The sequence below is a fragment of the Kiloniella spongiae genome, assembly GCF_001026905.1.
In the GTDB taxonomy this organism is placed as follows: Bacteria; Pseudomonadota; Alphaproteobacteria; order Kiloniellales; family Kiloniellaceae; genus Kiloniella; species Kiloniella spongiae.
This window is the reverse complement of sequence record NZ_LAQL01000006.1, coordinates 344,187-401,857: the sequence shown is the minus strand read 5'-3', so window position 1 is coordinate 401,857 and position 57,671 is coordinate 344,187. Positions and strand designations below refer to the sequence as shown.

Genomic DNA, 57,671 nt, shown 5'->3' with positions numbered 1-57,671 from the left:
CTTTGTGATACAAAAGGCGTAATTTACCAAGGACGTGAAGCGGGGATGAATCAGTGGAAATCCGCCCACGCTGTGCCAACAGATGATCGCACGCTCGAAGATGCCATGAGCAACGCAGATGTGGTTTTTGGTCTTTCAGTCAAAGGTGCCTTTTCCCCTGAAATGATTAAAAGCATGGCACCAAACCCAATCATCTTTGCAATGGCAAACCCGGATCCTGAAATCACCCCCGAAGATGTTGCCCAAGTCCGAGATGATGCGATTGTTGCGACTGGTCGTTCCGACTATCCAAATCAGGTTAACAACGTTCTTGGCTTTCCATATATCTTCCGCGGAGCACTTGATGTCCGCGCATCCAGTATCAACATGGAAATGAAAGTGGCTGCAGCAAAAGCATTGGCTGAATTAGCACGGGAAGATGTGCCAGATGAAGTCGGCAAGGCTTATGCCGGCAGACAGCTAAAATACGGACGAGATTATATTATTCCGGCTCCGTTTGATCCACGCCTTGTTGCAGTTATCCCGCGGGCCGTTGCAGAAGCCGCAATGGAAAGTGGTGTTGCCGGTAAAAATATCGAAGATCTTGATGCCTATGAGCGTGAACTCTCTGCTCGTTTAGACCCGGCAGCAACAACCTTTATGCGCATAGCACAAAAGGTACGCAGTAATCCCAAACGCGTTGTTTTTGCCGAAGGCGAGGAAGAATCAGCCATTCGCGCTGCAGTGACCTATTATAATTCAGGATATGGGACACCGTTATTGGTTGGACGCGAAGAAACCATCAAAAATACGATGCAGCGACTGGGCATCAGTGGAGATTTTATTGAAATTCACAATGCCAGTATTTCCGAACACCGGGAACGCTATACTGATTACGTGTACAACCGTTTGCAACGCAAAGGAAAACTCTATCGCGATTGCCAACGTATGGTTAATCAAAACAGAAATATCTTTGCCTCCTGTCTTGTTACAGACGGTATCGCAGATGCCATGGTCACAGGTCTGACCCGTAGCTTTGCTGTCTCTCTTGATGATGCAATGCGGGCTATCAATTGCAAACCGGGCAAACGTGCCATGGGTATGTCGATGATGATCATTAATGGCAAAGCGATCTTCGTCGCCGATACATCTGTGAACGAAGTTCCGACATCTGAACAGCTGGCTGACATTGCCGTTCAGGCAGCTTCTCACGTTCAGGCAATGGGCTACGAACCACGTGTTGCCTTTTTGAGCTTCTCAAACTTTGGTAATCCAACCCGTGAAACAACTACACGGATCAGACGTGCGGTTTCTGTTCTTGATACGATGAATGTCAGTTTTGAATACGAAGGCGAAATGCAAGCCAACCTCGCATTGGATTTTGACCTTCAACAAAGACTGTTCCCTTTTTCACGCCTGACAGGACCCGCAAATATTTTGATCATGCCCGCGCTTCATTCCGCAAATATTACAACCAAGCTGATTCAAAAAGCTGGTGGCAGTACGGCGGTTATTGGTCCGATGTTGGTAGGGTTGGAAAAACCGGTACAGATTGTTCCCATGGGCGCAACGGTAACCGACCTGGTGACCATGGCAGCGCTTGGCGCTTATGAATCAATTACAAATGAGATGGAAGAACCTTTTCTCTGATTTGAAAAACTGAACATATTTGTTACGGTTTTGTGAAATACACAGTGACTTCTGGATTTGTACATACAGAAGTCACTGTTTTACAACGATTTTCATAACCGTCTTCAAACTGTCATGAAGGCAAGCTAAGTATAGCGGAAATAATTGCGTATTTTTACGCCTTACTTGCTAACACAATCGGGTCAACATGCCAGTTCGTCAGGACAAATATAATCGACTATTTACGTCGTCTCTCATTTTATCGTCACCGGCTATTGCCGTTCTGTTTGCACTCGTCATCCTCCATTTAATTGTATGGCAGGCCGCGCTGATCTCCGGCTTGGTCATTCTGATCGGAACAGGCTATATCCTCAGTAGTCACTACAATCATGTCGAACGGTTAAAGGAATACATTACTGCTCTGCGCCAACTCAAAGGACGGGATTCTTTACCTGAAGCTCCCTCAGCGGTCGGTAGTTTCCTCTATCCGGAACTTAACCTGACCTTGTCTCGTATGGCTCAGGAAAGGCAGCAGTATAGGCGTCAATTAGAAGACGTAACTGATGGCAATGAAGCCATTCTTCGTTCTTTGCCAGATCCCCTGATCATGTTGGGCAACAAAAGAAAAATTATCCGCGGCAACCCCGCGGCTGAAACAATCTTTGAAGACAAACTCGCAGACAAAGAGCTCTCTACTGTTCTACGTAATCCTTCCATCCTCAATACGATTGACGAGCTGGAAAAGAGTCAAAAAGATCTTTCCAAGTTTGTGGACTTTAAAATCCACGGCCGGGTAGAACGCTATCTTCAGGCCCGTATTGCGCGGATGCCGGAACAGACATGGGACGGTACAAAGATCATTATCAGCCTTCACGATTTGACATCAGCTAAACGCGTTGAACAAATGCGAGGGGATTTTGTTGCCAATGTCAGTCACGAACTCAAAACGCCGCTGGCCAGCTTGATGGGCTTTATTGAAACCCTCAAAGGTCCGGCCAAAGACGACCCTGACGCACAGCAAAAATTCCTCAAGATCATGCAGGATCAATCAGAACGTATGTCACGCCTCGTATCTGATCTGCTATCCCTGTCTAAAATCGAGTTGCTTGAGCACACACCACCAACAAGTGTGACTGATCTAAGTGAGGCCATGACCACAATTATCGAGGGTCTGCACACACAGATTGAAAGTAAAAATATTACCATACGACGGGATATGGACGATGTTATCCCTGTTCTTGGTGATACAGAAGCACTGACACAGGTATTCCAGAACCTTCTTGAAAACGCTGTTAAATACGGACACCAAGGCACAACAGTAACAATTCGTTGCAAATCTTATGGTCCCGGTAGCCAGGGGATGAGACGCCTTGGCCGCCCATCCGTGGCCATATCCATCATTGACCAAGGCGACGGCATTCCACGCGAACATATTCCGCGTCTGACGGAACGCTTTTACCGTGTCGACGCGGCAAGATCTCGTGAACTCGGTGGCACGGGTCTTGGCCTTGCCATCGTCAAGCATATCGTCAATCGGCACCGTGGCGTTCTGACAATCGACAGTGAAGTCGGACGAGGTTCAACCTTCACAGTTTACTTACCACAGGCCGCAATTACAGATGATCAGTCCAAACGAATTGATGTGACTGAAGTCAATTTCTAGACGTTGTTAGCTTTTTGTAAATTTCGAGCTATTTAACAAAACCTTCAAAAAAGAGATCTCAGCATTTTCGCGAAATTTCTTTTTTACACTACGATTTTTATTAATAAAAATCAGATAGTTAATAAAATTATCTCGAAATTTATCAAACTTTTTTTCTTCTGCCTAAGTAATAAAACTGTCACAGTAGAGTCACAGAACTATAGCTCTAGCCCGATATGTTTTGCCTCGCCGAATGATCGGCAACGCATATTATCCCAGTGACAGTAAAAACAGTTCACACCGAGGGGATCCTGGAAAACCGGGATATGCGTATCTTGAGATTTATTAACGCTATATAGCGGAGACATGAACGTGATTAAAAAAGTTCTCACTGCGACAGCACTAGCTGGAATGATGATGGCAGTAGCTGGCGCTGCTCAAGCACGCGACCAGATCCGCATCGTCGGCTCTTCTACAGTTTTCCCATTCTCAACAACAGTTGCTGAAACATTCGGTAAAACAACCGGTTTCAAAACACCTGTTGTCGAAAGCACCGGTTCTGGCGGTGGCATGAAGCTTTTCTGTGCTGGTGTTGGCGTTGAACACCCTGATATCACAAACGCTTCTCGTCGTATCAAGGCCTCTGAGTATGAAAAATGCACCAAAAATGGTGTTTCCATCACTGAAGTTAAAATTGGCTTTGACGGTATCGTACTTGCAAACTCTAAACAGAGTGACCGCCTGACCCTTACCAAAAAACAAATCTTCATGGCGCTTGCCAAGCAAGTTCCAGTAGACGGTAAGCTGATTGACAATCCATATCAGAAATGGAGCGATATTGATTCAAGTCTGCCAAACAGTAAAATCGAAGTTCTTGGCCCACCACCAACATCCGGTACACGTGATGCTTTTGTTGAGTTGGCTATGGAAGGCGGCGCAAAGAAATTTGACCAACTGAAAGCCCTTCGTAAAAGTGACAAAAAAGCCTTTAAAGCAATTGCTCACACACTCCGTGAAGACGGTGCCTATGTTGAAGCTGGCGAGAATGACAATCTGATCATTCAAAAACTTGAAGCAAACCCACAGGCTCTTGGTATTTTTGGTTTCAGTTTCCTTGACCAGAATGCTGACAAGATCCAGGGATCAATTGTTGAAGGTGCTGAGCCAACATTCGAGAACATCGCTGCTGGTGATTACGGCGTGTCCCGTTCCCTGTACTTCTACGTGAAAAAAGAGCATGTAGGTTCTGTACCTGGCATCCAAGAATTCGTGAACGCTTTCACAAACGAAGATGCTTGGGGTGACGAAGGTTACCTTGCTGACAAAGGTCTGATCCCGCTTCCTGCGGCTGATCGTGAGCAGGTTAAAAACTCTGCGCGTGGTCTTCAATCTTTGAGCATGTAAGCTTATAAAGACTAACCTGGAAAACTGGCGACTTATGATCAAGTCGCCAGTTTCTGGTAAGTTCAGTTTAAAATAAAAGTGGGTTCCCTTTCGGGTATATAATCAAATGGAACAGTTGGCTCTTTTCTTCGCTTTGCTTTTCCTCACAGTACTGGGTTTCATCCTGGGAAAAGGGCGGGCAGTAGCGTTATCTGGTCATTCAGATCAGCCTCTGCATTCTAGACTACCCTACTATGGCCTTTACACCGCTTTGTGGTGTGGCCTTCCCAGCCTTCTCATTATGGCTGGCTGGATGATCTTTGAGCCACAAATAGCAGAAATGCTTGTCGCCTCACAGTTAAGAGACAGCGATGCCTCGATAACACCGGATCAGCTAACACTTTACATTAATGATGTTGTCAATCTGGCCTCTGGCGGTATTTTGAGCCGCGAACCCGATGCAGCTTTGTTATCAGCAGCAGATAATTATTCACTCTTTAGACAAATCAGCTATTTTGCCATGGCAGTGGTTGCCATTGCTTTTTCTTTACTTGCTTTGTTTACAAGCCTTAAAAAAATCAACCCCGCTCTTAGAGCAAGAAATCAGGTAGAAAAAGTCGTCTCAATCATTATGATGATTTCATCTCTGATTGCCATTCTGACGACAGTTGGCATTGTCTTCTCTCTGATCTTCGAAACACTTCGCTTTTTCGACAAAGTTCCCTTCTTTGATTTTCTTTTCGGTACACACTGGAGTCCGCAAACAGCGCTCCGTAGTGATCAAGTTGGTGGATCCGGATCATTCGGGGCTATCCCGCTTTTTGCCGGAACCATGCTGATTACCTTCATTTGTATGGTTGTCGCTATTCCGGTTGGCCTATTATCGGCGATTTACATGTCTGAATATGCCGGAAAAAAATTCAGAGCATTTGCAAAACCTGTCCTCGAAGTTTTGGCCGGTATCCCAACAGTTGTCTATGGTTTCTTCGCTGCTTTGACCGTAGCTCCTTTCTTCCGCGAAAGCGGGACACTTCTTGGGTTAAGTGTTTCCTCTGAATCTGCCTTGGCCGCCGGTATGGTTATGGGCATTATGATTATTCCTTTCATCTCGTCACTTTCAGATGATGTCATGAATTCCGTTCCCCAGTCTCTCAGGGATGCATCCTATGCAATGGGCGCAACAAAATCCGAAACCATTACAAAGGTGATTATCCCGGCTGCTCTTCCAGGTATTGTCGGTGCTGTATTACTGGCAATGAGCCGCGCCATCGGCGAGACAATGATTGTCGTGATGGCTGCTGGCCTTGCAGCTAATCTGACTGCCAATCCTCTGGAAGCTGTTACCACCGTTACCGTACAAATTGTGACTCTTCTCGTAGGTGATCAGGAATTTGATTCGGCGAAGACACTTGCCGCCTTTGCTCTTGGATTACTGCTCTTTGTTGTCACCCTTGTTATGAACGTAGTGGCCCTAAAAGTGGTCCGTAAATATCGTGAAAAATATGACTGATAACACGCCACCTCTCAAAATAAATCCCACCTTGCTCAAGCGGCGTAACGCAGCTGAGAAACGTTTCCGTTTTTATGGGTTGGCTGCTGTCATGACGGCGGTGCTGGTGCTTTGTCTTCTGCTGACCTCTATTATTTCCAAAGGTTATACAGCTTTTCAGCAAACCTATATTCTGGTCGATATTCGTCTTGATGCAGAAAGCATTGATCCAAAAGGCACCAAACGGGTCGAAGATCTTGCTGCAGCCAGTTACAAAGGGCTACTGCGTAATGCCTTGAGAGAACAGTTTCCCGGGATTGAAGGGCGCAAAGCCAAACGATCCCTCTATGGACTTGTCGGGTCCGCTGCCGACTTCGATGTCCGTGATGCCGTACTAGACAATCCGAAACTGGTTGGTACGACAGCGACGATTGCCGTTAAGTCGTCTGATGACGTGGATAGCTTTTACAAAGGTTATATTCCGCGTGATGTTCCGGAAAGTAATCGCAAAATCAAAGACCGCGAACTCGCATGGCTTGATACCCTTGCCGCGGATGATCGCATCGTGAAAAAGTTCAATGTTGATTTTTTCACAAATGGCGATTCAAGAGAGCCAGAAGAAGCCGGTATCCTGGGTGCTGTAGTCGGGTCTTTGTATACGCTGGCTATCACGCTGGCACTGTGTTTCCCTATTGGTGTTCTGACCGCGATCTATCTTGAAGAATTCGCCCCAACAAACAAGTGGACAGACTTGATCGAGGTAAACATCAACAACTTAGCTGCTGTTCCTTCCATCGTCTTTGGACTGCTCGGTCTCGCGATCTTCCTGAACTTCATGGGGTTACCGAGATCTGCACCGATTGTTGGCGGTATGGTTCTCGCCCTGATGACCTTGCCAACAATTATTATTGCATCCCGGGCTGCCCTTAAAGCTGTCCCACCCTCCATTCGCGAGGCAGCCTTGGGCATCGGTGCCTCTAGAATGCAAACTGTTTTCCATCATGTGCTTCCCCTTGCCATGCCAGGTATCCTAACTGGAACTATTCTGGGCATGGCACAAGCACTTGGTGAAACCGCCCCGCTTTTGATGATTGGTATGGTTGCTTTTATCGCAGACATTCCAGGATCAATGAGCGATGCGGCTACTGTCCTTCCTGTACAGATTTACCTTTGGGCAGATAGCCCAGAACGTGGATTTGTCGAAAAAACATCAGCAGCCATCATGATACTGCTGGCCTTTCTCGTCGTCATGAACGCAATCGCAGTTATTCTGCGGAAACGCTTTGAGCGTCGTTGGTAAGCAAGGAATAATAGGAATGTCCTACGCTATGGATATGCAAAATTATACAACCCAATCTGAAACCGCTACCTCCGAGCCAAAAATTACGGCGCGCGATGTAAATGTTTTCTACGGCGCAAGCCAAGCGCTGAAATCTATACAGCTGGATATAGGTGCCAACGAGGTTACATCCCTGATCGGCCCGTCCGGGTGTGGTAAATCAACCTTCTTGCGCTGTCTCAATCGCATGAATGATGTGATCGAAAATTGCACCGTCGAAGGACGGATAAGCCTGGACGGTGTTGATCTTTACAATTCCGGTCTGGATCCTGTGCTCCTTCGTGCACGCGTCGGGATGGTTTTCCAAAAACCAAATCCTTTCCCCAAGTCCATTTTTGACAACATTGCCTATGGCCCCCGTCTTCACGGAACTGTAAGCAACAAGGATGAGCTGGATGAACGTGTGGAAAAAAGCCTGCGCCGCGCGGGCTTGTGGGAGGAAGTCAAAGACCGTTTGGACAAGCCGGGAACAGGCCTTTCCGGTGGACAACAACAACGTCTTTGCATCGCCCGCGCCATTGCGATCAATCCGGAAGTTATCCTGATGGATGAACCCTGCTCAGCTTTGGATCCGATTGCCACGGCAAAGATTGAAGAATTAATTGATGAGTTAAGAGAACGCTTTACAATCGTTATCGTCACCCACTCTATGCAACAAGCCGCCCGTGTCTCACAAAGAACAGCATTCTTCCATCTGGGAGAACTGGTTGAGGTTGGAGAAACAGATCGTCTCTTCACCAGCCCGCAAGATGACCGTACTCAGGGTTACATTACGGGAAGATTCGGGTAAGGAAGATGAATATGCCAGATACCAAAGATCATATTGTCAGCTCGTTTGACAAAGAACTCCGTACCATCCACGAGATTATAATCCGTATGGGCGGTATGGCAGAAAACCAGCTTTCCGATGCTGTCGATGCGCTGGTTCAACGAGACAGTGCAAAAGCTGAACTTGTTCGTAAAGAAGACGCCAAGATCGACGCACTGGAAGAAGAATTGGAAGCTGCTGTCATTCAGTTGATTGCTTTGCGCCAACCCGTCGCTAACGATCTGCGTGCTGTTATTGCTGCCTTTAAAATTTCATCTGATCTTGAACGCATCGGTGATTACGCAAAAAACATTGCAAAGCGCAGTATCGCAATCAACCAGATGCCGCCGCAAAAATCGGTTACCAGCATTATGCGCATGTCCCGTCTGGTACAGGAAATCGTCAAGGATACTCTCGACGCCTTTTCCAACAGCGACAAGGATCGTGCCATAGATGTGTGGCACCGGGATGAAGAAGTTGATGAGATGTACACTTCTTTGTTTCGTGAACTTCTGACCTACATGATGGAAGATCCACGAAACATCGGTGCGTGCACACATATGCTTTTTATCGCAAAAAACATCGAACGCATGGGTGATCATGCAACAAATATCGCCGAAACTATCTATTATTTGGCAACCGGCGAACGTTTAGAAGGTAAACGCCCCAAAGGGGACCGTACCGCTTTTCAAATCCTTACCCCCGATGACGGGGAAGGCGAAGTAGAAATTTAATGTAATGGAAAAAAAGGATCTTTCCATGAAACCTTTGGCATTGGTCATTGAAGACGAAATCGCACTGACAACGTTGTTACGCTACAACCTTGAAAAGGAAGGATTTCGCGTCAATGAAGCACATGATGGCGAAGAAGCCCTTCTGCGTGCAAAAGAAGAAGCCCCGGATCTAATTCTCCTGGATTGGATGCTCCCGCTTCTCTCAGGCATCGAGGTTTGCCGTCAGCTACGTCGTCTGCCGGAAACCAAAGATGTTCCTATCATCATGTTAACGGCACGCGGTGAAGAAACAGATAAAATCAGAGGCCTGGATTCAGGCGCTGATGATTACATGACGAAGCCGTTTTCACCTGCTGAATTGGTCGCCCGTATCCGTGCCATCATGCGCCGAAGCAAACCGGAAACCGTGACCGAAGCACTTACCTTTGAAGACATCAATATGGATCTGGCTGCCTACAAGGTCTATCGCGGTGATCGCGAAGTTCACTTGGGCCCAACCGAATTCAAACTGCTACGTCATCTGATGCAAAACCCTGGTCGTGTCTTTAGTCGCGAACAGTTACTTGATTCAGTCTGGGGGCATGACGTGTACGTTGAACCTCGTACAGTAGATGTTCATATCAGACGCCTGCGCAAAGTTCTTAACGAAGGCACAGAACAGGATTTGATACGTACTGTCCGTTCTGCGGGGTATGCTTTGGATCGCGCCAAAGCCGCATAAATATCTGAATTTATATACAAAATTTTGCTACTGAAGGCCACGGTTTCCGCGGCCTTTTTTAGTTCAATTACTCTTTGTTTTGACTGTGGGTATTACCAATAGTTTTTTAGAATTTGAAATGTTTCACTAATCTCTGCCCATAAAGGTTAAGGAAACTCACATGAAGTCAAAACAGACAGCTATCTTGGCCATTGGTTTTCTGATGATTGTTGCAATTGCCGGGTACTTTTTTACACGACAGGATACAGGTAAAAGTATCCCCCTCAGCGAGCTCGCTGTTCCCGAGAAACCGTTACGAAGCCTCTTTGATACTCCCGATGTTATGGTTGTTGAAGCACGTGAATATCCGTGGAGTGCTTTGGGTCGCCTTAATATTGCCGGACGTCACTTTTGTAATGCCGTTGCTGTGAGTGCCGACAAAATCCTCACCCCGGCATCTTGCCTTTACAATAAGGTAGAGGGTAAGTGGTTCAACAACAGTGAGATGTCATATGTAGGGGCCTATCAGCAGGACAATGCTGACTTAAACGCAAAGATCAGTAGCTTTGACATTGCCGAAGGCTATGACCCCAATAACAAAACTCTGGCATCAATTACAAAAGACTGGGCTCTGGTTACTCTCTCTACACCAATTGGCAATAAAACGGGTTGGTTGGGGCTGAGTAACGCAAAACACAACCACCAGATTCTTACTGCAGGTTACAGACGTGGATGGGAGCACGCTCTTGTCACCTATCCTTACTGTTCTATTGGATCAGCTAACAATTACTGTCCCAATATTGCCATAGATGGCTTGCTCAACTGGTTTGCCCTTAACAAAAACCAGCTCGTCCTCTCCCCACCCTCAGGTATTGATGGCATTCAAGACAATTGGTCTTTATCCTCGGACGGGCAAGGTCCTTCAGAAACAACGATTACAGCCATTCCGGTCGACACTATTGGACGCCTATTAAAATCTCATGATTATCTGAGCAGTTCAAAGCTGTCACAAGAAAACCTGAAACAGGCTTTGGTTAAAGCTGAGGAGGAAGGCGTGATCTCACAGACCGATAGCATTGGCATTGAAACTTTTTATGAATTAATCAAAAGCCTGAATGCTATACATGCCGCCAAGACACCAGCATCCTGATCGTTACATATTTTCATGGGCATAAGACAACCGCTTGCGGTACGCTGAGAAAGCGGTCTCAAGTGACACAAGGGAAACACTAATGATATCCAGCAAAATCTACGCTCTCTTGATCGCAACAGTTGTCTTGCTCACCGGGTGCAGTGCGCAACAAAAACCAGCAACAACCCAACCCTCTTCGTCAACGGCATCGCCCGAAACAACACGACAAGAAAATCCTAGCTTTTTGGCAGGCAAAAAGTTTGCCCTGCTTGAGGCCCGTGAATACCCCTGGAGCACGCTTGGACGCCTTAACGTTGCCGGACGCCACTTTTGCAACGGGACAATGGTTGGCGCACGCAAACTTCTCGCCCCAGCATCCTGCTTGTACGATCTTGTGGAAGGTCGTTGGTTCCAACCCAGGGAACTGGTCTTTGTCGCGGGATACCAACGGGATGATTCAACAATCGCCTCTGCTATAGAGAGTTACCAAATCGCACAGGGCTTTACGCCGGAAAAGAAAAGCCTGAAATCCTTGTTAAACAACTGGGCTTTGATCCGGCTCACCAATCCGCTTGGTGACTATACCGGTTGGGCTGGAGTTACAAATCAGACAGGCCAAGATGATTTGCTGATCGAAGCTGGCTACCGCAGAGGTCGGGAACACGTACAGGCCCTATTTCCCTTTTGTAATTACTATGCCAACAGAACAACCTTGTGCCCCGCACGTCACGCAGGACCTATCAATCGTTTTTTACTGACACCCCAAGGTCTTGTGCTGGCACCAAGCAATGTTATTGCAGATCAAACCTATCAAAGTTGGAACCTCAGCCCTCAGCCTGTTGCGCCGCAAAAAACACACTACGTTTCCCCATACGCCCAAAACAGCGTCCAGCGTCTGTTGGTAGATCTTAAGTATCTAGAGAAAAATATGCCAGGTGCAGGGAAAGCTCTTTTGCAGGCTCAACAGGGCCTTGGCATTACGCAGACAGGACAAGCCGACAGCGTTACGCTGTATCATCTGCTCAAGCGACTAAACGCTCTTTATAATGGCAAACCCGTTTCCTGAAATTTTGACCTGAAATTTTAATTGGAATGGGTCATGAGATGCCCCTTGGTCATAGGCGATCTTTGACTCCCAGACCTCTGCAATGTACACAGCACCCAAATATACGAGCACCATACAATTATGCGAAGTTTGCTATTGTTTATGCTCACAGTTGCTTATGCCAAGGCGAGAGAGATTGAGAAGCGATAGATACAGAAAGGTCTGGCCATGAAGCTGATCCTTGCTCCTATGGAGGGTCTGGTCGATGCACAAATGCGCCAGATACTCACTACAATAGGAGGAATTGATCAGGGTGTGACCGAGTTTATCCGGGTCAATGACCTCGTTCTGCCGTCAAAATCCTTCTACAAGATCGCTCCCGAACTTAAAAACGCCGGCAAGACTCTTGCTGGCACGCCTATCTCAATTCAACTGCTTGGCTCGAACCCCGATGTTATGGGTGAGAATGCAAAACTCGCGGTGAAACTCGGTGCTCCGGCAATTGATCTTAACTTTGGCTGCCCGTCCAAGCGCGTTAATTCTCACAAAGGCGGTTCCGTCCTGCTCAAAGAGCCCAACATTGTCCATGACGTGGTTAAAGCTGTACGCACGGCCGTTCCGAAAGAGGTTCCCGTCACTGCGAAGATGCGCTTGGGCTATGAAGATAAATCACAAGCTCTGGAAAATGCGCATGCAATCGAAGAAGGCGGTGCCTCGGAAGTCTGTGTCCATGCCCGGACAAAGGTAGAAGGCTATCGCCCCCCGGTCCACTGGGAATGGATTGCCCGCATCCGCGAAGCCGTTGAGATCAACGTGGTTGCCAACGGCGACGTCTGCACAGTGGATGATTATAAACGCTGTCGCGAGGTCAGTAGTTGTGATGATGTCATGATCGGACGTGGCCTTATCGCCAAACCGGACCTTGCCCGTTTGATCCAACATGACAATCAGTCGAACGAACACAATACCCTTCAGAACGCTCCCGTCCTTTCCTGGCAGGAATTCTTGCCCGTTTTACGCGATTTCTACCGGGAAATATGGCTGGAAGTTCCAGACAAACACGGCCCCGGACGCCTCAAACAGTGGCTGAATTTCCTTAAGCTGCAATATCCGGAAGCTCAAGAACTCTTTACCCAAGTGCGCGGAATCAAAGACCCTGAGATTATTGATCGTATGCTGCTACCCGATGCTTTTCAGGAAGCAAGTTAATACCCTGCGATTCCATCAAAAATCATCACACACTATACTAAATAATTTCAACTACCGGATCTGTTTCTTTAGCCTCTTTAGCTTGGAACCGCATTAGAATAAGAACCATTACAATGGCCGGTATCCCCATCGCTGCAGAATATATAAAAAAGATCGTATAATCATAATTATCAATTATTATCCCCGAAAACCCGGAGGCAAATTTGCCCGGCAAAGTCATAAAAGAGCTAAAAATTGCGTACTGAGAAGCAGTATAGTTCATATTCACTAAGCTGGATAAATAGGCAACAAATGCAGTAGCAGCGATTCCGACGGAAAAATTATCTGCTGCGATAGTAATTTTTAAAAATGTCAGCGAATGACCAACTTGCGCCAAAAGGGCAAAAAGCAGGTTTGTTGAACATACTAAAATTGCACCTAACAAAAGAACTCGGGTCAGGCCAATTTTCATAATTAGCACACCGCCAATATAGGCGCCAAAAATAGTCATAACAAAGCCAAATAACTTTGCAATATCAGCTATTTCATCAGGACTAAAACCCATATCAATATAGAATGGATTAGCCATATTGCCCATAACGATATCACTTAGCTTATAGATACAAATAAAAACCAAGAGATAAATAGCTTTCCACCCAGATCTTTCAAAGAACTCTACGAAAGGATTTACATACATTTTTTTAATCATAGTAAGGTTTGTCGGAAGCTCTTTACGATTAACAATGTCATTATCTGCGTCTTTGTTTTCTGGTTCTTTGCATAATAAAACCGTCAAAATTCCAATACACATCAGCATCGCCATAATTTGATATGTAAAAGACCAGCCATAATCTACAGAAAGTTTAAGAGCACCTGCACCGGCAAAAAGAAGCCCTATTCTATATCCCCAAATGTATACGCTAGACATAGCTCCTTGATACTCCACATCCATAGCTTCTATGCGGTAAGCATCTAATGCAATGTCCTGAGTTGCGGATGAAAAGGCTACAAGAAGTGAAAACAAAGCAATTTGGATTAAACCATCACTTGGGTTGCTATAAGAGATGCCAAGTAAGCCAATTATACAGCCTATCTGCCCTATAAGCATCCAGGACCTTCTCCGGCCCAAGAAACCAAATATTGGAAACCGGAAATGATCAGCAAAAGGTGCCCATAATAATTTAACAGAAAAGGCTAACCCAACCCATGCAAAAAAACCAATCTCAGTAGAAGATACATCTTCTATGCGTAACCAAGTATTTAATGTGGAAAAAATCAAAAGATAGGGTAATCCTGCAGAGAAACCTAAAAACATCATTCCAATAACGCGTGGCTGTAAGAAAACAAGAAAGGATTCTTTCCAATTATGAAGACGTGTTTTCTCAAATGCCCGGTTTTTCATACACCTGTTTTCCCTGTATCAATCGACCAAAAGGTCTTTATTACTTTTATAGTTAACTGTTAGCTTTTCGATCATATGTCACGGATCAAAGATTGTCTGTGGGTTATTTTTAGATAACCAATAATTTTCTCTACTCAAAGCCCGTTGTTATCTCTAGACTTTTAACCAGATGACGAACTCATAAGTCACTGACGAACACCCGAGACAGCAGGATCTGCCTTTCATGACAAACAACACCACGCCTTCTATTCAAAAATTTTCCGCTCCTGCAGGGGGTATACTTAGTGCTGAAATGAAGCAATTTTTTGATGATAATGGTGTATTGGTATTGGAAGATTTTGTTTCCAAAGTGGCTTGCGAAAAATTGATGGCACAGGCTGGAGCCATTGTGGATGCTTTTGATCCCGACGAATTTCGTGCTGTCTTTTCGACAACCAATAAAAGTCATGAAGGTAATGAGTATTTCGAAAAATCAGGCGATAAAATCCGTTGTTTCTTCGAAGAAGGCGCCTTTGATGCCGATGGCAGCCTGAAACAGGACAAGGCCCTGTCCATCAACAAGATCGGGCATGCCCAACACGATCTTGATCCCGTCTTTTCAGACTTTTCTCGCAATCCTGATCTGGCACAAGTCGCCAAAGATTTGGGCATGGCACAGCCCTTGTTGAGCCAGTCCATGTATATTTTCAAACAACCCCGCATCGGCGGTGAGGTTATTTGCCATCAGGATTCAACCTTTCTCTATACAGAGCCCCATTCCTGTATCGGCATGTGGTTTGCCATGGAAGATGCCACCCTTGAGAACGGTTGCATGTGGGGGCTGCCAGGGCACCACAAATCTCCCTTGAAAAAGCGCCACTATCGCAATGCAGAGGGAAAGCTTGTCACCGAAAAGCTAAACGATACAGCATGGCCCGAAGAAGATCGTGTCCCGCTGGAAGTGAAACAGGGATCATTGATCGTTCTCCACGGACAACTCCCGCACCTGAGTGGCGCAAACACATCGGATAAATCACGACAGGCCTATACACTTCATCTGATAGACGGGGCCTGTGACTATCCCGATACAAACTGGCTCAGCAGAAGCCCGAATATGCCCTTCAGAGGGTTTGAGATTGACGGGTAACACCGCAAAGAAAAGACACAGCTATGAACAAGTTCTGAATTGCTTGAGTATATCAGAACTTCTCGCTGATGTTGATTATGAAGTAATAGGGACGCCACCTCTGGGTATTGATATTGCGGACAGCGATATTGATATTTCCTGTTTCAGCTCTGTTCCTGATGCACTGGCACAGAAGTTGTCAACGGCGCTCACCGATCATAAAGATCTGTCGCAGAGAACCCTTTCTTTTCCGCCATATAAAACCGAGCTGCTATCCTTCACCTTTATGGAATGGCTCATCGAATTTTTCATTCAAGATCGTTCCTTGAAAGATCAGTTCGGCGTCAGACATTTCCTGCTGGAAAGGCGTCTATTATCTCTTCTTGGATCAAAGTTCATCCAACAACTTATTCGCCTCAAACAGCAAGGCATGAAAACGGAACCTGCCTTTGCCAAGTTGCTTGGTATCACAGGTGATCCCTATATCAATCTTTTGAGTTTAGAGGACCTCTCGGACCAAAAGATCAAACAGCTTCTTCCCTGCTCTTTAAAATAAGTCACAGCTTCCTGTTGTCTCTCCCTTAGGGATAACGCTATGATCCCGTGAGGTTTTTATAAAATCAACCAGTTTTGCGTGTCCCATTCTATTGACGGAGCATACTGGTTTAGGGGGTATTGTGGACGAAGTCTTACTGGTTCTTCTGGGAATTCTCATTCTTTTTGGTGGCCCGATATTGGCCTTTGTGGCCCTGTATAAAATCGGCGGACTACGCAGTGAGATCTTTGCTCTAAAACTCAAGTTACAAAACCTTGAGAAAAAGGCTGTGCCAGACACAGCTGCTGAAAAGCCAGTGACACCGTCACAAGAATCAAAACCAGTGGAAACGCCACAGGAAAGCGCACTTGATACAGCTAAAGACATCCAAAGCGAGTCTTTGCCAAAACCTGTAGAAACAAACGAACACTGTTCGCTGTCAGAAGAAACCACAGCTTCTCAGCCAGAAACCGAGGCGCAAAAACCATCAGACAAACAACAGACCGACCAGCAAATGGAGCAACAAGACAAACAACCTGTCGCTGCCCGATCTATTGCCGAAGCGATGGAAAGCTATTCCAGTGATAAAAGTCCCTGGAAATCTTTTGAAGAGGCTTTCACCCGTCAGTGGTTGGTCTGGCTTGGCAGTTTGACCGTCATTATCGGGGGCGTCTTCCTGATAAAATATTCCATTGAGAACAACCTGCTCTCCCCCGGCTTTAGAATCACCTGTGGCGTTCTTTTTGGTTTGGCCCTGATGTTTGGTGGGGAATGGTTACGCAGACGACCCATTGAACAAGCAATTGCTGCGCTCAAACCCAATCACGTTCCCCCGGCCCTGACCGCCGCAGGTCTGGCCATCACTTATGGCAGCATCTATGCGGCCTATGGTCTTTACGATCTGATTTCGCCGCTCTTTGCTTTTATCCTGTTAACCATCGTCGCAATTGCCGGGTTGGGGCTTTCCCTACTTCAGGGGCCATTGATTGCCGCCATGGGCATGGCTGGTGCCTTTGTTATTCCAATGCTCGTCAGTACGGGTAATTCATCCGCCTGGGCTCTTTTTAGCTATCTGAGCTTTATCACCGCATCTGCGCTGGCTGTCGTGCGTTATCAAAGTTGGTGGTGGCTCGGCTGGATGTCTCTCGCAGGTTCAGTCCTCTGGCAGCTCATGTGGATGGCCGCTGTGTGGGAAAATGGTGACGTCTATCCGCTTGCGTTGCATCAAATCCTGATAATCGGCCTCTTTATCGCGCCACGCTATGAAGACTTTTTCAGTTCTGTTACAGATGCAAAAAACAGCTTAAAACATCCGTTTGATTTTGTCGGTAAACTCTCGCCGGAAAAGATCCTTGGGCTTTCTGCCATGACGGCTGTACTGGCCTTGCAGATTATCCTCTTGTCCATGGATAACTTCTCTTCCGCCTCGCTTATCTTCTTCTTTATCATCGCTGGCGGGCTTGGTTATAGCGCCTTCAAACTCAGACACTGTGAAGCTCTTCTGGCTGCCATTTCGTTGGTCGCGCTTTACATTGTCGCCCGTTATCCCTTCCCCGGTTCAATCGAACTTCCAGAGACTTTCTACGTTTCCGGGCAAGAGGCGGGAACGCTTATTAACCCCATCATCCCGCCAGAGCTTAATTTCTACCTGCTGCTTTCTGGCTTTATAGCCATTATTGCCGCAGCAGTCGGATTCAAAGGCCTGACAAAAACCCGCACACCCGTATATTTGGCAACTCTGTCTGTTACAGTTCCTCTGTTGGCCTTCTTGTTTGTCTATCTCAGAGTATCTGCTCTTGGCGCTGATCTCGCATGGAGCTTGCTCGCGTTGGTCCTCGCCGGCCTCAGCTTTATGGCCGCCAAACAAGTCCTTCCCAAAAGATCAGAAGCGGGCATGGAACCGGCATTGGGCGTCTATGCCCTCGCGGTTCTCGCGGCATTGGGTATTGCCTTTGCCATCGCCTTTGAGAAAAGCGGTCTTACAATTGCCCTCGCGCTGCTACTCCCTTCTGCCGGATGGGTTGCGTCTCAGGTCCGCATTCCCTTTATCAGGCCAAGTATTCTTTTCATCGCAGTACTCGTTGTTATACGCCTTGTGGCTTTGAATCATTTCGATCCCGTTGTGCCAAGGGAAGAGGTTGACGCTCTCTGGCTTCTCTATAGCTTTGGCATCCCCGCACTCGCTTTTGCCGGAGCAGCCTACTATTTCAAACGGGAAAAAGATGACCAGCTTGTGACCATTCTTGAATCCGGGGCGCTTGCCATCGGGGTGTCACTGGTCAATCTGGAAATAAGATATCTGGTTAACGACAATAACCTTTATGCCCAATACTACATGCCACTTGAACAAAGCCTGCAATCGCTGTCCTGGTTGATTACGGGTGCGTTCCTCTATTATCGCAATCGACTTGTACCGCGCATTGTCAGCAACTGGGGCTCCAAGATCCTGTTATCTATGGCAGGATTGCAGATTGTGCTGTTTCAATCGCTTGTCTTCAATCCTGTCTTTACCAACGAATTTGTCGGAGACTGGCCACTATTCAACCAGCTGTCCCTCGCCTATCTGATTCCCGGATTGATCAGCATTATTATTTACCGCGAAGCCCGTAATCAGGAGCATAAGAAATTCATGCCATGGATTGGTGGCATTGCTGTCTGGCTTGTCTTCCTTGACCTGACCCTTGAAGTTCGTCGCGCATTCCATCCCCTTGCCATGGCATCAGGTGACATTCTTAATGCCGAGGGTTACAGCTACTCAGCCGCATGGCTAATCTTTGCAGGGATACTTCTAGCCGTCGGAATTATCCGGGATATTTCCAAAATACGCCATCTCTCCCTCGGACTGGTTCTTCTCGTAACCACCAAGGTCTTCCTATGGGACATGTCCGCGCTCAGCGGCCTTTACCGCGTGGCTTCCTTTATCGGCCTTGGCCTCTGCCTGATCGGCATCGGCTTCCTCTACCAACGCTTTGTCTATCCAATTGGATCAGAACCAGATAAGGATAATGATCCCAAATTACCTGAGGAAAAGAACACCGCTAACGTCGAACCTACGGCAAACACCTAACTAAATGTGCCTTCACCCACATCGAACAGAACAAGTCTTGGAGTAATAAATGCGAACTATAGGCGCTTTAATTTTCCCTGGATTCGAATTGTTAGATGTCTTTGGTCCAATGGAGATGTTTGGGCTCTTATCAAAAGACTATGAGCTTAATCTGATAGCTGAACACAAAGGGGCAATTCCTAGTGGGCAAAAGCTATCCGCAGTCGCTGATTTTTCAATAACTGAAAGATCCGATTTTGATATTATCTTTGTTCCTGGAGGTGTGGGAACAAGGCGAGAAGTTAAGAATTTAGATTTACTCAAATGGATAGAAAAAACAGCCCGTCATTCTGAATTTGTTCTTAGTGTTTGTACAGGGAGTGCGCTTCTTGCCAAAACTGGTTTGCTCGATAATAAACGTGCCACAACAAATAAGGCCGCATTCAAGTGGGTGGAAACTCAAGGCCCTAACGTTCACTGGGTACGCCAAGCACGATGGGTTGAAGATGATCGATTCCTGACATCTTCCGGAGTATCCGCCGGAATGGATATGAGCTTAGGCGCAATCTCAAAAATGCATGGGAAAGAACGTGCGAAACAAGTCGCTAAATGGAGCGAATATGATTGGCACGAAGACTCTAATTGGGACCCCTTCGCTGCAATACATGAGCTCGTGTAAGTGTTTTTTCAAAACCATATCAGAGCTTTGACTTTAAAGTTGGCCAGTGAACTAGTCCATTCCCAAAGACACTTACATCATCAGAAAGTGTTTAGTGCCACGAAAAAGGGGCTGCTAAAAAGCAGCCCCTAGCATATCTATCGAAGATAGCGAAGATCGTTTAGCCGATAGCTTCTTTGGTACGTGCGTGACGTTTACGCTCGTGACCGATCAGGTACTGCTTACGCAGACGAATTGATTTTGGTGTTACTTCCACCAACTCATCATCCTGAATATATGCAAGTGACTGTTCAAGAGAACGAATACGCGGTGGTGTCAGCTTGATCGCATCATCTTTACCAGAAGCACGCACGTTGGTCAGCTGTTTTGCTTTCAACGGGTTCACTTCAAGGTCGTTGGGGCGGCTGTGCTCGCCGATGATCATGCCTTCATAAAGTGCATCACCCGGGTTCACAAAGATCTCTCCACGCTCTTCAAGGTTCCAAAGGGCGTAAGCAACAGCAGAACCGATACCATTCGAGATCAAGACGCCCTGACGACGACCCTGGATCGCACCACGGTAGGGACCAAAGCTGTGGAACAGACGGTTCATGATGCCAGTACCACGTGTATCTGTCAGGAACTCACCGTGATAACCGATCAAACCACGTGAAGGTGCCAGGAAGGTCACACGAGTTTTACCCGCACCGGATGGGCGCATGTCAGTTAGCTCGGCTTTACGCTCTGCCATTTTCTCAACAACAACGCCGGAATATTCTTCGTCCACATCGACAACAACTTCTTCCATTGGCTCAACCAAGGTATCCGTTTCATCTTTGTGCATCAGAACGCGCGGACGTGAAATGGAAAGCTCAAAGCCTTCGCGACGCATGTTTTCAATCAAAACACCCAACTGAAGTTCACCACGACCGGCAACTTCAAAAGAATCCTTTGCATCGCTCTCTTTAATGCGTATCGCAACGTTACCTTCAGCTTCGCGGTTCAGGCGATCACGAATCATACGGCTGGTAACCTTGTCACCTTCGCGGCCCGCAAGCGGAGAATCGTTCACAGTGAAAGTCATCGCCAAGGTTGGCGGATCAATCGGCTGTGCCGCAATACCTTCTTCAACAGATGTATCGCAAATCGTATCAGCAACAGTTGCATCAGGAATACCAGCAATCGCCACAATGTCACCCGCTCGGGCTTCATCAACTGGAACACGTTTAAGACCATCAAACGCCAATAGTTTTGACAAGCGACAATTGTTGATCGTTTTACCGTCAGCAGTGATTACTTTCACAGGCATATTCACCTTGGCAACCCCAGAATGAATACGACCCGTCAGGATACGTCCAAGAAAGTTGTCTGCTTCAAGTGTGGTTGCCAGCATGGAAAACGGTGCATCAACTTCTTCGGTTGGTGCAGGTAGAATATCAATCATCAACTTGAAGAGTGGTTCCATGTTTTCTTGCGGATCTTCAAGATTTGTAATTGCCCAGCCTTGTTTTGCAGATGCGTAAAGAACCGGGAAATCAAGCTGATCTTCGGTTGCATCAAGGTTAACAAGCATATCAAAAACCTGATCTACAACCCAGTCAGGGCGCGCATCTGCTTTATCAGCTTTGTTAATAACAACAATTGGTTTCAGGCCACAAGCAAGAGCTTTTGATGTCACAAATTTGGTCTGTGGCATTGGGCCTTCTGCTGCATCGACCAGCAAAACAACACCATCAACCATGGACAGGATACGCTCAACCTCACCACCGAAGTCAGCGTGACCAGGTGTATCAACGATATTGATACGCGTTTCTTTCCACGTAACAGACGTACATTTCGCAAGGATCGTGATACCACGTTCCTTTTCCAGATCGTTGCTGTCCATTGCACGTTCATTGACCTTTTGGTGGTCGCTAAATGTTCCGGACTGTTTTAGTAGCTCATCCACCAAAGTGGTTTTACCGTGGTCAACGTGTGCGATAATCGCCACGTTGCGAAGCGCTGTAGTCATTGCCTTATACTCTCATGTATCAAAGAGGGGCTTCTGCGCCCCGCATTATCTTCGGTCATCAAATACGCCGGATCATCCTGGGCGTTATCAATGTGCTCTTGTCTTTCTGTACTACGTAACCTCTAAGGTCTGTAGCGCAGTCGTGTGACAGAGCGATGACCTACTTAAGTTTTTCCTCTACCAGTTCCGCCAGTGATGTTTCTGGGCGGGCACCAAAGTGGGAAATTACTTCGGCGGCGGCGATTGAACCGATCCGACCACTGTCATAAAGATTGTAGCCGTTCGTGTATCCGTAAAGAAATCCTGCTGCATATAGGTCGCCTGCCCCTGTTGTGTCAACCACCTGTTCAACAGGAATGGCATCAACAACGTGAACTTCATCACCGGCACATACGACTGAACCCTTCTCGCCACGGGTAATTGCCGCGACAGAACAACAGCCTCGTACCTCTTGCAGAACAGCATCAAAGTTATCAACTTCGAAAAGCGCCATGGCTTCTTCTTCATTTGCAAAAAGAATATCCACGTAGTTATTCACCAGATTCAGGAAAGATTCGCGGTGACGACCAACACAGAAAGAATCTGACAGCGTCAGTGACACTTTACGTCCGGCAGCATGGGCTGTTTTAGACGCATGGATAAAAGCTTTCTTCGCTTCTTCCGGATCCCAAAGGTACCCTTCCATATAGGTAACTTTGGCAGACTTAATCATTTCTTCGTCGATATCAGTAACTGTAAGGTTAACACAGGCGCCGAGATAAGTATTCATTGAACGTTCAGCATCCGGCGTTACAAAAATCAAGCAACGCGCCGTAGACGGACCATCAGTCGCAGCTTCGGTATTAAACTCAACACCTTCGGCGCGAATGTCGTGACGGAAAACCTGACCGAACTGATCATCACGTACTTTACCGAAATAACCACCCTTGCCACCAAGCGACGCAATACCAGCCATGGTGTTACCTGCAGATCCACCAGATCGTTCAATCGCAGGACCCATTACATCATAGAGCGCATCGGCGCGATCCTGATCAATCAGATTCATCGCCCCTTTTATAATGCCTTGCTCTTCAAGCAGCGCATCATCCGCAGTGGCAACAATATCAACGATGGCATTACCAATGCCGACAACATCAAGTTTGGCGTTTTCGCTCATAAGAATTCCGTATTATAGGCCCGCAGAGTTTGCTCACGGGTCGGTTACAATTTGCGCGGAGTATAGCCAGTTCCATTTTCTGGGCAAGCACAAAGCCACAGGGCACCTATGCGTTGCTCACACGGCTTGCTCTCTATCTATAGCCCCCCCTCAAAGGCTTTGCTTTAAGTGATTGAAATAACGACTGACTATCTTGCCCCTTGCCCATGCGATAAATAAAAGCCAAAGTCAGGAAAGATTACAAAATCTCATTTTCATACAATTTTACCCGGCCCTACTCAAACGGCGGTCAAAACTGTCGTGTAAAGTCGCATGAAAATGCAGAATATCGATAAGAAAGACACATTGTGAGCACACAGGAAAGTCAGGCATCTGTTTTAGATACAACACGACAGGGAATTGTCCTGGCCATTATCGCCATGGCAGCCTTTTCTTCGGGTGATGCTGTTGTGAAGCATGTTGCACAGACTTATCCCCTGCCACAGCTTCTTTGGGTACGCTATATTATCCTGTCTGTCTTTGTCATCGGCATGGCACTCTACCGCGCAGGACCAGAAGGGTTAAAAAGAGTCGCCCGATCCAACAATTTACCACTACAGGTCTTTCGATCCGTCTTTTTGTTGGGCGAAGCCTTTCTCTTTACCCTAAGCTTCAAACTACTCCCGATTGCCGACGTCCACGCAATTGTGGCGGTAGCCCCTATTGTTGTTACGGCTCTGTCTGCGTTGTGGCTAAAGGAACAGGTCGGTATTCGCCGTTGGTCCGCTGTGCTTGTTGGTTTCGCGGGCGTAATGATTATTCTACGCCCCGGTTTCGAAGGCTTTAACGAACTCTTTCTTCTACCCCTTCTTGCTGCATCTGCCTTTGCTGTCTATCAGATTTTGTTACGTATAAGCAGCCGTTATGATGACGGGGAAACATCACAATTTTATACAGGGGTTGTCCCTCTGATCTGCGTGACTTTCATGATTCCCTTTTTCTGGGTAACGCCAGATCTATATGGCTGGCTAGCGCTTATCGCCGGGGGCATTTTTATCAGTCTCGGACATTTTTTTCTGATCTTCGCTTTTCAATACGCAACGCCGTCTGCGATCCAGCCCTTTAATTACACACTATTAGTCTGGGCAACGCTATTCGGCTGGCTTTTCTATGATGAGTTCCCTGATCAATGGACCATTGTCGGGGCTTTAGTCGTTGTCTCTAGCGGGCTGTATACGCTCTATCGTGAGCGTAAACGAAGCTAGGTCGTCATAAAAAAAGGGAGCCTAAGCTCCCTTGCAACATCTGATCGATTAGCCGGATTATCAGTCTATTTCAATCCGAGGACATTCCGCATATCGTAGAAACCGTTTTCCTTGCCCTGCAACCAGTTAGCAGCTTTAACAGCACCACGGGCAAAGACTTCGCGGTTACTGGCCCGATGTCCCAACTCTATACGTTCACCATCAGCAGCAAAAATCACACTGTGATCCCCCACGACATCACCACCGCGCAGTGTTGCGAAACCAATATCGCCGCGTTTTCTGGCGCCAATGATACCATCGCGGACCTTGTCGGCAACCTTATCCAGATCAACACCTCGACCCGACGCCGCAGCTTCACCAAGTGCGAGTGCTGTGCCTGAAGGCGAATCAACTTTGTGACGGTGGTGCATTTCCACAACTTCAATGTCGTAGTCTTCGTTCAAAGAAGCCGCAACCTGTTCCACAATAGACATCAGGAGATTGACGCCTAAACTCATATTGCGGGCAAAAACGATTGAGGTTGTTATTGTTGCTGCTTCCAGTTCAGCAACCTGTTCATGAGTCATTCCCGTGGTCCCAACAACCAATGAACATCCGGTTTTTGCTGCCAGTTTTGCGTGATTAAGTGTTGCCTCTGGTACAGAGAAATCAATGACGACATCACAGGCTTCGAACAAGGCAAGGGGATCATCCCCCACGTTCACACCAATCGCGCCAATACCCGCTAACTCACCCAGGTCTTTGCCAAGGTTCGGGCTTCCCGGAAGTTCGGTTCCGCCATAAACTTCACAGCTATCCGTCCGACCAATAACCTCCGTCAGCATGCGTCCCATGCGACCAGCACAACCAACAATTCCAATTTTGTTACTCATCTTATTTTCCCGTCAAAGACCAGCGTTTATCTATAGTATAGTTGTTTCAAAAAGAGATAGCAGCTAAGTCTGATCAGTCCAAGCGAACTCTCATTCTTTTCCGAAACGGGAGTCCTCGTTCTTCGTGATTAGCTATAGGTAATGATGATCACTTTTCAGAAAAGGCAACCCGAAGCGCAATCCCTACCATCGACATAGAAGCGAATAACCGAAAGGTTTTGGCCGCTTTGCCAACACCAGAAAAGAGCGATTTCATACGCTCTGAAAACAAAACGACAAGGCTTATGATTAAACCCGCGTTGATAATATGAATCAGTCCGTAAAGCATGATTTGTCCCTTAAAATTCCCCAGTTCAGGGCGCACAAATTGCGGCAAAAAGGAAATCATGAAAATGATCACTTTCGGGTTGGTAATATTGATCAAGGCCGACTGCATCACGATCTTAAATGCAGAGGTCCTTTTCCGCACAGTTTTGGCTTCAACCTCAAGATCTGCCTTTCCTGTTAGTATTTTCCACGCCAAGAAACACAAATATCCTGCACCAATCCAGCGAAGGATTTCATAAGCCACTGCCGATTGTTGAATGAGAAGCGATAACCCTACCAAAGCCGCAAGTAGATGCACCAACAATCCCAAACCATTGCCAATCGGTATCCAAAGCGATTTTTGCCAACCATCGGATATATTGATCGTCAAGGTATAAAGCCACGTTGGTCCCGGTGTTGCGGCTAGTAAGGTACTCGCAAGCCAATAAGCCAGAAAATATTCAAGCGAAGGAAGTGACATAAGCAAAACCTCTGAAAAGGATAACCCGAAATCTACGGGGTAAAACAGAGAAACAAGAAGTTCAAAAAGTGGAGCATTCTTCGATCAAAAAATCAAACGAAAGCCATAAAAAAAGCCTGTCAGTAATATCGCTGACAGGCTTTTTCTTGTAATTAAGGTCTGATCTTTATTCTGTAAGATCTTCCCAGAACTCTTTTACACGCTTAAAGAAGCCAGAGCTTAGAGGTGAATTATCCCCACTCTCTTCTTCAAATTCACGCAACAGTTCTTTCTGGCGTTTTGTCAGATTAACCGGTGTCTCCACCGTTACCTCAACGTACATATCCCCACGAGAACTGGATCTGAGGACAGACATGCCCTTATTCCGTAAACGGAACTGCTGCCTGCTCTGTGTACCATCGGGAATAGAAACTTTCGCCCGGCCACCATCAATTGTCGGCACTTCGACAGAACCACCCAAAGCGGCCTGTGTCATCGAAATAGGAACACGACAATAAATATCTGCGCCCTCACGCTGGAAAATCCTATGCGGCTCGATGGAAAGGAATATGTAAAGATCCCCCGGCGTTCCGCCACGGGCGCCCATTTCGCCTTCGCCAGCCAGACGAATACGATTGCCTTCTTCCACACCTGCAGGAATGTTTACCTGAAGGGTTTTTTCTTTTTCCACACGGCCAGAACCGTGACAGTTTCCGCAAGGATTTTCGATAACTTTACCGACACCCTGACAACTGTGACATGTTCGCTCAACAGTAAAGAAACCCTGTTGCATACGCACACGGCCATTACCCTTACAGGTGCCACAGGTTACCGGGGAAGATCCCTTTGCAGCGCCGCTTCCGTCGCAGGAATCACAAGAAACAGCACTTGGAATACGAATCTCTGCTTCTTTACCTGTGTATGCGTCTTCCAGAGAAATTTCCATGTTGTAGCGAAGATCGCCACCACGCTGGGACCCACCAGCAGACCGGCCACCGCCGCCACCAAAGCCACCAAACATCTCTTCGAAGATATCAGCAAAACCACCGCCGCCGAAACCGCCGCCGCCAAAGCCACCGCCGGCGCCTGGGCCGCCGTTTTCAAAAGCAGCATGACCATAGTTATCATAGGCCGCACGTTGCTGGTCATCTTTGAGAATGCCATAGGCTTCGTTAATTTCTTTGAATTTTTTTTCCGCTTCGGCATCATCCGGATTGCGATCCGGGTGGTATTTCATCGCCAATTTGCGGTAGGCCGATTTCAACTCTTTGGCATCTGCCGAACGTGAAACCCCTAAGACCTCATAGAAATCCTTTTTGGACATCAGTGTAATTTTCCCTCATCAGAAGGTGAAAAGGGGCTGGCAATTGCCAGCCCCCTGAAATCCAAAACCGCCTTAAGCGCTTTTGCTGTTCTTCTCGTCGTCAACTTCTTCGAAGTCTGCATCGACAACACCGTCGTCAGCTTCTGCTTCAGAAGCCGCTTCCGTAGCACCTTCTGCGCCTTCAGCACCGGCATCAGCATAAAGTGCCTCACCCAGTTTCATTGACGCCTGACCCAATGCTTCCATCTTGGCTTTGATATCTTCAACATCATCACCTTCAAGCGCTGTTTTCAACTCGGCAACAGCAGCTTCGATCGTCGCTTTTTCTTCGTCAGAAACTTTATCGCCAACTTCACTAAGTGTTTTTTCTGTCTGATGGATCAGACCTTCAGCCTGATTTTTAACTTCGACAGATTCACGACGTGCTTTATCTGCATCCGCATTTTCTTCGGCATCACGAACCATCTGATCAATGTCGGCGTCGCTCAAACCACCAGAAGCTTCAATACGAACAGACTGTTCTTTACCAGTTGCCTTATCTTTCGCGCCAACATTAACAATACCGTTAGCATCGATATCAAAAGTAACTTCAATCTGTGGAACACCACGTGGCGCACCCGGAATACCTTCCAGATTGAACTGACCAAGGATTTTGTTATCCGCAGCCATTTCGCGCTCACCCTGGAACACACGAATTGTCACCGCGCTCTGGTTGTCTTCGGCGGTAGAGAAAGTCTGGCTCTTCTTCGTTGGGATTGTTGTGTTACGATCAATCAGCTTTGTCATAACACCGCCCAATGTCTCAATACCAAGAGACAATGGTGTCACATCCAGAAGAAGAACATCTTTCACTTCACCCTGAAGAACACCCGCCTGAATAGCAGCACCAGTTGCCACAACTTCATCAGGGTTCACACCACGGTGTGGTTCTTTGCCAAAGAAGTCCTTAACAGTGTCATGGACTTTTGGCATACGAATCATACCACCAACCATGATGATCTCATCGATGTCACCAGCTTTCACACCAGCATCTTTCAACGCAGATTGAACAGGACCCATTGTACGTTGAATCAAATCATCAACCAGTGCTTCCAGTTTCGCACGTGTCAACTTGACGTTAAGGTGTTTAGGACCAGATGCATCAGCCGTAATAAACGGAAGGTTTACTTCAGTTTGAGTAGAAGAAGAAAGTTCGATCTTTGCTTTCTCAGCAGCTTCTTTCAAGCGCTGTAGAGCAAGTGTGTCTTTACGAAGATCGATACCCTGTTCTTTGTTAAACTCGTCTGCCAAGTAATCAATGATACGGCTGTCGAAATCTTCACCACCAAGGAATGTATCCCCGTTAGTTGACTTCACTTCGAAAACACCATCGCCGATTTCAAGAACGGACACATCGAACGTACCACCACCAAGGTCATACACAACAACGGTACCAGAACCTTTTTTGTCCATGCCATATGCAAGAGCCGCAGCAGTTGGCTCGTTGATAATACGGAGAACTTCAAGACCAGCAATCTTACCGGCATCTTTTGTTGCCTGACGCTGAGAATCGTTGAAGTAAGCAGGAACAGTAATAACAGCTTTTGTTACAGGTTCACCAAGATAGCTTTCAGCAGTTTCTTTCATCTTTTGCAGGATGAAGGCTGAAATCTGTGATGGGCTGTATTTTTCGCCGTTGGCTTCTACCCACGCATCACCATTATCAGCTTTAACAATCTTATAAGGAACAAGGTCCATATCTTTTTTCGTCAGCGGATCATTAAAGCGACGACCGATCAAACGCTTGATCGCAAAAAGAGTACTTTCAGGGTTCGTAACTGACTGGCGTTTAGCGGGCAGCCCAACAAGGCGCTCTTCAGCTGTAAAACCAACCATAGAAGGTGTCGTACGTGCACCTTCGGCATTTTCAACAACGCGGACATCTTTACCGTCCATAATAGCGATACAGGAGTTTGTGGTTCCTAGATCAATACCGATAACTTTGCTCATGTTTATTCCTCACACTTATATATAGCAAACCGATTTGGCAGCCTTAATGCCAAGCACTGCCGGCTGGTCCCTTTTGAGGGGTGAACCCTTCTTTTGGGCTCACGGAGTATATATGCAGCCAGAGCTTGGACTGCAAGGAACAATATGCCTAAAAAAATAAGGTTTTTCAGGAAAGTTAAATTACATTATGAATCAATAGATTAGTGATATAATAATTTCGCGCTCACCTTTATTATGATATTTTTCAGGTAAATCATTGCGCGAATATTCCGGGAATTTAGCCGTCATGAACACAAAGAAAGCCAAAATCAGCCCCAATATCCGGACACTAATAAAGTGGATTGCGATTGGAGACGTACTGTTTGGAATCGTTGTTATGCTCACAGCGCACTATGTTCTGAAAAACGAAATTGTACAGTGGTTCGGCCTCGCCGTGACTCTCATTGGCGGACTACTCTTTTTTACAATGCGCTTGCTAGAAAAGCGACAAACGCGAATCATTAATCCTCAAGATACCTCACAGAAATGAATCCTAGATAAAACCTCAGCAAATAAACTTTAGCCATAAACATAAAGTAGCCAATAAATGATTGCCGGTTTTGAATACCATCCGGAATATCTCACCAGAGAAGAACAGGAAAATCTCTTAACTGAAATTAGAGAGATGATTAAATCAAATCATCTCTTCCAACCTTCAATGCCCAAAACCGACAAACCCTTTTCTGTCGCCATGACATCTTTTGGATCTCTTGGCTGGGTATCGGACAAGGCGGGGGGCTACCGCTATCAAAGCTTTCATCCCGTCACAAAACGCCCATGGCTCCCCATTCCGGACAAGTTACTTTCAATCTGGTCCGATTTGACTGGTTATACTGAGCCCCCAGAATGCTGTCTGCTAAATTACTATCAAAACGAAAAAGCCAAAATGGGCCTTCACCGGGATCAGGACGAACAGGATTTTAACGCACCAGTCCTTTCTGTATCACTAGGTGATAGTGCCCTCTTTCGTCTTGGGGGCCTCAAACGGCAGGGACCGACAACATCAACCAAACTAAATTCTGGCGACATCGTTATACTTGGTGGCGAAGCACGAAATGCCTATCATGGCATTGACCGCATTTTATACGGCTCAAGTCAGCTGCTGAAAAATGGCGGACGTATTAACCTCACACTCCGCAGAGTAAACAAAGCCTAGCCATCTCTCTCCTAGGGCGGTGCAATAGATCATCCCACCCATGACGCTGTTTTTTTAAATACCCCCATAAAAAAAGCCGGCACAAAAATGCACCGGCTTTCTGACTTTAAACAACAAAAAAATTTAAGCTGTTGTATCCACTTTTTCTGCACCTGCAACCGGGCCACCTTTGGCAACGCCAACACGTGCTGGTCTCAGTAGACGCTCGTGCAGACGGAAACCTGGTTGAATAACCTGTACAATTGTGCCTTCCGGTTGGGAAGGATCAGGAATTTCAAACAGCGCTTCGTGGCTGTGCGGGTCCATGCGGACACCCAACGCCTCGACTTCAGTAATGTTATACCTTTCAAAGACTTTCAACATTTCACGATTGGTCATTTCAACACCATCGCGAAGCGTTTTTAGATCTTCGTTCCCTTCAGCCGCTTCTTCGGAAACAGCAGAAAGTGCACGCTGAAGGTTATCCATCACACCAATCAGATCAGTCACCAACTTTTGCGGTGCGTACTTGATGGCATCTTCTTTATCACGACGTGTGCGATTACGAAGGTTTTCCATATCCGCCATTGTACGCAACAACTTGTCAGTCAACTGTGCATTCTGTGCATCCAGTTCAGCAACTCTTACGGCATCTGACTTTGCTTCTTCAGCGGCAGACCCGGTATCAACGGTTGCTTCATCGGCTGCTTCTTCGTTTACAAGATCATCTGGAATCTGATCTTCAGCAACAACATTCTCTTCCGAATTTTGTTTTTCCGTTTCGGACATTTTCCGCTAACCAATCTTCTCTTTTAAGTTACCAGCTTTGGGATATCACAAGATTTCAGCCCTGTTTATCCAGCTACTTTCATCCAACCATTCGACCAAGTATTTTGGCGGTATAATCCACCATCGGAATGATTCGGGCATAGTCAATTCGCGTTGGACCAATGACACCGATCGCCCCGACAACTTGTTGCCGAGTATTTTTATAAGGTGCCATTACTACAGAACACCCCGCTTGGGCAAACAATTCATTTTCAGATCCGATAAAGATCTGAACACCCTCTGCCGTTTTTGTCATTTCTAACAGCCGGACGAGAGACTCACGTTTTTCCAACGCAGAGAATAGATGGCGTACCCTTTCCAGATCTTCAAGGGCATTTATATCTTCAAGCAACTGCGCCTGCCCTCTTACAATCAACGCGCCATTAGAACTGCCATTGATATCCTCTGCCCATGTTGCCAATCCCAGTTCGACAACTTTCTGCGAAACCTGATCCAACATGGCCTGATGTTCTTTGAGTTCGGTTTGAATCTCCTGTATCGCCTCTTCCAGCGTCCGTCCGATCAACCGCGCGGCCAAAAAATTTGACGCTTCCACAAGGGCAGAAGGCGGCAACCCCAAAGGAATATCAACAACCCTGTTTTCTACAGATCCCGAATCAGAGACCAACACAACCAAGGCCCGTCCAGGTGCAAGAGAAACAAACTCAATATGCTTTAGAGGTTCAGATAATTTAGGCGCGACAACCAATCCTGCACACTGGGAAAGCCCCGATAGCATACCGGTAGCTTCTTCCAATAATTGGGGCATAGATTTACCCCCGGCGGCACACTGTGCTTTTATCTGGCTGCGCTCATCCTTGCTGAGATTCCCGTGTTCCAGCAAGCCGTTCACATAAAGCCGTAGTCCAACATCGGTTGGCAGGCGTCCTGCAGAGGTATGTTTGGCAAATAAAAGTCCCATATCCTCTAAATCTGCCATCACATTGCGAATAGTTGCCGCCGACAGATCCATACCCAGCTTGCGTGATAGTGTCCGGGACCCGATGGGTTCCCCCGTTTCCACATAAGCATCGACCACAAGGCGGAAAATCTCGCGGGACCGATCATTCATACCAGCAATTGCGCCGGATATCAGGGATGTCTCATTAAATTTCACAGAATTACCTTTTAAATTCCATTACCGTTAAATAAGCGATCCTTATCCACCTATTTGCATGCTACTAATCTAGTTAGCCGCAAAGCCCCGGTCAATGCCCCAGTAAATGATCCGATGAATGCTCTGGTCAATGTTCCGGTCAAGGCTGGGCTCACGAAAACTAGCGCTTGCATCAAAACCCGATACCTCTTAAAGACCCTTTCAAATTAAGAGAGGTCTGTAGATGGGTTGGGCAAAGCTTTCGTTTAGTTAGGCCAAGCCTGAGTATTTATTTCGGCATAGGTCCGATAATCCTATTAGGAATAGTGATTAATCATATGAGTATTGGCACTCTAACGACAAAACTGGACGCATTTTTCGCACAGAACTCCTTTGACGAACCTCATCTGGCCATTGATCTTGATAAAGTAGCAAGCAATTTCAAGAATCTGGCCTCAGCGTTACCAGAAGCCTCAATTTATTACGCCGTAAAAGCCAATCCTGAACCCCAAATTCTATCTTGCCTCAAAGACATCGGCTCCTGTTTTGATGCAGCAAGTATAACAGAAATCAAGCTTTGTCTCTCGCTCGGCATTCCCGCCAAATCTATCTCTTTTGGGAATACGATAAAAAAACAGGGTGATATAAGTCAGGCTTTTACACTCGGCATTCGAAGTTATGCCTTTGATAGCGAAGAAGAATTACAAAAGATAGCCTCTCTTGCCCCTGGCTCTGATGTTTATTGTCGTGTTCTTGTCGACTGTGCCGGTGCTGACTGGCCTCTCAGTCACAAGTTTGGGTGCTCCACAACAATGGCCAGAGGGCTATTGTTGAAATCAATCAATCTTGGTTTACAACCAATAGGGCTTTCATTCCATGTGGGATCACAGCAAACACAGATAAGCCAATGGGATAACGCCCTTGAACAGATTCACGATATTTATAAAGATCTAAAAGAACAAGGTATTGAGCTATCCACACTCAATCTAGGTGGTGGCTTTCCAACAGCCTACAATGCGCATGTACCTTCCATCGCACAATACGGGGGTTCTCTCTCCGCTGCGTTGGAAAAGCATTTCGGTGACAACTGTCCTAAGATCATTATCGAACCAGGTCGTTATATTGTCGGTGATGCGGGTGTTATCGAAGCAGAGGTTGTTTTAGTCTCACGCAAGAATGCTGAAGAAGAAAAGCGTTGGGTGTATCTGGATATTGGCATCTTCTCGGGCTTGGCTGAATGTCTTGATGAAGCCATCAAATATCCCATTACTGTGGTTGGAAAAGAAGCTGATACCAACCTTGGGCCTGTCATTCTCGCCGGACCAAGTTGCGATAGCGTCGATGTGCTCTATGAGAAATTTAACTATCAGCTGCCGCTCGACCTAAAATCCGGTGACAAAATCCGTATTCATGCGACAGGTGCCTACACAACAACTTATTCTTCTGTCGGATTCAACGGCTTTCCGCCCTTAAGCTGCAGCTGCATATAAACTAAGACAACTCTATTCTTCGATAATCAAATAGCGTGCTTGGTGCGATGAATGTTCGGAATCTTTATCCAGCGTTTCTTTCACAAGGTTACTCGCACCTTGATCTATCAGCTTTCCTGTTGTCTGCGAGCGACCCGAATTATTAGGGCGAATACGATAGCTACAACGGCGTCCCCCTTCTAACAAATATTCTGCACGCTCCACATCAACATCAGGCCCAAGAACTGACCTGAAAACTGATAACTCAGCTCGGCAAAACCCCTGACAGATCGCCGCCGCCGTACAGATAGGACAGTGATTTTCAATAAAAAGATAGCCACCATCATTATCAGATTCAGCTGATGCCATATATCCTTCCTGATCTCGCAATTCAACTAACTTCTGCACTCTATCTTCAAGCGATGATGCTTCTGAAAGAGCAGTAGCATAGCTTTTAAGAGTCTGTTGCTCGCGATAGCTCACCAGTTGATCAACACCTTGATCACCGAATACGGCACGGGCACTTTCAATTAAATCCTTTGTTAAAAGGGCATGAGAATCACCAAAAGTATTATGGGACTCCGCTGTTAATTCCCAACTTACAGCTGGTCGACCTGCACCGGATGTAGAAACATCTACGACTGCCTTTTGGATCATACCTTCCATAGACATACGCTTTAGATGTTGCCGCATACCGATTGCTGTCATTGACAATTCTTTTGCCAAATCAATCGCTTGCATTGCACCACGTGCCTTTAGGAACGCCATGATAGCATCTTCTGTCTTTGCATTCTTTTTCATAGAGATTGAGTATACTCAATTAATTCAATTAAAAAAAGTATTTGCTTTTTTAATTATTTGACGTAGAAAATCAATAAGAAAAGAAAATACTTTTTTATTTAAGGTTCCCGCCATGTCCACTCATACACAAACAGAAGCACTCACCCCAGAAGCTTCCAATAATAATGCAAAGATGACACCACAGAATATCCTACATCTTGTCATCGTTTGTATGGGTGTGGCGCTTTATGCCTTGAACAGTTTAATTACATCGACACTGTTACCTTCCGCTGTTGATGACCTCAATGGGCTGGAATTTATCAACTGGTCCGCTCTGCTCTATACCACGGCCGCTATGATTGCCTCACTTGCAGCAGGCACCACAAAAACCAAAATTGGCGGCAGAGCGATTCTTTCTATCGGTGGAGCCATCTTTGCTGTTGGCTCTCTTCTGGTAAGCTTGTCCCCATCCATGGAAATGTTTCTGCTTTCCCGCATTGTTCAGGGCGTGGGTGGGGGCTTAGTTCTCGCCAGCTGCTATACCGTAATTGCAGATCTCTTTCCTCGTCATCTGTGGCCGACGGTTTTCGCGATGGAATCAGCTGTCTGGGGTATTGCCTCTGTCGGCGGTCCCCTTGCAGGTGGAATCTTTGCACAAACCGTAGGCTGGCGGACTGGTTTTTATATCATAACAATTTGTGCAATTTTGTTTGTACTTCTTGTACGCAGCAATTTTCCCAAGAAAGAAAATGCGACTTCTTCCAAAGAAACAGAATCAAAAACACCCCTACCGTTTTTCAGACTAGGACTGTTGGGATCTGCAGTTCTTATTATCGCGATGGGCAACCGGGAACCCGACTATGCCTTGGCTTTTCTCATTATCGGCCTGGTTTTACTAGGATACCTTCTTCATAGAGATAAAAAATCCATCTCATCCCTATTACCAAAACACGGCCTCAGCCTTTTCACTATCGCTGGGACAGGCGTAACGATCATCTTTCTCGCGATGGTCTCCTCTATATCATTTATGGTTTACGGCCCTTATATCTTACAAAAAGTCCATGGCTTCTCCCCCCTTGCCGCCGGATTTATGGTTGCTTTGGAATCAATATCCTGGACAGTTGCCGCCCTGATTTGCGCAAAACTTCCGCAAAATAACCGATGGCGCCTATACCTTATTCCCGCAGGCGTCTTTACTGCATTCTTGGGACTATTTGGCATCGCTCAATTCCTTTACGGCGGCCCGCTTTGGTCTTTGACGGTTTCGATATTTTTAGCAGGAGCTGGCTTTGGCATCTTTTGGGCTGACCTGTCATCTATCATTATCGAATCAGGCCCAAGCCATGAACAGGATAAGCGATCCGGTGCAATTCCAACCCTTCAAATGTGTGGCGGCGCCCTTGGCCCTGCTGTCGCAGGTATTCCCGCCGCAATGATTGGTTTCCAAGATGGGGCAAGCCTACAAATTGTAGAACAAACAGCCTATTGGGTTCACGCAATATTCTTGCCTGTTCTCTTTATCGCCAGTCTCTTGGCTATCTATCTCGTCAAATTAAAAAATAGAGACAACGCCAAGAGAATTTTAAACCCTGCGCCAGAAACATCACCCGAAAGATTATAAATTTCAAACCCTATAATCTTTCACATGATAATCGGCATAAACAATTAGAACCTTTCAAAAGTCTGATCAATCTGGACACCTGATCCTACTGGACGTAGCAGGAACCATAAGGTAGCTTCCGCCCAACATCTATTTTAATATCGAGGGCATATCATGCGTCCATCAGGCCGTACTCCTGACCAAATGCGTCAGGTCACTATTGAAACTAACTTCAGCAAACATGCCGAAGGATCTTGTCTGATTAAATTCGGTGATACACATGTGCTCTGCACCGCATCAGTCGAAGACAGTACACCACCCTGGCTTCGCAACTCAGGAAAAGGGTGGATCACTGCCGAATACGGCATGCTTCCCCGAGCAACACACAGCCGTTCAAGCCGTGAAGCTGCACGTGGCAAGCAATCCGGCCGTACACAGGAAATCCAGCGCCTGATCGGCCGATCCCTTCGTGCCGTCGCCGATATGTCTGGTTTTGGTGAGCGTCAGATCAAAATCGACTGTGATGTCCTACAGGCCGACGGAGGCACACGAACAGCTTCTATCACGGGTGGTTTTGTTACTCTTCATCTTGCCTTTCAACACATGAAGAAACTCGGCATGATCGAAGATATTCCACTGACAGACCATGTTGCAGCTATTTCTTGCGGTATTTTCGAAGGCACACCCGTTTTGGATCTTGATTATCCCGAAGATTCCAATGCTCAGGCTGATTCAAATTTTGTCCTGACAGGCGATCTCGGCGTTGTTGAAATCCAGGGCACTGCCGAAGAAAAACCTTTTTCTCGTGACGAGTTCAATGCATTGCTAGACCTTGCAGAAAAAGGTGTATCTGAGCTTGTAGAATTACAGAAGCAGGCAATTTCTGGCGCGTAAACCTACCGTTAGAAAAAGATACGACCAGAAATACAAGCAGGAAATAAGCTCATGCCTCAAGCTGAAAAAGCACTCTCTGAAAAGACTCTACGAGATGGTAAACTTGTTCTCGCCAGTCATAATCCGGGAAAATTGCGCGAAATAGCAGAGCTTTTGGCTCCCTATGGCGTTGATGTTATTTCAGCCGGAGATCTCGGCTTACCTGAACCTGTCGAAGATGGGCTAACCTTTGCAGCGAATGCGGAAATAAAAGCGCTTGCCGCTGCAAAGGGATCTGGCCTACCGGCTTTGTCAGATGATAGTGGTTTGGCTGTTATTGCTTTGAATGGCGACCCTGGTATCTATTCTGCCCGCTGGGCTGGCGCAGAGAAAGATTTCTCTCTGGCCATGGAAAAAGTCGAAGAAGAACTTCAGAAAGTCGCCAAGACAGGCAGTGATAATCGCGCGGCCTATTTTGTTTGTGCCCTTTGTCTCGCCTGGCCTGATGGTAAGACAGAAGTCTTTGAAGGGCGTGTTGATGGCACCATTGTTCATCCCGCCCGTGGATTGCAAGGGTTTGGTTATGACCCTATTTTTCAGGCCGACGGAGAAACAATAACCTTCGGGGAAATGGAACCGGCACGTAAGCATTCTATGAGCCACCGTGCTCGGGCATTTGCTTTGCTAGTTGCCGAAAAATTCACCCCAAAGGCCTAAGCACAGATCGTACGACCAAACTGTGCTAGATTGGCCTGCGAAACTGGCCAAAGCTTGTTCCAGAACTTGTTATCAACTGAATTGTGGCTGATTTGTAAAAGGTCTGCATTTTGATCAATACCCCAGGTTCCGCCTCATATCTACCTGCTGCCGCCCGGCGCGGATTTGGCATTTATATTCACTGGCCTTTTTGCCTGAAGAAATGCCCCTATTGCGATTTTAACAGCCACGTCCGCGAAGAAGTCTCTCAAAAACGTTGGCGGACTGCCCTTTTACAAGAACTTGATCATTATGCAGAATTATTAAAGACCTCTGGTGGTGAAGGTCGAATTGTCAGCTCCGTTTTTTTTGGGGGTGGTACGCCGTCCCTTATGGCTCCGGAAACTGCCAAAGTTCTGATTCAACGAATTCGTAAACACTGGCCCAGCCATAACGATCTTGAAATTACCCTCGAAGCCAACCCGACATCTGTTGAATCTGACAAATTTGCTGCTTTCGCCCAAGCAGGGATAAACCGGGTATCCCTCGGGATTCAGTCTTTAAATGATCAGGATCTCCGGTTCCTGGGGCGCGAACATTCGGCTGCGGAAGCCCTTAAGGCAATTGATGTCGCCCGACAAAACTTTGAACGTTTTTCTTTTGATTTGATCTACGCACGGCCTACACAAAATAAACAAAGCTGGAAAGACGAGCTGGAACAGGCCCTAGCAGAAGGCACCAGGCACCTTTCCCTGTATCAATTAACAATCGAAGAGAATACGCCGTTCCACGGTGCGCGTCGCCGGGGAGAACTTAAAGAACTCAACCCTGATACAGCTGCTGAACTTTACGATATTACCAACGATGTTATGGCCCAACACGGTATGCCCAATTACGAAATATCGAACTATGCCAACCCCGGAGAAGAAAGCCGCCACAACCTAACCTACTGGAGATACGGCGATTATATTGGCATTGGACCCGGCGCTCACGGACGATTGACTTTGGCAGACAATACACTTTTGGGAAGCAAAATCGCAACAAGACAGCACAGGGCACCCGAAATTTGGCTTAGTACAGTCGAACAGGCAGGCCATGCAACACGAACCCACAGTTCTATTTCGGATACGGAACGGTTTGAAGAAATGCTCATGATGGGATTACGCCTGAGCGATGGAATCAAACTAAAAGATATCCAGAACGAAACTGGCCTGAATCTGAGTGATTTCATTCAACTAACAAAGGTTGAACAGCTTGAACAAGAAGGCCTGTTGTCGCTCGATAAAAGAAGGATTAGAGCCACAGACGAAGGTAGAACCCGACTAAATAGTGTCCTCTCTTACCTTTTGGCATAATCAAGGGGACGCATTAGTGATTGCGACAAAATGCAAAGCTAATCTTTTGAACGCAAATATCATTTTATCCTCGTTGACAATCGCTCTAAATCATTTCAGAAATAACTATGGCCAATTATGATTATTCCTCTTCGCTTACAGATTTTTCGGATGCTCCCGACGAAATTCTTCGCATTTTGAAGATATGGCAAGATCATAAACCTGTTCAGGGTAATCCCTATAAAAGTGAGATGGATCCGCTAAGGTACCGTAAGCACCTTGGTCGATTTTGTGTTGTTGAGATTCAGAAAGATCCACTGGACTTCATATATCGCCTTGATGGCACAGAGATTTCATCCTCTTCGAATGAAGATCTCCGCGGTAAAAGTGTTCTTGATGGCACACCAAATGAAATCTATCAGAACCATTTTGAAGAGTTTAAAATAACCTTCGAAGCATCAGCCCCGCAAATATGGGAAGTTTTCTATCGGGAAGAAGAAATCTGTCACTATTTACGCCTGATTCTCCCCTATGCGCAAAACGATGCAACAGCCGAAGCTTCACCATCATATTTCATGACTTACTGCTATTCTCTTCTTTCACCCGAGGGGCATTTCGAACCATCACGTCGCTCAACATCGAACTTCTAGATCTATCTATCACTTGCCTGATCATCAAACAGATGAGACAAGGCGTTAAATAGAGGATTTATTTATGCTACACTTAGAAAAAGCCGCCGCCGTTATTTATCAACAAGCGGCTAAAAGACCGGGTTTTGAAGACCTGAACGCAGATGAAAAATGGCACGAAATTGCTGTTGATAAAGACCGCGTTATCAAAACCCTGACTCATAAGTGGAAGGGCTGTATTTCTCTGATCGCAGAGCTGAAAGAACACCCTGACGTCACCGCAGCAGGAATTACGGATCTTCCGGAAAATTACAGGCTTGAGAAGCTTGAAGGGCCAAAAGCTGACGACGGAAAATTGTTGGAAGATACTGCACGCGCTATGGTCGCTGCCGTTCTTGATGCTGCGCTGGCTCAGCATATACATAAATAACCCACGCTTTTAATACAGGACAGAGCTGTGGACCACATCACAAAAGATCAACTTAAAAGCATTTCTTTTTGGCGCGATCTCAATCCGCAACTCACGATCAGCTCAGATCCTCTTAACGCAATTCCTCTGCAAACAATCAATGGTACTCTACTATCCAATGTATCTGATTCTCTATGGCAAGACGGATACCTGAATTGCCAAGGCATTTTTGCTGAACAGGACATCCACCTCCTTCGCCAGGCAATGGAAAGACTCCATAGCAATGACCTGCCACAGGCATTCATTTATCTCTATGACGAAACCTGGGAATTGTTTTTCCGTCTGCGATCGCTTTTACAGAACTTTCTGGGGGAAAACTATAATGTGCTCCCCCATTTTTGGGCCTGGTACATCGAGCCAGGGAAAGCAAAAGGCTGGCCTCCACATAGAGACAGCGCTGACCAATCAGTGATCAAGCTGTATGGTCAGGAAATGCTGGTCTCGCTGAGTCTTTGGATACCTTTGACAGATGCAACACCAGAAAATGGTTGCATGTCCGTTCTTCCGCTTAGTTGCGAGCAAGATTACGACACTCCGATTAGCGATCCATCACAAATCGCTTTACAGGATATTCTCTGCCTGCCAGCCAAAGCTGGTTCAGTGTTGGGATGGCGACAGGATCTATATCACTGGGGTGGCCGAAGCCACCTAAGCGCCAAAACACCGAGATTAAGTCTTTCTCTCGAATTTCAAAATGCGGCTCTGGATCCTCTCTGTAACCCCTTGCTAGATCCTAAACACCCACCAATTCCAGAAGAGCGCCTGAATCTCATTTTTGAGCAATTCGAAAAATACAAACACATTGCTGATCTTCCCGAGAGCTTCTAAAACCTATAATACGCCCCTGCCGACCTAATCTGAAGAACTTCGCAACAACCGCAAAGCATTCAAGGTCACCAATACCGTTGCTCCTGTATCAGCCAGCACAGCCATCCACAGTCCTGTCATCCCAAATAACGTCGTCATCAAAAAGATGCCCTTGAGACCTAGCGCCAGCGCGACATTTTGGTGAATGTTCAACATGGTCTGGCGTCCGCGACGAATCAATGCTGGTAAGTCCTGTAGTCTGTTTTGCATCAAGGCAATATCAGCAGCCTCCAAGGCAACGTCAGTACCACCACCCATTGCGATACCAACATCAGCAACTTTGAGGGCAGGCGCATCGTTGATACCATCGCCAACCATCACAACGGTACCTTTACCCCCTAACGCATCAATTTCCCTGAGCTTATCCTGAGGCATAAGACCTGCCTTCACAGCAAGTCCCAACTCACGGCCTAAAGCCTTGCCTGTTTTCGGGTTATCCCCGGTGAGCATAACCGTTTCAATACCCAATTCCTGCAACTGGTTCAGAGTATCTTTGGCCTCTTCACGCGGCTCATCACGTAATGCCAGAACCCCAGCAAGAGCATTATCAATTGTAACAACAACAACCGTTTTACCCTGTTCCAGAAGACCCTGAACCTGATTATAAAGATTTGCATCATCTGAGAGTTCATCAGCAAAATAATCTGTAGATCCAACAGCGACTCTACGTCCCCCAACACTACCCAATGCAGCCTTTCCAGTGATGGACTGGGCATCAGACACAGCGGGAATATTAACCTCTTGGTCTTCAGCATAACGAACAACCGCTTCTGCCAAGGGGTGGCCAGACCCTCTCTCCACTGCCGCTGCTAGACGAACCATCTCTAGGACATCACCCTGTGCCATAACATCAGTTACCTGTGGTTTGCCTTTGGTCAAGGTACCCGTTTTATCAAAAGCCATGGTCTTGGCCCGGGACAATAGCTCCAACGCTGCGCCGCCCTTAATCAACAACCCACACCGCGCCGAAGCGGCTAGGGATGAAGTCACCGCCGCCGGGACAGAAATAACCAAGGCACAAGGGCAGGAGATAATGAGCAACGTCAGCGCTTTATAAATCCAGGCTTCCCAAGCCCCGTTGAAAAAGAGTGGAGGAATCACAGCCACCAATAGCGCAACAATCATCATTGCTGGCGTGTACCAAGCTGAAAAACGATCAATAAAGCGCGCAACCGGGGCTTTGTGTTCTTCTGATTCTTCGATCAATCTGATAATACGGTCCAACGTGTTATCACCAGCTTCCGATGTCACACGAAAGGTTGTAAGCTTTTCAAGAACAAGGGACCCTGCCTGAGCAGCATCATTAATGTCTCTATTCCGGGGGATAGATTCACCTGTCAAAGCAGACTCATCCAATATAGCCATATTATTGAGAACAATTCCGTCGGCAGGTAATCTCTCACCCGGACGGACTTCAATCACATCACCAACGGATAAGTCCTCAACACGGACTTCCTGACTATGGCTGCCCTGAACCAGACGGGCGACTTTAGGCTGTAAATCAAGAAGCAGGGTCACACCTTCGCGCGCTTTATTTGCTGCCCGCTGTTCCAGAGCTTCACCGATCAAAAAAAGGAACAGAACCATAGAGGCCTCAAGGGCCTCACCCAAAAACAAAGCGCCAACCGCGGCAACTGTCATTAAGGTCTGAATACCAAAATACTGACCAAAACGGATAGATCTTAACGTATTGAAAAAAATTGGAACTAAACCGACCAAAGCCGCGGCGCTATAATAAACGCGTGCATTTGTCGGGTTAAACTGAGCCAACACCACCGCAATTAAAAGAGCAGCGCCCGCCATAAGCATCTTACCAGTACTTCCGCTTAAGAATACCTTTAGCTTATTATTAAGATGACTACCAATATCGCCGGCATCAACATCACGGGCAGGAGTTGCTGTCGATGCTTGGCTCTGAGCCTGTGAAGAGGAACAGCAATTTGAGCTTCTTTTGACCTTACCCACACCACCATCTATGACTTCATTCAGGCCAAAGCCCAAGCCTGTGACAACCTTCTGTATGTCATCTTGCGTAACTTCACTTGGATTATAATCCGTGTTTAGGCGCTCACGCGCAAAAGAAATTCGCGCGGCATGAATTCCGGGCAATCTGTCGACAGCTTTTTCAATAGATTTTGCGCAACTTGGGCAATCCATACCACTAATTGTCCAAGACATATGATGATGCAGACCTTTAATGTCCGCTATGATTGCGATAATCGCATCCCTAATATCATCACGACCAACCCAAGATACCGCTTTACGAGAAACTTCATAAGAAGACAGGCCGGGTAAAGCTTCAAGCTTTTTACCAATACGATCCCGACAATCCCCGCAGCTTTCCGCTTCAGGCATATGATCGATAAACAGAATTGTTTGTGTCATAACAAATCCACACATGAATAATAATTCATATGAAAATATATTCATGTGTGGATTAAGTCAAGAGTGGAGGGAAAATTTTAATTCAAACGCTGTAGAGGCCTATTTTACCAACCACCGCCACCGCCACCACCGCCGCCGCCGCCAGAGGACCCACCACCACTTGATGAACTACTGGACGAAGAACTCGGCGGACTTGAAGCAGATGAAATCGTATGCCCGATACCGCTTGTCAAACTGCTGGCGATAGAACTTGAACTCCGTGAAAAAGAGTCTCCGCTATACCAACGCGGCTTATAGTCCATCGGAACTTGATTCATGACTGTGAGATAACTTTGTAATCTTTGCGACCATTGATCTTCGACCCCGAGAGCCATTGCAAAAGGCAGATGTTGTTCAAACACATGCTCGTTAAAATCAGGTTCAGGACCAATTGCTTCTAATCGTTCGCCTTCGGCTACAGACAAATACAGTTTATAACCTTCCAATTGATCGAGGATTTTCCGCCCCTTTATACTTGGAGCCTCCATCAAATAGCTAAAAACCAGGGTGACAGTAACGATCAGAAGAATAACGCTATAGTTTTCAGCGGAAAAAGCCTGTTCTGTAATTAATTCACCTACAGACAAGGAACAGTAGGGAATCACCAAAAAAATTGTAAGTGGCAATAGCGCAGCAAGATTTTTTGGCAATCCTGATTTCATCATTTTATAGGACAAAACCCTGCAAAGAGGTGGTAAAATAACGCCGGAAAAAATACCAAAAAATGCCATAAAAAAGAGCGCAGGGACAATAAGATCTCCTCCGGCATAAGCCAGTGACAAAATAATACCACTAAGCCCGAGCAAAAATCCAATAAGCCATTTCCCCGTGTTTGCCGCAAAATAGCCCGATCCATATTCATCGCTTACCGCTTCTTTAAAAAAATCCACTACAGAAGCAAATCTCGAGTCATATTTTTGTTTCAGTTTATATTCATCTTCAGGATCTGGTAGTAATCGATCAATAATCGTCCACTCACCACGGGGCAAACTATCCAGATCTCTTTTAGCTGTTCTCTTCAGGGAATAGTCACTTTTGCTTTGGTCAATCGTAATGTACCCCTTTGTAGCAAGACTTGTTAAGGCAACGACAAAGGCTGTATTTTCACTATACCCCTTTCGAAAACCCAAATTACTCAGATAGCCAGCAGCTGCAGGAGAAAGATTTTTTGGACCGTCAAAAAGCGGAATGACAATACCTGCAGCAGGGTCACGACCTGCATAAAACCAGACAACAGAATAATACACTGTAATAATGACAAGCGTCACTAGGCCGATCAAAAAACTAGCGTTAATTTCCAGATAATATTGCATCTGTTCGTAACTATCGGGCACAGAAACAAACCCGGTTGGCCACCCAATCGCAATTGTTAAACCTTCACTGGCAGATAAAGTGCGGGTTGTTGCAAATGACACTCCATTGGTCGATTGATAATCTTCACCATCATCCCCGAAATAGCCTGTATACCCAATTGATTGTAAAACTTCCGCACCGTTAGGCAGATAAACATTGGCAACAACCTTATCAATTGGGAAATCCCAACCATTACCAGTTACGCTCCAATAAAGCTCATCCATTGTGTCCAGATGTGTAAGCTGACGGTCCGTTATATAGGTGATTTCATAGGTGTATTCACCAACAGGCAGAAAATAATCGGATCGCCCCATATAAATACGCACACCATTACTTAAATCTTCGGTATGATAGGATTCATTCTGACCATCCCGTTTGACAGATAGAAGGTTAAAACCAACGGCATAGCGTCTTCCCTGAATCTCGTATTTTGTGGGAAACTCTCTATAGATACCCCGTCTGATATTCTGCCCTTCCGCACGAACAGTGATCGTTTCGGTCACCTTTAAGCTACTGTCTTCGCGAACAACAATGTCAGAAACAAACAGCTTTATTCTCTCATCCGCAAACACAAAAGAAGGCGCAAAGGTAATCAGAACACCAAATAGAAGATTAATGAAATTCCACTTACGAAAGATCTGATAGTTCATAGTTGTACTCCTGGTGCCTGCCGATCATCTGGATTTTCCAGTTGAAAGTATTCTGCGCGGGTAAAATGAAACTGTTTTGCGATTAAATTACTTGGAAAACTCTCGACAGAAACATTCATCAAACGTACTGCGCCGTTATAATAGCGGCGCGCCATCTCGATATCATTTTCAACTTCTGTCAGCGTGGACTGAAGATCGCGAAAGCTACCGTCCGCTTTTAAATCCGGATAGTTCTCTGCTACCAGAAGCAACCTTGTCAGAGCAGAGGTAAGACCTCCTTCGACCTTTCCTCGTTGATCAACACCACTTCCAGTAGAACTTACACACTGCGCTCTTAATTCCGTGACTTCGGTCAGTGTCGATTTTTCGTGCGCAGCATACCCCTTTACCACCTTAACTAGATTGGGAATCAAATTGCTCCGTTTCTTCAACTGCACATCAATACCGCTCCAACCTTCAGAAACTTGCTGACGGTATTTCACCAGGCGGTTATAGGCAAAAATACCCCACAGAATTACGAGGGCAGGAATGCCAATTACAAGAACGGAAAAAAGAACTGAAGAGGGCATATACAATCCGTAATAGAATTAAATCTGCCCTACTATACAGTGCGTGCGAAAAGCTGCTAGCGAGTATTTTGTATCAATTGTTGCAGAATAGTTTCTGTCGTCTGGTTTTAATCGTGAACTTCCAAAACATGATGCGCCATATCAGCAATGACATGGCGAATATGATCATCGGCTAGTTCATAGTGAACCTGACGTCCTACCTTTTTAGACACCAGTATACGCGCATCTCTGAGATGACGTAGATTATGGCTGGTCAAGGACTGGGATTGCCCCGTCGCCTCTGAAAGTTCACTCACGGAACAAGGGTTCTGAAAACAGCACAAGCAAAGCCGCAAGCGACCTTCATCACCCAATGTCTTGAAGATATTACTCAGGCTTTCAACGCCCTTGTGCTCAAGTTCAGGGAGCCCCTGACAGCAACCGTCTTTTTCTGACGCCGAGGACCCTACAGGCTGACAATTTTGGTGATCTTCAATAGCCAAAGCTCTACTTTCAATGATCTTTAGACAACAGCACGACTTATGTATCAGTTTACCAAAGGCGTAAAACTCGCCGGGGCCGGATCAACAACATTGATCAGATCACGTTCCAGCGACAAGATCGCCAAACCGCGTTCACTCCGTCCATCCGCATGGAGACGGAAAACACCATCAAGACCAGCAAAACCTTGTGAATTGGTTAAGAGACTCTTGGAATAATTCACAGCCGTAGACTGGCTTTCCGCCTGACGGGCTATAACAGCAGCCAGAGCAACAGAATCATAAGCAAGCGTCACAATACGTGGTGGCGTCTTACCATAAAGTACCTTGTAACGATCTTTAAAGTTCTCCCAATGCACTGGCGAAGGTGCCGCATACCAACTACCAACCAAGGCTGGCTCACGACCAAGTTTTGGATTATCCCAAAGCGCCGTACCAAGATACTTTACCTGATTGGGATCAACATCGTAGTAGTTGAGCAACGGCGCAATCGTTAGCAACTGTTTGCCACCCGTCGGAATAATAATAGCCTCATAATTAGGTGGGTTAAGGGTATCTCGCCCCCGCAATCGGGCTAACGCTCTTCGTGAAGCCGCATCGCCCCGAGACTTTAAGGTCGCCCGATGAGCTAAAAGAGACTGATGACGCGCATTGTAATTGGCAATGGTTTTTACTTTATCTTCCAAATCAGGATCTGACGGATTGAAAAACCCTAGTCGAGTCAATTCGACACCAGATCCATAAGATTGGATTTGCAGTGCGCTGACAATACGACGCCCATAGTCGTTATCAGGGGCAAAAACAGCAACACGGCGAATTCCCTGGGCCGCTGCATAGTCAACAACACGCCTGATCTGCTCTTCCGGTGTCAGTCCCAGAACATAGATACCATCACCAGCAACGGCCTGATCGTTCGAAAAAGAAATTACATTGATACCAGCTTGGCGGGCGAGGGGTGTTATTGCTGAGACAGATGTTGCAAATAACGGTCCGATCACCAGATCAACCTGTTCAGTAACTAGTGATTCCATCGCTGTGCGGGCACCTGTTGGTGTTCCTGCCGTATCGCGCACCACAAGGTCGAATTTTTCACCAGATACATCAAACAAGGCAAGCTGTGCCGCATTCAACAGGGATTCTCCAATGGCTTTGTGGCGGCCGCTCAGAGGTAACAAAAATCCGACTTTCGTTCTTCTTTCGCTAATCACAACAGTTTCTGTCGTCTCTAGATCTGCGAAAGGTTCTACCTCTTCAATTAATTCAGGCTCCGTAATTTCCAAATCTGTCGCATTTTGTGTAGATTCTGACTGATTTTCTTGCAATTCAGGGGTTTCTGCCGTTGCGTCAGGCCCCTTTTTCATGGTTGTCTGACATCCAGAGATTAGAATAGAAAGCAAGATGATCGCGGGCAGGGATACAAGCCTTCGGCTAATGCCAATGCCTTTTACAACAAAGAAAGTCGCCAACGTTGAGCTCAAAACAGTCATCCTCTCAAAATCATCCTGCCACAAAATCAGACGGGACCAATAAAACACTAACCGAGGAACAAGCCAACAGTCGACCTGCCCTGAGTAGCGATAAACCTGAACCAGCACTTTACCTCGTTGCCACCCCAATCGGCAACATGGGGGATATTACGGACCGCGCAAAAAAAATTCTGGCCGCCGCTGATCTTATCGCCTGTGAAGACACACGTGTCACCAAAAAGCTTGCTCAGGCTTTTGGTTTTACAGCCCCTCTGGTGGCCTACCACGAACACAACGCAGATAAAGTAAGACCCAAGCTTATTGAAAAGGTAAAAAAAGGCAATGTCGTGGCCTTGGTTTCCGATGCAGGAACACCGCTCATATCTGATCCCGGATACAAGCTCGCGAACAGTGCCTACGAAGAAGGTATTGCCTTAACCTCTATCCCCGGCGCTTCAGCTCCTATAAATGCTCTTATTTTATCCGGTTTACCCACTGATCGCTTCTTTTTTAATGGCTTTCTACCCAATAAAACTGGCGCCCGATCTAAAGCACTGAAAGAGCTTACAACCATTCCTTCCACTTTGATTTTTTTCGAATCTACCCACCGACTGGCAGGATCTTTGGCAGACATGTACAGCGTCCTTGGCAATCGCCCGGCTGCTGTAACCCGGGAGTTAACGAAAAAATTTGAAGAAGTACGCCGAGGAAATCTCAAAGAGCTGACAGAACACTATGCGGAAGCCGGTAATCCCAAAGGTGAGATTGTCATTGTTGTCGGACAGGCGAGCAAAAACGATGATGAACTTACTGAACAGGATCTCGATGACCAGATCAGAAGCGCATTGGAAGATAATTCCTTGAGAGATGCTGCCGCACTGGTCAGCACAGCCACAGGCCTACCCAAAAAGAAGGTCTATCAACGCGCACTGGAACTTTCAAAAGACACCTGAATGCTTGCCTCTTCTCCTAAGAAATCAAAAAGAAACAGCTATACCACAGGTCGTTATGCAGAAGCATTGTCTGCTTTGTATTTACGGTGCAAGGGCTATAAAATTCTTGATAAAAATTACAAAACGAGAGTTGGCGAAATCGATCTAATCGCGAAGAGAAAGAGCCTGATTTGTTTCATCGAAGTTAAGAAAAGACAGAATATAGAGGCTGCTTCACAGGCAATTAATTTTGCACAACAAAAGCGTATCATTCATGCTGCAGAATATTTTTTGAAGCAAAACCCCCAATATCTGGAATTTGATCAAAGATTTGATGCTGTTCTTATTGGCGCCACAGTTTTCCCCTATCACATTAAAAATGCGTGGCAAGTTAACTAATCAAATCGTAATAATGACATAGACAATAATTACAGATCTCAGAGTTTAAGATCAGGTTATAAACAGGAGTAATTTCACCATGACCAAGGTGGGGATGGTATTTAAAAACATCACAAGAAATCAAGATGGTGCCCTATCAACGCTCAGAATAGTTGCTATCTTAGCCGGTATGGCTATCCTCAGCGGGTGTAGCGCAACTGGCGCGGCTATTGGTGCCGGTGCTGTTGCTGCGAACACAGCTGCCCAAGAGAGACCTTTTCAAAAGGCGGTAACCGATGTTCAGATTAAGCTCGAAATTAATGATCTTTTTTTAAGAGAAAATATTTCTATTTTCCGGAAAGTGAACATTCAGGTCAACGAAGGTAAAGTTTTGCTCAGCGGTAATGTCGAATTGCCCGAACACCGTATCATCGCTGTCCGTGAGGCCTGGAAAGCAACAGGTGTTCGCGAAGTCATTAATGAAATCGAAGTCAACAATGACAGCGGGATTACTGACTATGCGAGAGATGTCTGGATTAATACCCAGCTTAAAGCCGTCATTTTGTTCGACAAAGAAATTACCTCAATCAACTACAATATCGATACTGTTAATCAGAGTGTTTATTTACTTGGTATTGCCCAAAACCAGCAGGAAATTAATCGTGTCATTGCCCATGCAAAAGACATTGATTACGTCAAACGCGTTGTCAGCTATGTCACGCTAAAAGACGATCCCGCAAGAACGCAATAACCCTGTTCAAATGACCATAAGCGGCGGTAATATTAATCTTTATCGCCGCAATTAAATTATAAAGCCCAATGTTACATCGAACATCGCTATCACACACTGATATAAACCATCATTTAAAAGGTGTTGGCCACGCAAATGACGATGATATTTCCTTGTCTGAAACCGCTCTTTTAATTGCAGCGCAAGATCAGAAAACCAGTTCTATTGATCGCTACAAGGATCACTTGGATCGTTTAGTTCAAGATACAAAAAACCTTTTAAAACCAATTACACATAATAGAAAAATACTTGAGTTAAACGATATTCTTAGCGCAATTGAAACTGTTCTTTATGATGTCCATGGTTACGAAGGTGATACAGAAACTTACGACAATCTTGAGAATGCAAACCTTATTGCCGTAATTGAAAGACGCAAAGGTCTGCCAATTGTCTTAGGCATTCTTTACCTTCACATCATTCAATCACTAAGCTCTGAACAATCTCTTTTTGCTGCCGGATTAAATTTCCCCGGGCATTTCCTTATCCGTATTTCATATGGAAAAGAGCACGTCATTGTTGATCCCTTTGATCGCGGACAAGTGCGCGAAACTCCCTGGCTTCGCGCTATCCTGAAAGGCTTCATGAGCGACCAGGCTGAGCTGCGGACAGAATTTACGCAATCCGTCAGCAACCGAAATATCCTCTTACGGCTCCAGAATAATATTAAAGTACGATTGATTGAATCTGAAGAGCCAGAAAAAGCACTAGAAGTCTTGGAAAAAATGCTTCTCATCGCCCCCAATGAACCTGCGATATGGTTCGAAGCTGGCACGCTTCAAGCCTATTTAAATAACATTCTTGCTGCAATTGAAACTCTGGAACACTATCTACTAATCGAACAAGACCATAGAGGTCTTATGGAAGCATCTCAAATGCTCCAAAAACTGAAAGCACAATTGAACTGATCTACTAGGGAATATGATCTCATGACACTCTCCGTTGCCATCCAGATGGATCCAGTATCAACCATTGATATCAATGGCGACAGCTCTTTCATATTAGGTCTCGAGGCTCAAAACCGCGGCTACAAACTATACCATTATCTGCCCAAAGATCTTTCAATGAAAGGATCACAGGTATATGCCAAGTGCCGCCCTGTAGAGTTTCGACATGAACAGGGAAATCATGCAACCCTAGGAGAAGCGCAAACCATCGATCTCAAAACGATTGATGTCATTCTCATGCGACAGGATCCGCCTTTTGACATGTCCTATATTACAGCAACGCATTTGTTGGATCATGTCCACCCCCAGACACTCGTTGTGAACGATCCAAGCTGGGTTAGAAATTGCCCGGAAAAACTCTTCATCGCTGAATTTCCAGAACTCATGCCCCCAACTTTGATCACAAATGATCTGGACGAAATCAAATCCTTCCGTGCTGAGCACAAGGACATCATTGTAAAGCCGCTCTACGGAAACGGCGGCGCAGGGGTTTTCCATATCAAGCCAGATGATGAAAACCTGAATTCCGTTTTTGAATTATTTGAACAACACTATCGCGAACCCATAATCGCACAGCTCTACCTGCCGGATGTCCGCAAAGGGGACAAACGCATCATCCTAATCGACGGAGAACCCGCAGGTGCCATTAACCGTGTGCCGGCAGAAGGCGAAGCAAGATCCAATATGCACGTCGGCGGACGCCCGGACCCAATCGGCCTGACAGAACGGGATCATGAAATCTGTGCCGCGATTAGACCAACGCTAAAAGAACGTGGCCTTATCTTTGTTGGCATTGATGTCATCGGTGATTACATGACAGAAATCAACGTCACATCCCCAACAGGTATTCAGGAAATCAATCGCTTTAACGGCGTGTCGCTCGAATCTGACATCTGGGATTCAATTGAAAAAAAATTGAAGGATTAAACCAAAATCAATCAAACATACCCATAGCAACCCTAAAAATGTTATGGGTATGTTATTGAACTTTACAGTTTACTTCCGATCTGCAGCGACAGCATTTAACAATCTGCAAAAATTTGACAAGGAGGCGACACTCTATCGTTCTTGCGAACCCATAAGGTCAATATTATAAGCTCTATTTAGTCACAAATTCATCATAGGATTCTTCATGTCTCAGCAAATTCCGATTTTCATTATAAATCTTGAAAGATCTGCCGAGAGAAGAAAAAAAATCAAAGAGCAATTTAATTCAATCGAATTGAATTATGAGTTCTACAAAGCTATTGACGGAAGAGAACTTGATTCAAAAAATATACCAAACTATGCACATGCCTATCGGTTAAAAGAATTTGGCAAAGATATGACTCCTAATGAGATTGGGTGCTATCTAAGCCATTTCACACTGTTTGAACGCATCTTAAATGAAGGGCATGAAATGGCCTTAATTATTGAAGATGATGTCAATATTACATCAGAACTACCGGATATTTTGAATAATCTAAAGACCGTCAAAACACCCTGGGACATGATACGCCTAGCAACTTCCCGTGACCGCAAGTTTGAAATTTTAGAACCAATTACCGAGATAACCAACTTGGTCAACCTCAAAGGCAATGCCTGCGGAGCCGTTGGGTATGTTTTAAATCGCTCTGGTGCAGAAAAACTCTGTAATTATTGTAAAACTATTATTCACCCAATAGATATTGCAATGGATCGGATTTGGGAAAACAAGTTACAAATACGAGCCGTTTTTCCCTTCCCAATTGTGCATGACAATAATGTTCAATCGGATATTAGAACCGATAGTCCCCCAATTGAAGCACCTCAAAAAACAATACACAAACTTCGGCGAAAACGGAGAAAGATTGTTGACGGCATCAACAAAAGATTGTGGGAACTAAAAAGCCATTAAACAAGGTATCAAACCCTTCGCAATTAGCGAAAGTGGCTGTTGTCAGATATCCTGTAAAGGTTAAGCACTTTCTTTGAAGACGATTTATATATCATAGAAAAAGCAATACAGGAGACCACGCGTGACTCTATCCCCGTTAAATATTGCTCTCTGGGCTATTAATCTGGAAACATCTCTGAAGTCATTATCTGATTGGATTGAAATGACCAGTTACAGGATGGAACAAGCCAAAGAGCAGGGGGCAGAACTGTTGCTCATGCCAGAATATGTCTCGGAACAATGGATGTCTTTTGCTCCTGCAGGTATCGGCCCCGACGAAGAAATTCCCTGGATGGCAACGCAAGCCGCGGAAGCTATTGACCAGCTAAAAGTTTTGGCGATAAATCATGATATCGGGTTACTGGCCGGAACCTTCCCTGTCGGTATTGATACCAAAGATGAAGTTTCTGATTCTCCCGTCAATGATAACAGCGGTTATTACAACAGGGCGCACCTGTTTTTGCCTGATGGTCGATATATCACTCAGGATAAGCTTTGTCTGACACCCAACGAACAAGACCCACAGGCTTGGTGTCTAACACCTGGCAATAAGGTCAAAATCTTTACATGGCGGAGCCTGCGGATTGCGATACTGATTTGTCTGGATGTGGAAATGCCCGCTTTATCATCTTTAATCGCCGATCACGATATTGATTTGATTCTTGTTCCATCAATGACATCAAAACTGGCGGGCTATAATCGCGTTTTTGGTTGTGCCAAAGCCAGGGCTATAGAACTACAGGCCGCAGTTGCCGCTGTCGGCCCAATCGGCGCAACAGACTTTTTTGGCAAAAAACGTCAAAATCAAACCTCTGCCGCAGCAGTATACATTCCCTGTGAAGAAAGCCTTGGACATATTGGGGTCGCGACAGAAATTTCACCAACAGATACCACTGTCGGGCAAGGACCTTTGATTGTTGCCAAAGATATCCCCTTTGAAGAAATTCGCCGACTGCGAAACGGCTCTGCAGAAGTATGGCCAGGTGCCTGGAAAGCTGATCACGTGGTTGTGGAAGACGACTAGAGATGCAATTATGCCCTAGGCCCAATAGTATACTTGCTCTCGATATGTGTTCCACACATACCCCACAGAACAGGCACGACACAGATTAGATATTTTCTAAAGTAAATAAATTTGTTAGAAGCGCGCCAGAATTAATACATCAATAGACAATGGCGGCTTTCCCATGGGGCAAAGATCGCCTTAATTTGGCATAGGATAATTTCTGAGGATAATTCCTGGGAATAATTCCTGTGGCCATAGAGAGATCCGATCGGATACCAGATGAAAGCCTACAATTTTTGCGACCCGAAAAATATCAAAGCTGATGTTCTCTCGGGACTAACCGTTGCTCTTGCCCTTGTACCAGAAGCTGTCGCCTTTGCCTTCGTGGCCCAGGTTGACCCTTTGGTTGGTCTCTATGCCGCCTTTATTGTTGGCTTGATTACCTCATTAATCGGCGGACGCCCCGGTATGATTTCCGGCGCAACAGGTGCTTTGGCCGTTGTCATGGTCGCCCTTGTTGTCGCACATGGGGTAGAGTACCTCTTTGCCACTGTGGTTCTGATGGGAATTTTGCAGATCCTTGCCGGTGTTTTTAGACTTGGAAAGTTCATACGTCTGGTTCCTCATCCCGTCATGCTTGGTTTTGTAAACGGTTTGGCGATTGTTATTTTTCTCGCACAACTGTCTCAGTTCAAAATTAACCCAACAGACCCAAATAGCGAATGGCTAAGCGGTGCAACGCTTTATATCATGCTAGGTCTTGTTGCCCTGACAATGGCGATTAGTTATCTCTTGCCGAAGGTTACAAATCTGATCCCTGCGCCCTTGGCTGCCATTGCTGTTGTCACGGCCGTAGTTATTGGCTTCGGGCTTGATATTCCAACTGTTGGTAATATGGCTTCTATTGCGGGTGGTCTACCAGAGTTTCATATTCCAAGCGTTCCTTTCACACTTGAGACACTCTATATCATTTTCCCATACTCGCTTATCCTCGCGGCTATTGGCCTGATTGAATCATTACTGACCCTGACCCTGATTGATGAAATCACCGAAACCAAAGGCCGTACATCGCAAGAATGTATGGGGCAGGGCATTGCAAACCTTGTGACCGGTTTCTTTGGTGGTATGGGCGGCTGTGCTATGATCGGCCAATCCATGATCAACATTAAATCAGGCGGTAAAGCACGGCTTTCTGGTGTTGCAGCTGCGATCTTTCTCTTGATTTTCATCCTCTTTGCCTCAGATCTTATCGAACTTATCCCGCTTGCCGCGCTGGTCGGTGTGATGTTTATGGTCGTGATCGGCACATTTGAATGGTCAAGCTTCCGCATTCTGCACCGCATTCCCAAAACAGATGCCTTTGTCCTGATTTTGGTTTCCGGTGTCACAGTATACAGCGACCTTGCCATTGCCGTTGTGGTCGGCGTGCTCGTCTCCTCACTTGTTTTTGCCTGGAACTCTGCCAAACACATCTATGCACGTGTTGGTACAACAGAAGACGGCAAAACAACTGTCTATGAGGTTTCTGGTCCGCTGTTCTTTGGATCAATCAGCTCTTTCAGAGATCTCTTTAACCCGGCCGATGATGCTGATGATGTAGTTGTAGATTTCCGCAACGCCCGAGTTTGGGATCATTCTGGTTTGGAAGCAATCGATGGCTTGGCTGAACGCTATACCCGCAGAGGAAAAACACTGCACCTTCGTCACCTGAGCCCTGACTGTCGTCATCTCCTTGAAAAATCAGTCAGCATGGTCGAAGAAGATAAAGAGGGCGATCCACATTACGGAGTTTTTGTCGATTACAACAAAATGTACCATGAAGACGATGAAATCGCTGATAAGCCTCAAAAAGCTTAAACTTAGATTACTATGATCTGACTACTAGCAAAGAGGGCTTCGGCCCTCTTTTTTTATACTTTCGTGTTTGAGAATTAATTGTCAGAATATTATTCATAATCTTTAAAAAACTATCTCTCTAAAAATGCGAAAATCGATAGAAACTCTATCAGGAAAGATATGTCACCAGATAATACAGATGACATTTTAAAATTCTCCAAGCTGGTTACGGCGGGTCTCACAGTTCTCTTTTTCATTCTGACCTATTTGACACTTAAAAGTAATGTAAACAGCTCCCCCTGGTTAACACGATACCTATTACAATGTTTATCTCTCAGTACATTGCTTATTCTTGTTTTCAGGTTGTTGCCGCTTTTTGATAATCCGGGCTTTAAAAGCACTCTGCTCATCATATTCTGGAGCTGGTTTGTCATATTAGTCATTCATTTTATCTATATGGATAGGCCAGAAGTCATTTCCCTGTTCGCAAATATTCAGGCCTATTTTGGCCTTCAGGCTTTATTGATTTGCGCCTTACTCTACCTCCTTGTGTTATCCATTCCTTTTGTTCCAGGGGTTGAAATCGGCCTACTTATTATGGCCGCTTTTGGCAAAGAGGGAGTCCTTGTCGTTTATCTGGCCACATTGGGCGGACTAAGCCTGTCATTTCTTGTTGGTCATTATTTTCCTCAATTCTGGTCCACAGAGAAACTGCAAAAACTCACCACACTGACCAACCAGAAAACCGCCCTCAATTCATTGACGGAAATGCCCAGACCCCTTGTTTTTTTATTCACATTATTGCCCTGGGTCATAAAGTATCGATACTTGACACTTGCTCTTCTTATAAATCTTCCCGGAAATGCTATTTTTGGCGGAGGTGGTGGAATTGCCTTTATCAGTGGCGCCAGCAAGAAGCTTATTTTTATAAAATTCTTTATGACTTTGAGCCTTGCGACCCTCCCAGTTCCTCTTCTGATATACTTTGGATTACTTGAGCTCGAAAAAATATCTCCTTAGATCTCTCAATCAGTAAGATTGACAAAGTGATGAAAACAGAAGATTTTTATCAACTAGTTCTTTTTTTGTTCTTGCGTTAATTCCTTTCGTCTTCTTAATTTTCTGTCCCCAAAGTTACTTGTATAATAACCGGAAACTTGATCGTATGCCTGATACCAAAAAAGAAAACAACAAACACACTGGCAGATGCCTCTGTGGTAATATTTGCTTTGAAATAAAATCAGATCTCAACGATATTTCGGCATGCCACTGTCAACAATGTCGGCAGTGGTCCGGCCACTTTTGGGCCTCGACAGATTGCCTTACAGATCAACTCATTTTCACATCTTCTCTCTCAAGTCTTACATGGTATAAATCTTCCGATCATGCCAAACGTGGGTTTTGCGCGACTTGCGGATCTTCCCTATTCTGGAAACTAACTAAAGATGGTGAAGTTGGGGACTACTATGCTGTTTCAGCAGGATCACTGGATGATACATCCCTGCTAAAAACGAAACGTCATATCTTCTGTCGCTACAAAGGTGATTATTATACTTTGGAAGATAATATCCCCCAAGAAGAAACCTGATAATTAAGGAGTTTAATCAGACAAGACACTTAGGTTACCGGCAAATATAGGTCACATAAATGTTTAGAGAAGTTCAACACTCAGATAAAGAAATAGTCATCGCAATGGCGAAGAGCTATTACCTCGAAGATGGAAATAGCTATGGAGAAACCAGAATAGAAAACGCAATTACCTCTATTCTATCAGGTGAATCCTTGGCAAAATTCTGGATAATCGAAAAGCAGAAAACTTCTATCGGCTATCTCTGTGTATCACTGGGTTTCTCTCTGGAAACAGGGGGCGTGATTTTTTTATCGATGAGCTTTTTGTAGAAAAGGCGTACAGAAATCAAGGTATAGGTACAAAAGCGC

General features: G+C 45.9%; 53 protein-coding genes (2 of these 53 cut by a window edge). 38 read left to right on the top strand and 15 right to left on the bottom strand.

Annotated features, from left to right (window positions below; translation table 11 throughout):
• From WH96_RS10860 to WH96_RS10810, 11 genes are all read left to right on the top strand, one after another.
• Nucleotides 1-1,629, top strand: partial view of an NADP-dependent malic enzyme gene (locus WH96_RS10860; protein ID WP_047764144.1) — the 3' portion only. It extends 663 nt beyond the left edge of the window; the window shows 1,629 of its 2,292 coding nt (coding positions 664-2,292); the start codon falls outside the window, past its left edge; it ends in the stop codon at nucleotides 1,627-1,629.
• A gap of 187 nt (nucleotides 1,630-1,816) precedes the next feature.
• Complete coding sequence (locus WH96_RS10855; RefSeq protein ID WP_047764143.1) at nucleotides 1,817-3,271, top strand: ATP-binding protein; 1,455 nt, start codon at nucleotides 1,817-1,819, stop codon at nucleotides 3,269-3,271.
• 345 nt (nucleotides 3,272-3,616) lie between these two features.
• On the top strand, nucleotides 3,617-4,654 hold the full coding sequence (locus WH96_RS10850) for a PstS family phosphate ABC transporter substrate-binding protein (protein WP_082130432.1): 1,038 nt from the start codon (nucleotides 3,617-3,619) through the stop codon (nucleotides 4,652-4,654).
• A 106-nt stretch (nucleotides 4,655-4,760) separates the two neighbouring features.
• A complete protein-coding gene (gene pstC / locus WH96_RS10845) occupies nucleotides 4,761-6,143 on the top strand; it encodes a phosphate ABC transporter permease subunit PstC (protein WP_047764142.1) in 1,383 nt (460 codons plus the stop codon).
• On the top strand, nucleotides 6,136-7,422 hold the full coding sequence (gene pstA / locus WH96_RS10840; RefSeq protein ID WP_082130431.1) for a phosphate ABC transporter permease PstA: 1,287 nt from the start codon (nucleotides 6,136-6,138) through the stop codon (nucleotides 7,420-7,422). Before pstC ends, pstA begins: the two co-directional genes overlap by 8 nt.
• Nucleotides 7,423-7,450: 28 nt before the next feature.
• Nucleotides 7,451-8,251 carry a phosphate ABC transporter ATP-binding protein PstB gene (pstB, locus tag WH96_RS10835; RefSeq protein WP_047764286.1) on the top strand — a complete coding sequence of 267 codons (801 nt, stop codon included), beginning with the start codon at nucleotides 7,451-7,453 and terminating at the stop codon, nucleotides 8,249-8,251.
• A gap of 11 nt (nucleotides 8,252-8,262) precedes the next feature.
• Nucleotides 8,263-9,003, top strand: coding sequence for a phosphate signaling complex protein PhoU (phoU, locus tag WH96_RS10830; RefSeq protein ID WP_047764140.1), 741 nt, complete (start codon nucleotides 8,263-8,265; stop codon nucleotides 9,001-9,003).
• A 4-nt stretch (nucleotides 9,004-9,007) separates the two neighbouring features.
• Nucleotides 9,008-9,724 (top strand): phosphate regulon transcriptional regulator PhoB, encoded by a 717-nt coding sequence (gene phoB / locus WH96_RS10825; protein ID WP_082130429.1) that lies wholly within the window; start codon nucleotides 9,008-9,010, stop codon nucleotides 9,722-9,724.
• Nucleotides 9,725-9,884: 160 nt separating this feature from the next.
• Nucleotides 9,885-10,853, top strand: a complete 969-nt coding sequence (locus tag WH96_RS10820; protein ID WP_047764139.1) for a trypsin-like serine peptidase — start codon at nucleotides 9,885-9,887, stop codon at nucleotides 10,851-10,853.
• 82 nt (nucleotides 10,854-10,935) lie between these two features.
• A complete protein-coding gene (locus WH96_RS10815) occupies nucleotides 10,936-11,901 on the top strand; it encodes a trypsin-like serine peptidase (protein ID WP_047764138.1) in 966 nt (321 codons plus the stop codon).
• 207 nt (nucleotides 11,902-12,108) lie between these two features.
• The gene (locus WH96_RS10810; RefSeq protein ID WP_047764137.1) at nucleotides 12,109-13,089 is read left to right on the top strand and encodes a tRNA dihydrouridine synthase; all 981 of its coding nucleotides are present in this window, start codon (nucleotides 12,109-12,111) and stop codon (nucleotides 13,087-13,089) included.
• Nucleotides 13,090-13,126: 37 nt separating this feature from the next.
• Here the strand turns inward: WH96_RS10810 and WH96_RS10805 are convergent, their stop codons facing one another.
• A complete protein-coding gene (locus WH96_RS10805) occupies nucleotides 13,127-14,470 on the bottom strand; it encodes an AmpG family muropeptide MFS transporter (protein ID WP_047764136.1) in 1,344 nt (447 codons plus the stop codon).
• A gap of 223 nt (nucleotides 14,471-14,693) precedes the next feature.
• On the opposite strand from WH96_RS10805, the gene WH96_RS10800 reads away from it, so the two are divergent.
• The 4 genes from WH96_RS10800 (at nucleotide 14,694) to WH96_RS10785 (ending at nucleotide 19,835) form a co-directional block, all read left to right on the top strand.
• Nucleotides 14,694-15,596: a phytanoyl-CoA dioxygenase family protein gene (locus WH96_RS10800; protein WP_082130428.1), complete on the top strand. Its 903-nt coding sequence runs from the start codon at nucleotides 14,694-14,696 to the stop codon at nucleotides 15,594-15,596.
• Complete coding sequence (locus tag WH96_RS10795) at nucleotides 15,586-16,131, top strand: DUF4269 domain-containing protein (RefSeq protein WP_047764135.1); 546 nt, start codon at nucleotides 15,586-15,588, stop codon at nucleotides 16,129-16,131. Before WH96_RS10800 ends, WH96_RS10795 begins: the two co-directional genes overlap by 11 nt.
• Before the next feature lie 121 nt (nucleotides 16,132-16,252).
• The gene (locus WH96_RS10790) at nucleotides 16,253-19,177 is read left to right on the top strand and encodes a DUF2339 domain-containing protein (RefSeq protein ID WP_047764134.1); all 2,925 of its coding nucleotides are present in this window, start codon (nucleotides 16,253-16,255) and stop codon (nucleotides 19,175-19,177) included.
• 49 nt (nucleotides 19,178-19,226) lie between these two features.
• Nucleotides 19,227-19,835: a DJ-1/PfpI family protein gene (locus WH96_RS10785; protein ID WP_047764133.1), complete on the top strand. Its 609-nt coding sequence runs from the start codon at nucleotides 19,227-19,229 to the stop codon at nucleotides 19,833-19,835.
• A 160-nt stretch (nucleotides 19,836-19,995) separates the two neighbouring features.
• On the opposite strand, the gene typA is transcribed toward WH96_RS10785, so the two are convergent.
• Nucleotides 19,996-21,825 carry a translational GTPase TypA gene (gene typA, locus WH96_RS10780; RefSeq protein ID WP_047764132.1) on the bottom strand — a complete coding sequence of 610 codons (1,830 nt, stop codon included), beginning with the start codon at nucleotides 21,823-21,825 and terminating at the stop codon, nucleotides 19,996-19,998.
• 160 nt (nucleotides 21,826-21,985) lie between these two features.
• Nucleotides 21,986-22,981: an adenosine kinase gene (locus WH96_RS10775; protein WP_047764131.1), complete on the bottom strand. Its 996-nt coding sequence runs from the start codon at nucleotides 22,979-22,981 to the stop codon at nucleotides 21,986-21,988.
• A 347-nt stretch (nucleotides 22,982-23,328) separates the two neighbouring features.
• Between WH96_RS10775 and WH96_RS10770 the strand changes: the two genes are divergently transcribed.
• On the top strand, nucleotides 23,329-24,225 hold the full coding sequence (locus WH96_RS10770) for a DMT family transporter (RefSeq protein ID WP_047764130.1): 897 nt from the start codon (nucleotides 23,329-23,331) through the stop codon (nucleotides 24,223-24,225).
• Between the two features lie 65 nt (nucleotides 24,226-24,290).
• On the opposite strand, the gene dapB is transcribed toward WH96_RS10770, so the two are convergent.
• The 4 genes from dapB to dnaK form a co-directional block, all read right to left on the bottom strand.
• Nucleotides 24,291-25,097 (bottom strand): 4-hydroxy-tetrahydrodipicolinate reductase, encoded by an 807-nt coding sequence (dapB, locus tag WH96_RS10765; RefSeq protein ID WP_047764129.1) that lies wholly within the window; start codon nucleotides 25,095-25,097, stop codon nucleotides 24,291-24,293.
• A 148-nt stretch (nucleotides 25,098-25,245) separates the two neighbouring features.
• On the bottom strand, nucleotides 25,246-25,884 hold the full coding sequence (locus WH96_RS10760) for a LysE family translocator (RefSeq protein ID WP_047764128.1): 639 nt from the start codon (nucleotides 25,882-25,884) through the stop codon (nucleotides 25,246-25,248).
• A 166-nt stretch (nucleotides 25,885-26,050) separates the two neighbouring features.
• On the bottom strand, nucleotides 26,051-27,187 hold the full coding sequence (gene dnaJ, locus WH96_RS10755; RefSeq protein WP_047764127.1) for a molecular chaperone DnaJ: 1,137 nt from the start codon (nucleotides 27,185-27,187) through the stop codon (nucleotides 26,051-26,053).
• A gap of 72 nt (nucleotides 27,188-27,259) precedes the next feature.
• The gene (dnaK, locus tag WH96_RS10750) at nucleotides 27,260-29,176 is read right to left on the bottom strand and encodes a molecular chaperone DnaK (protein ID WP_047764126.1); all 1,917 of its coding nucleotides are present in this window, start codon (nucleotides 29,174-29,176) and stop codon (nucleotides 27,260-27,262) included.
• A gap of 286 nt (nucleotides 29,177-29,462) precedes the next feature.
• On the opposite strand from dnaK, the gene WH96_RS10745 reads away from it, so the two are divergent.
• Together WH96_RS10745 and WH96_RS10740 are read left to right on the top strand one after the other, a co-directional pair.
• Nucleotides 29,463-29,705, top strand: coding sequence for a hypothetical protein (locus tag WH96_RS10745; protein WP_047764125.1), 243 nt, complete (start codon nucleotides 29,463-29,465; stop codon nucleotides 29,703-29,705).
• A gap of 57 nt (nucleotides 29,706-29,762) precedes the next feature.
• Entirely contained in the window at nucleotides 29,763-30,371 is a 609-nt protein-coding gene (locus tag WH96_RS10740; RefSeq protein ID WP_047764124.1) for an alpha-ketoglutarate-dependent dioxygenase AlkB family protein, read from the top strand.
• Between the two features lie 123 nt (nucleotides 30,372-30,494).
• Here WH96_RS10740 and grpE read toward each other — a convergent pair whose 3' ends face one another.
• Both grpE and hrcA read right to left on the bottom strand, forming a co-directional pair.
• A complete protein-coding gene (grpE, locus tag WH96_RS10735) occupies nucleotides 30,495-31,139 on the bottom strand; it encodes a nucleotide exchange factor GrpE (RefSeq protein ID WP_047764123.1) in 645 nt (214 codons plus the stop codon).
• 79 nt (nucleotides 31,140-31,218) lie between these two features.
• Nucleotides 31,219-32,250 (bottom strand): heat-inducible transcriptional repressor HrcA, encoded by a 1,032-nt coding sequence (gene hrcA / locus WH96_RS10730; RefSeq protein WP_047764283.1) that lies wholly within the window; start codon nucleotides 32,248-32,250, stop codon nucleotides 31,219-31,221.
• 362 nt (nucleotides 32,251-32,612) lie between these two features.
• Here hrcA and WH96_RS10725 point away from each other — a divergent pair, with 362 nt between their 5' ends.
• Nucleotides 32,613-33,764, top strand: coding sequence for a type III PLP-dependent enzyme (locus WH96_RS10725; protein ID WP_047764122.1), 1,152 nt, complete (start codon nucleotides 32,613-32,615; stop codon nucleotides 33,762-33,764).
• A 12-nt stretch (nucleotides 33,765-33,776) separates the two neighbouring features.
• Here the strand turns inward: WH96_RS10725 and WH96_RS10720 are convergent, their stop codons facing one another.
• On the bottom strand, nucleotides 33,777-34,511 hold the full coding sequence (locus WH96_RS10720; RefSeq protein WP_156176778.1) for a helix-turn-helix transcriptional regulator: 735 nt from the start codon (nucleotides 34,509-34,511) through the stop codon (nucleotides 33,777-33,779).
• A gap of 145 nt (nucleotides 34,512-34,656) precedes the next feature.
• Between WH96_RS10720 and WH96_RS10715 the strand changes: the two genes are divergently transcribed.
• The 7 genes from WH96_RS10715 to WH96_RS10685 all read left to right on the top strand — a co-directional run bounded on the left by WH96_RS10715 (nucleotide 34,657) and on the right by WH96_RS10685 (nucleotide 40,952).
• Nucleotides 34,657-36,144: an MFS transporter gene (locus tag WH96_RS10715; RefSeq protein ID WP_047764121.1), complete on the top strand. Its 1,488-nt coding sequence runs from the start codon at nucleotides 34,657-34,659 to the stop codon at nucleotides 36,142-36,144.
• 153 nt (nucleotides 36,145-36,297) lie between these two features.
• Complete coding sequence (gene rph / locus WH96_RS10710; protein ID WP_047764120.1) at nucleotides 36,298-37,017, top strand: ribonuclease PH; 720 nt, start codon at nucleotides 36,298-36,300, stop codon at nucleotides 37,015-37,017.
• 51 nt (nucleotides 37,018-37,068) lie between these two features.
• Complete coding sequence (gene rdgB, locus WH96_RS10705; RefSeq protein WP_047764119.1) at nucleotides 37,069-37,713, top strand: RdgB/HAM1 family non-canonical purine NTP pyrophosphatase; 645 nt, start codon at nucleotides 37,069-37,071, stop codon at nucleotides 37,711-37,713.
• Nucleotides 37,714-37,823: 110 nt separating this feature from the next.
• The gene (gene hemW / locus WH96_RS10700) at nucleotides 37,824-39,047 is read left to right on the top strand and encodes a radical SAM family heme chaperone HemW (protein WP_342667216.1); all 1,224 of its coding nucleotides are present in this window, start codon (nucleotides 37,824-37,826) and stop codon (nucleotides 39,045-39,047) included.
• Between the two features lie 107 nt (nucleotides 39,048-39,154).
• Nucleotides 39,155-39,676: a PAS domain-containing protein gene (locus WH96_RS10695; RefSeq protein ID WP_047764118.1), complete on the top strand. Its 522-nt coding sequence runs from the start codon at nucleotides 39,155-39,157 to the stop codon at nucleotides 39,674-39,676.
• A 64-nt stretch (nucleotides 39,677-39,740) separates the two neighbouring features.
• The gene (locus tag WH96_RS10690) at nucleotides 39,741-40,085 is read left to right on the top strand and encodes a hypothetical protein (RefSeq protein WP_047764117.1); all 345 of its coding nucleotides are present in this window, start codon (nucleotides 39,741-39,743) and stop codon (nucleotides 40,083-40,085) included.
• 27 nt (nucleotides 40,086-40,112) lie between these two features.
• Nucleotides 40,113-40,952, top strand: a complete 840-nt coding sequence (locus WH96_RS10685) for a phytanoyl-CoA dioxygenase family protein (protein WP_156176776.1) — start codon at nucleotides 40,113-40,115, stop codon at nucleotides 40,950-40,952.
• 24 nt (nucleotides 40,953-40,976) lie between these two features.
• Here WH96_RS10685 and WH96_RS10680 read toward each other — a convergent pair whose 3' ends face one another.
• The 5 genes from WH96_RS10680 to WH96_RS10660 all read right to left on the bottom strand — a co-directional run bounded on the left by WH96_RS10680 (nucleotide 40,977) and on the right by WH96_RS10660 (nucleotide 47,944).
• Complete coding sequence (locus tag WH96_RS10680; protein ID WP_218045034.1) at nucleotides 40,977-43,376, bottom strand: heavy metal translocating P-type ATPase; 2,400 nt, start codon at nucleotides 43,374-43,376, stop codon at nucleotides 40,977-40,979.
• A 104-nt stretch (nucleotides 43,377-43,480) separates the two neighbouring features.
• Nucleotides 43,481-45,418, bottom strand: coding sequence for a DUF2207 domain-containing protein (locus WH96_RS10675; RefSeq protein ID WP_047764116.1), 1,938 nt, complete (start codon nucleotides 45,416-45,418; stop codon nucleotides 43,481-43,483).
• Nucleotides 45,415-45,987 (bottom strand): LemA family protein, encoded by a 573-nt coding sequence (locus WH96_RS10670; protein ID WP_047764115.1) that lies wholly within the window; start codon nucleotides 45,985-45,987, stop codon nucleotides 45,415-45,417. The genes WH96_RS10675 and WH96_RS10670 overlap by 4 nt, the downstream gene beginning before the upstream one ends.
• A gap of 107 nt (nucleotides 45,988-46,094) precedes the next feature.
• Complete coding sequence (locus WH96_RS10665) at nucleotides 46,095-46,469, bottom strand: ArsR/SmtB family transcription factor (protein WP_204248172.1); 375 nt, start codon at nucleotides 46,467-46,469, stop codon at nucleotides 46,095-46,097.
• A gap of 44 nt (nucleotides 46,470-46,513) precedes the next feature.
• Nucleotides 46,514-47,944 carry a penicillin-binding protein activator gene (locus tag WH96_RS10660; RefSeq protein ID WP_162200145.1) on the bottom strand — a complete coding sequence of 477 codons (1,431 nt, stop codon included), beginning with the start codon at nucleotides 47,942-47,944 and terminating at the stop codon, nucleotides 46,514-46,516.
• Here WH96_RS10660 and rsmI point away from each other — a divergent pair.
• The 12 genes from rsmI to WH96_RS22765 all read left to right on the top strand — a co-directional run.
• On the top strand, nucleotides 47,935-48,885 hold the full coding sequence (rsmI, locus tag WH96_RS10655) for a 16S rRNA (cytidine(1402)-2'-O)-methyltransferase (RefSeq protein ID WP_082130426.1): 951 nt from the start codon (nucleotides 47,935-47,937) through the stop codon (nucleotides 48,883-48,885). The genes WH96_RS10660 and rsmI overlap by 10 nt on opposite strands.
• Nucleotides 48,886-49,263, top strand: coding sequence for a YraN family protein (locus WH96_RS10650; RefSeq protein WP_047764114.1), 378 nt, complete (start codon nucleotides 48,886-48,888; stop codon nucleotides 49,261-49,263).
• A gap of 79 nt (nucleotides 49,264-49,342) precedes the next feature.
• A complete protein-coding gene (locus WH96_RS10645) occupies nucleotides 49,343-49,993 on the top strand; it encodes a BON domain-containing protein (protein ID WP_053005837.1) in 651 nt (216 codons plus the stop codon).
• A 152-nt stretch (nucleotides 49,994-50,145) separates the two neighbouring features.
• Nucleotides 50,146-50,937: a SirB1 family protein gene (locus tag WH96_RS10640; RefSeq protein WP_162200144.1), complete on the top strand. Its 792-nt coding sequence runs from the start codon at nucleotides 50,146-50,148 to the stop codon at nucleotides 50,935-50,937.
• Between the two features lie 21 nt (nucleotides 50,938-50,958).
• Entirely contained in the window at nucleotides 50,959-51,903 is a 945-nt protein-coding gene (gshB, locus tag WH96_RS10635) for a glutathione synthase (RefSeq protein ID WP_047764112.1), read from the top strand.
• Nucleotides 51,904-52,108: 205 nt separating this feature from the next.
• On the top strand, nucleotides 52,109-52,852 hold the full coding sequence (locus WH96_RS10630) for a glycosyltransferase family 25 protein (RefSeq protein WP_047764111.1): 744 nt from the start codon (nucleotides 52,109-52,111) through the stop codon (nucleotides 52,850-52,852).
• Between the two features lie 121 nt (nucleotides 52,853-52,973).
• The gene (locus WH96_RS10625; RefSeq protein WP_047764110.1) at nucleotides 52,974-53,915 is read left to right on the top strand and encodes a nitrilase-related carbon-nitrogen hydrolase; all 942 of its coding nucleotides are present in this window, start codon (nucleotides 52,974-52,976) and stop codon (nucleotides 53,913-53,915) included.
• 261 nt (nucleotides 53,916-54,176) lie between these two features.
• Nucleotides 54,177-55,754 (top strand): SulP family inorganic anion transporter, encoded by a 1,578-nt coding sequence (locus WH96_RS10620; RefSeq protein WP_047764109.1) that lies wholly within the window; start codon nucleotides 54,177-54,179, stop codon nucleotides 55,752-55,754.
• A gap of 159 nt (nucleotides 55,755-55,913) precedes the next feature.
• Complete coding sequence (locus WH96_RS21340) at nucleotides 55,914-56,753, top strand: hypothetical protein (RefSeq protein ID WP_053005836.1); 840 nt, start codon at nucleotides 55,914-55,916, stop codon at nucleotides 56,751-56,753.
• 145 nt (nucleotides 56,754-56,898) lie between these two features.
• A complete protein-coding gene (locus WH96_RS10610) occupies nucleotides 56,899-57,321 on the top strand; it encodes a GFA family protein (RefSeq protein ID WP_047764108.1) in 423 nt (140 codons plus the stop codon).
• Nucleotides 57,322-57,380: 59 nt separating this feature from the next.
• Nucleotides 57,381-57,632, top strand: a complete 252-nt coding sequence (locus WH96_RS22535; protein ID WP_245629476.1) for a hypothetical protein — start codon at nucleotides 57,381-57,383, stop codon at nucleotides 57,630-57,632.
• A protein-coding gene (locus tag WH96_RS22765; protein WP_407060098.1) for a GNAT family N-acetyltransferase crosses the window boundary here: on the top strand, nucleotides 57,524-57,671 show its 5' portion. It continues 146 nt past the right edge of the window; 148 of the gene's 294 nt are visible here — the first part of the coding sequence; it begins with the start codon at nucleotides 57,524-57,526; the stop codon falls past the right edge of the window. The genes WH96_RS22535 and WH96_RS22765 overlap by 109 nt, the downstream gene beginning before the upstream one ends.

Coding starts and splice junctions, on each gene's coding strand:
- WH96_RS10855 (WP_047764143.1), top strand. CDS start 1,817: ATGCCAGTTCGTCAGGACAAATATAATCGACTATTTACGTCGTCTCTC.
- WH96_RS10850 (WP_082130432.1), top strand. CDS start 3,617: ATGAACGTGATTAAAAAAGTTCTCACTGCGACAGCACTAGCTGGAATG.
- pstC (WP_047764142.1), top strand. CDS start 4,761: ATGGAACAGTTGGCTCTTTTCTTCGCTTTGCTTTTCCTCACAGTACTG.
- pstA (WP_082130431.1), top strand. CDS start 6,136: ATGACTGATAACACGCCACCTCTCAAAATAAATCCCACCTTGCTCAAG.
- pstB (WP_047764286.1), top strand. CDS start 7,451: ATGGATATGCAAAATTATACAACCCAATCTGAAACCGCTACCTCCGAG.
- phoU (WP_047764140.1), top strand. CDS start 8,263: ATGCCAGATACCAAAGATCATATTGTCAGCTCGTTTGACAAAGAACTC.
- phoB (WP_082130429.1), top strand. CDS start 9,008: ATGGAAAAAAAGGATCTTTCCATGAAACCTTTGGCATTGGTCATTGAA.
- WH96_RS10820 (WP_047764139.1), top strand. CDS start 9,885: ATGAAGTCAAAACAGACAGCTATCTTGGCCATTGGTTTTCTGATGATT.
- WH96_RS10815 (WP_047764138.1), top strand. CDS start 10,936: ATGATATCCAGCAAAATCTACGCTCTCTTGATCGCAACAGTTGTCTTG.
- WH96_RS10810 (WP_047764137.1), top strand. CDS start 12,109: ATGAAGCTGATCCTTGCTCCTATGGAGGGTCTGGTCGATGCACAAATG.
- WH96_RS10805 (WP_047764136.1), bottom strand. CDS start 14,470: ATGAAAAACCGGGCATTTGAGAAAACACGTCTTCATAATTGGAAAGAA.
- WH96_RS10800 (WP_082130428.1), top strand. CDS start 14,694: ATGACAAACAACACCACGCCTTCTATTCAAAAATTTTCCGCTCCTGCA.
- WH96_RS10785 (WP_047764133.1), top strand. CDS start 19,227: ATGCGAACTATAGGCGCTTTAATTTTCCCTGGATTCGAATTGTTAGAT.
- typA (WP_047764132.1), bottom strand. CDS start 21,825: ATGACTACAGCGCTTCGCAACGTGGCGATTATCGCACACGTTGACCAC.
- WH96_RS10775 (WP_047764131.1), bottom strand. CDS start 22,981: ATGAGCGAAAACGCCAAACTTGATGTTGTCGGCATTGGTAATGCCATC.
- dapB (WP_047764129.1), bottom strand. CDS start 25,097: ATGAGTAACAAAATTGGAATTGTTGGTTGTGCTGGTCGCATGGGACGC.
- WH96_RS10760 (WP_047764128.1), bottom strand. CDS start 25,884: ATGTCACTTCCTTCGCTTGAATATTTTCTGGCTTATTGGCTTGCGAGT.
- dnaJ (WP_047764127.1), bottom strand. CDS start 27,187: ATGTCCAAAAAGGATTTCTATGAGGTCTTAGGGGTTTCACGTTCGGCA.
- dnaK (WP_047764126.1), bottom strand. CDS start 29,176: ATGAGCAAAGTTATCGGTATTGATCTAGGAACCACAAACTCCTGTATC.
- WH96_RS10745 (WP_047764125.1), top strand. CDS start 29,463: ATGAACACAAAGAAAGCCAAAATCAGCCCCAATATCCGGACACTAATA.
- WH96_RS10740 (WP_047764124.1), top strand. CDS start 29,763: ATGATTGCCGGTTTTGAATACCATCCGGAATATCTCACCAGAGAAGAA.
- grpE (WP_047764123.1), bottom strand. CDS start 31,139: ATGTCCGAAACGGAAAAACAAAATTCGGAAGAGAATGTTGTTGCTGAA.
- hrcA (WP_047764283.1), bottom strand. CDS start 32,250: ATGAATGATCGGTCCCGCGAGATTTTCCGCCTTGTGGTCGATGCTTAT.
- WH96_RS10725 (WP_047764122.1), top strand. CDS start 32,613: ATGAGTATTGGCACTCTAACGACAAAACTGGACGCATTTTTCGCACAG.
- WH96_RS10720 (WP_156176778.1), bottom strand. CDS start 34,511: ATGGCGTTCCTAAAGGCACGTGGTGCAATGCAAGCGATTGATTTGGCA.
- WH96_RS10715 (WP_047764121.1), top strand. CDS start 34,657: ATGTCCACTCATACACAAACAGAAGCACTCACCCCAGAAGCTTCCAAT.
- rph (WP_047764120.1), top strand. CDS start 36,298: ATGCGTCCATCAGGCCGTACTCCTGACCAAATGCGTCAGGTCACTATT.
- rdgB (WP_047764119.1), top strand. CDS start 37,069: ATGCCTCAAGCTGAAAAAGCACTCTCTGAAAAGACTCTACGAGATGGT.
- WH96_RS10695 (WP_047764118.1), top strand. CDS start 39,155: ATGGCCAATTATGATTATTCCTCTTCGCTTACAGATTTTTCGGATGCT.
- WH96_RS10690 (WP_047764117.1), top strand. CDS start 39,741: ATGCTACACTTAGAAAAAGCCGCCGCCGTTATTTATCAACAAGCGGCT.
- WH96_RS10680 (WP_218045034.1), bottom strand. CDS start 43,376: ATGACACAAACAATTCTGTTTATCGATCATATGCCTGAAGCGGAAAGC.
- WH96_RS10675 (WP_047764116.1), bottom strand. CDS start 45,418: ATGAACTATCAGATCTTTCGTAAGTGGAATTTCATTAATCTTCTATTT.
- WH96_RS10670 (WP_047764115.1), bottom strand. CDS start 45,987: ATGCCCTCTTCAGTTCTTTTTTCCGTTCTTGTAATTGGCATTCCTGCC.
- WH96_RS10650 (WP_047764114.1), top strand. CDS start 48,886: ATGCTTGCCTCTTCTCCTAAGAAATCAAAAAGAAACAGCTATACCACA.
- WH96_RS10645 (WP_053005837.1), top strand. CDS start 49,343: ATGACCAAGGTGGGGATGGTATTTAAAAACATCACAAGAAATCAAGAT.
- gshB (WP_047764112.1), top strand. CDS start 50,959: ATGACACTCTCCGTTGCCATCCAGATGGATCCAGTATCAACCATTGAT.
- WH96_RS10630 (WP_047764111.1), top strand. CDS start 52,109: ATGTCTCAGCAAATTCCGATTTTCATTATAAATCTTGAAAGATCTGCC.
- WH96_RS10620 (WP_047764109.1), top strand. CDS start 54,177: ATGAAAGCCTACAATTTTTGCGACCCGAAAAATATCAAAGCTGATGTT.
- WH96_RS21340 (WP_053005836.1), top strand. CDS start 55,914: ATGTCACCAGATAATACAGATGACATTTTAAAATTCTCCAAGCTGGTT.
- WH96_RS10610 (WP_047764108.1), top strand. CDS start 56,899: ATGCCTGATACCAAAAAAGAAAACAACAAACACACTGGCAGATGCCTC.
- WH96_RS22535 (WP_245629476.1), top strand. CDS start 57,381: ATGTTTAGAGAAGTTCAACACTCAGATAAAGAAATAGTCATCGCAATG.